The following is a 56,040-nucleotide window of genomic DNA, read 5'->3' as shown; positions in this document are numbered from 1 at the left end:
GGGCGACGAAGGCGGAGTTGGCGACCACCGCGTCCGGCCCGCTGGCGGTGCGGGTGTCCCACAGGCGCATCCGGTGCAGGATCATGCGGGCGACCATGCTCTTGACGCCGTGCTCGTACCCGCTCTCGCGCAGGTAGCTGTGCTGCATGTCCCAGGCGTAGCGCATCGGCGAATGGATGTAGGACACGTGGACCTGGCTCGGCCCGGTCAGGATGCCCTTGGCGACGGCGTAGCTGCTCGAGATCACGAGGTCGTAGGCCGAGAGGTCGAACTGCTCGACGGCGATCGGCATCAGCGGCAGGTAGGCGCGGTGCCGGGTGCGCACCAGCGGCATCCGCTGCAGGAAGCTCGTCCGCGTGGCGCCGACGCCGATCTTGGCGCGGTCGGCCGGGCTCAGGAAGTCGAACAGCGTGAAGACGTCCGCCTCGGGATAGATCGCCAGGATCTCGTGCAGGACGCGCTCGGCACCGCCGACGACGTAGAGCCAATCATGGACGATCGCGACGCGCATCTTCGAGACCTCGAAGGAAGGGGCACCGAGGCGAAGCCCGATGTGGATGCAACTTACAGGTGTAATCACCTGAATGGTCGCGGCCAATGCTGGTGATAGGCGGAGATGCTTGCACTTTTAGAAATATCGACGGCTCAAAGGCCTGCCGACAGCGCAAAGACTGCTGAATTCGCCCGCTTGGTAAATCTTAACTATGCTGAAGCGGCTCGGCGCGCGGTTCCGGCCCGCCGCCGGCCGCGCCGGCCTCAGAGCGGGCGCGGCGGCGGGTCGCCGCCTGCGAGCACGGCGTCGAGGAGGTCGGCGTAGCCGCGGGCGGTGGCGTCCCAGGTGTAGTGGGCCTGGTTGCTCCGGCCCTTCGCGACCAGGCTCTCGCGCAGGGCCGGCTCTTCGATCAGCCGGCGCAGGCAGGCGGCCAGGGCGCCGGCATCGGTGGGATCGAAGGTCAGGGCGCCCTCCCCTGCGACCTCCGGCGTCGCGGAGCGGTCCGAGCACACCACCGGGCAGCCGAGCGCCTGCGCCTCCAGCACCGGCAGGCAGAAGCCTTCCGCGAAGGACGGAACGCAGAGGCACAGCGCGCCGCGGTAGAGCGCGGCGAGCCTCTGGTCGTCGATGCGCGACAGGCGGACCACGCGGGAAGCCGCCCCGAGCCGCCGGAGCGTCCCGGCGACGGCGTCGGCGGGGTCCTCGCCGACATGGACGACGGCGAGATCGGGATGGGCGTGCGCGATCGAGGCCACCGCTTCGGCGAGCAGGCCGAAGTTCTTGTTGTGCGTGGCGTTCCCGACGGCGAGCACGTAGGGGCCGGCGACCTCCGCGGGCGCCCCGACGGCGAGGGCCGCAGGGTCGAGCACGGAAGCCGAGGGGATCACGCGGACGCGCCCGCGGACGGCAGGGTAATGCTGCTCCAGGTCGCGCCGCGTCGCGTCCGAGACGGCGACGACGGCGTGGTTGCGCGCCAGCATCAGCCGGAAGACCCAGTCGGTGATGAGCGCCTCGCGCGGGCCGGTGCTCTGAGGGATCGTGCGGAAGTACAGGTCGTGGACGACGACGATGCGCGCCCGTCCGCCGGCGCCCGCGCCGTAGGGGTCGATGTTCAGCACCACGTCGATGGCGTGCCGCCGGCAGCAGGCCGGAACGGTGACGAGCTGGGCCAGCACGTCGAGGACCACGATGCGTGGGCGGCGCACCGTCACGACCGCGACGGCGTCGCGCCACGCCGCGGGGAGCTCGGCCCGGGTCCAGGGCGAGCGCAGCACCACGGCGACGTCGGGCCGCCGGACGAGCTCGCCGATCAGCGCGAAGGCGACGCGGGCGACGCCGGACGGCTTGCCGCCGAACTGGCTCGGCATGTTGAGCAGGATACGCTTCATCGACTGGCAATAACCCCGGACTAGGGTCGATCTAGCACCGTCAGATTGATCAGATGCGTATTCTCCACCTCTCATCGCTGTATCAGCCCGAACAGGTCGGGGGGGCGGAGCTGATGGTGGAGACCCTCGTGCGGATGCAGGCGGGTCTCGGGGCGCAGGTCGGCGTCGCCTGCCTGTCGCGCCGGGCGGAGCCGCCCGACCGGTCGGGCGCGGCGACGATCTACCGCCTCGGCCACGGCACCCCGTTCTACGTCCTCGACTGGGCCGAGCACGGGCGGCTCGACCGCCTGCGCTACAAGCTCGCCGCGCAGTGGGACGGGCGCACGCTCGCCGCGATGGAGGCCGCGGTGCGGGATTTTTCGCCCGACGTGGTGAACACGCACTCGATGTCGGAGCTGACGCCGCGGATCTGGCCGATGCTGCGCCTGCTCGGGGTGCCGGTCGTCCACACGCTGCACGACTTCACGAGCCTGTGCAGCAACGGCGCGATGGTGCGGCACGGCCGCGCCTGCGAGCGGCAGCACGCCAAGTGCCGCGCCTACGCGCTCCTGCACCGGCTCTGCCAGCGGCCGGTCGACGCCGTGGTCGGCGTCGGCAGCGACATCCTCGCCCGCCACCTCGCGGCCGGGTTCTTCCGCGACGTGCCGGCCGCGTTGCGGCAGGTGATCTGGAACCCGATCGAGGCGGGGCCGCCGCCGGCGCCGCGCGCCCTCCCCTCGGGCGGGGTCACGTTCGGCTACATCGGCCGGATCGAGCCGTCGAAGGGCGTCGACACCCTGATCGAGGCCTGCCGCCGCCTGCCCGGCACCGGCTGGCGGCTGCGCGTCGCCGGGCGCGCCGTCGACGGGCTCGACCGCTACGAAGGCCTCGCCGCCGGGCTGCCCGTCGCCTTCGACGGGTTCGTCGCGGCCGACGCCTTCCTCGACGGCATCGACTGCCTCGTCGTCCCGCCGGTCTGGCCCGAGGCCTTCGGGCGCACGGTGGCCGAGGCCTACGCCCGCGGCGTCCCGGTGATCGGCACCGCCGTCGGCGGCATCGCCGAGCAGGTCGGCACCGACGATCCCGCCTGGCTCGTGCCGCCCGGCGACGCGGCGGCGCTGGCCGCCGCGATGGCGCGGATCGTCGCCGACCCCGCCCGCCTCGCGACCGGCCTCGGCAACGCCGCCGCGGTCGCCGAAGGAACTCGGCCGCAGGCGGTCGCCGCCCGCTACCTCGACCTCTACCGCAGCCTCCTCGCCCGTGAGCCCGCCGTCGCCCACGGATCGGCGTCCCAAGGATCGACGTCCCAAGGGTCAACGTCCCAGGGGTCAACGCCTCGAGAATCAACGCCTCAAGGATCAAGGCGCCATGCGCATCCTGCACCTTAGCTCGCTCTATCCGCCCCACATCGTCGGCGGCGCCGAGCGGTCCGTCGAGCATCTGGCCGAGGAGCTCGCCGGCCTCGGGCACACGGTCGCCGCCGCCTGCATCGAGCGGCAGGCCGAGCCCAAGACCGTGCGCAACGGCGTCACGGTCTACCGCATGGCGCATCACAACGACTTCTGGCTCGAGGACTGGGCGCAGCACGGCCGCTTCGCGCGCAACGCCGCCAAGCTCAAGCAGCAGTGGAACTTCGCGATCGCCGCCGATTTCGGCCGGGTGCTCGACGACTTCCGGCCGGACGTCGTCAACACCCACTCGCTGCTCGACATCTCGACGCTGGTCTGGCGCGAGGCGGCCCGGCGCGACATCCCGATCGTGCACACGGTCTGCGAGTACGACCTGATCTGCGGCAACGCGGCGATGTTCAAGCACGGCGCGCCGTGCACGCACTGGCACCTCGGCTGCAAGGTCGTGAACGCCTCCAAGCAGCTGACCAACCGCTGGGTCGACGCGGTGGCGAGCGTCGGCACCCGGATCCTGCAGACCCATGTCGACCATGGCCTGTTCCGCCACCTCGCTCCCGAGCGGCGACGGGTGATCTACTATTCCTGCACGGTGCCGGACGGCGATCCCGAGGCGCGCCGCCGGGTCGACCGGAGCGCCAAGCCGATGACCTTCGGCTATCTCGGGCGGATCAACGTCGAGAAGGGCGTCGGCACGCTGATCGACGCGCTGGCCGAGATCGGCTCACGCGCGCACGCCACCGAAGGGAATCCCGCCTCCGGCGGCTGGCGCTGCCTGATCGCGGGCCAGGCGATGGACGACTCGATCGAGCGGTTCAAGGCGAAGGCCGAAGGGCTGCCGATCGAGTTCGTCGGCTGGGTCGACCCGAAGGACTTCCTCACCGAGGTCGACGTCCTCGTCGTGCCCTCGTTCTGGGCCGAGCCCTCGCCGCGCACGGTCTACGAGGCCTACGCCATGGGCGTGCCGGTGATCGGCGCCGATTCCGGCGGCATCCCCGAGCTGATCGGCGAGGACAACGCCGACTGGCTGTTTCGCGCCGGCGACGCGCCCGACCTCGCGGACCGCATCCGCACGGTGCTGGCCCGCGGCCGCGCCAGCCTGCCGGACGAGCGCGCGTTCCAGCACGTCCTGCGCGAATCGACCTCCGAGCGCGTCGCCGAGAAGTATCTCGACCTCTACGCCGAGCTTCTCGCCGAGCGCCGCGGCATCGCGCCGGAACCGTCGCCAGCGCACGGCATCCATCATGGCGCCTAGCCCGCCCGGCCCGTCCGCCGCGGCGCCGGACGCGGCTGCGACCCGGGACGATATGGCCGGCCGCTCCGTCCGGGCGGCCGGGTGGGTCGCCGTCAGCGCAATCGGCAACGTCGTCCTGAGCTTCGTGGTGTTCCTGGTGCTGGCGCGCCTGCTCGACCCGAGCGAGTTCGGCCTCGTCGCCGTGGCGGTCGTGTTCATCGACATCCTGCTCATCGTCACGCGGGGCGGCCTGCCCGACCTCGTCGTGCAGACCGACCGGCTCGACGACGGCTTCGTCGACACCGCCTTCTGGGTGGCTTTGGCCTCCGGCTGCCTCTACGGGCTGGCGCTGGTCGCGCTGTCCTGGCCGATCGCGTGGATGCTGCGGATCCCCGAGCTGCAGCCGGTGCTGGCGGCGCTCGCCGCCACCTTCGTGATCGCGGCCGCGGGCGTGATCCACGAGGCGCGGCTGCAGCGCCTCTTCGGCTTCCGCAGCCTCGCGATCCGGGCCCTCGTCGCCAACCTGATCGGCGGGTCGGTGGCGATCGCGCTCGCGCTGAACGGGTTCGGGGTCTGGAGCCTGGTGATCCAGCGGCTGCTCGCCACCGGCATGACGACGCTGCTGACCTGGGCGGCGTTTCCGTGGCTTCCCGGATGGCGCTTCGTGCGCGCCCATGCCCGCCGCCAGCTCGCCTTCGGCTCCCGGGTGTTCTCGACCCAGCTCCTCCTGACGCTCAGCATCCGCAGCCAGGAGGTGGTCGCCGCCTACTTCCTCTCCACCGCCGATATCGGCCTGCTGCGCATGGCCTGGCGCTGCATCGACCTGATCAGCCAGGTCGCGGTGATCCCGCTCGCGGCGGTCGCGCTGCCGACCTACGCCCGGCTGCAGGACCGGCCGCGCGACCTGGCCGCGGCCTTCGACGGCTTCGTCGCGATGTCGGCGGTGCTGGCGCTGCCGGCCTTCGTCGGCATGGCCGTGGTGGCGCCGCACCTCGTGCCGCTGCTCTTCGGCGAGCAGTGGCGCGACGCGGTGCCGGTGCTGCGCATCCTGGCGCTGCTCGGCCCGGAATTCGTCGCGACCTCGATGCTGTGGATGATCTTCACCGCCTCCGACCGGACCGGCACCGCGCTGGTCCTGTCGGCCGCGCAGTTCACGATCACGATCCTGGCCTCGTTGGTGACGGCGCCGTTCGGCCTGTCGGCCCTCGTCGTCGGGCACGTGCTGCGCGCCTACCTGTTCTCGCCCGTGGTGGTGCGGGCCGCCGGCCGGTTCGTGCCGGTCGGCACCGTGGCGGTCGCCGCCTCGCTGGCGCCGATCCTCGCCTGCTCGCTCGCGATGGGCGCCACCGTGTTCCTGGCGCAGGATCGCCTCTACGCGCGGCTCGGCGACCACGCCGGCCTCGCGGCGGCGATCGGCCTCGGCATCCTGATCTACGGGATCCTGGCGCTGCTGTTCCTGCGCGCGCCGCTGCGCCGGAGCGTCGCGCTGATCCTGAACCGCAAGGCCGCCCTGGTCGCCGCCGCCGCGCCGCGCGCCGAGGCGGTGCCCGCGGCCGCGACGCCTTAGACGAGGTGCGATCGATGAGGCCCCATGGACCGACCCGCCGCCTCGTGCTGGCGGCGGGCGCGTCGGCGCTGGCGGCACGCCCGGCCCTGGCCGGCCCGCTGCCGTCGTATCCCAGCGAGGACTTCGCGCAGTCCGTCGGCATCAACACCCATTTCGGGCACGACGGGACCCCGTACGTCGACCGGTTCGCGCGCTGCGCGGCGGCGCTCGACGCCCTCGGGATCCGGCACCTGCGCGACGACATCGTCCTGCCGGCGGGCGAGCCGCCATCGGGGCCGCCGCCGCAGTTCCGGCGGATCGCCGAGCTGGCGCGGGCCGGCTACCGGTTCAGCCTCGTCTTCTACGACGGGCTCGACGTCGGGCCGCTGGTGCCGCCCCGGCGCCTGCCCGACATCGCCGCCTGGAGCGCGGGCGGGCTCGCGATCGCCGAGGGCAGCAACGAGCCCAACATCGCCGCCGGCGCCGGCCGCCCGCAGGCCTCGGCCGAGCACCAGCGCGCGCTCTACCGGGCGGCACGCAACGCCGGCGGCGCGGTGAAGGTCGCCGGGCCGAGCTACGTCCAGGCCAACGTCGCGGCGGCGGAGTCCCTGGCCAACGCCGTCGACTACGGCAACATCCACCCCTACCCCGGCATGGAGCACCCGGAGAACGCCGGTAACGGCGACCTGCGCCGCTTCGTCGCCGCCGCTCAGCCCATCTTCGGCCGCGCGCCGCTGCTCGCCACCGAGAACGGCTACCACACCGCGCTCGCCACCCGGAGCTTCCACTTCCCGGTCTCGGAGGCCGTGCGGGCGCGCTACACGCCCCGCCTGCTGCTGTGGAGCTTCCTCCAGGGCATCCGCCGCACCTACCTCTACGAGCTGGCCGCCTCGGTCGACCGGGGCGAGGGCGACCCGGAAGGCCGGTTCGGCCTCCTGCGCTTCGACGGCTCAGCCACGCCGACCTTTTCCGCGGTCGCCAACCTGATGCGCCTGTTCCGGGCCGGCCCGGCCGTGGCCGGCCCCGCCCTCGACGTGGCCCTCGACGCGGCCCTCGACGCGGCCCCGCGCGACCTCCAGGCGATCCGCTTCCTGCGCGGCGACGGCGCCGTCCTCGTGCCGCTCTGGCTCGGGATCGACGGCTGGGACCGGGTGCAACGCCGGGCACGGCCCGACGCGCCGGCGCAGGGCGTGACCCTCACCCTCTCGGGCGTCCCGAAGGCGGCGCGGCTGCACCGCTTCGCCGACGACGGCTCGGTCGGCGTGGAAACGCTCGGCCCGGCCCGGACGCTGACCCTCGGCGTGACGGACCGGCTCGCGATCCTCGAGCTGGTGTAGGGCGGCCCTACCGCCCAGCGAAAGCCCGTGGCGATCCGCTCCACCGTCGCCGAGAAGATCCGGTACCGGGCGAACGACGGGTCGAGGATCTCGATCGCCGGGTCGGGCAGGCGCTCGGACGGCTCGAAGGCGGCCTGCGCAGGCCCGGCCCACGCCGTCGTGGCGGCGGCGCCCGCCAGCGCCAGCAGGGTCCGGCGATCGAGTGCGCCCATCGTGTCCTCCCGGCCGGTGTCGTCCCGGCCTGTCCGTCGCTCGGTCCCCGGCGGGCACGGCGCATGGCGTGCGGCGTGTCCGCTCCTTCCGTGGCGTCGGAACCCTCAGGTGATCGGCGCCGGGTTGAACAGCGTCAGGTCGTTGAACAGGCCCCAGCGGTCGGACCACGGCGTCTTGCGCCCGCTCGCCACGTCGAGGATGAGCTGGAACAGCTCGCGGCCGACCTCCTCGATCGTCGCGTGGCCGGTGGCGATGCGGCCGGCGTCGAGGTCGATCAGGTCGGACCAGCGCTGGCTGAGCTCGGTGCGGGTCGCGACCTTGATCACGGGGCATTGCGCGAGGCCGTAGGGCGTGCCGCGGCCCGTCGAGAACACCTGGAGGGTGATCCCGGAGGCGAGCTGCAGCGTGCCGCAGACGAAGTCGCTCGCCGGCGTCGCCGCGAAGATCAGGCCCTTCTCGCGGACCCGCTCGCCCGGGGCGAGCACGCCGGAGATCGCCGAGGTGCCGGATTTGGCGACCGACCCGAGCGCCTTCTCGACGATGTTGTTCAGCCCGCCCTTCTTGTTGCCGGGGGACGGGTTGGCGCGCCGGTCGGCCTCGCCCTTGGCGAGGTAGTCGTCGTACCACGCCATCTCGCGCACCAAAGCCTCGGCCACCGCTGGCGTCTTGGCGCGCGGCGTCAGCAGGTGGATCGCGTCGCGGACCTCGGTGACCTCCGAGAACAGGACCGTGCCGCCGGCGGCGACGATCAGGTCGGCGCAGTACCCGAGCGCCGGGTTGGCGGTGACGCCGGAGAACGCGTCGCTGCCGCCGCATTGCAGGCCGACCACGAGGTCGGAGGCCGGGCAGGTCTCGCGCCGGCGCCGGTTCAGGATCGCGAGCCGGGCCTCGGCCATCGCCATGATGCTGTCGAGCATCATGGAAAAGCCCTGGTGGCGCTCGTCCTGCATCCGCACGACGCCGCCGTCCTGCGCGTCGTCGCCGTCCGGCAGCAGGCGCTCGGAGACGAGCTTCTCGCAGCCGAGGCCCACCACCATCACCTCGCCGCCGAAATTCGGGTTGCGGGCGAGGCTCTGGAGGGTGCGGATCGGGATCACCGCCTGCGGCGCGTTGATCGCGACGCCGCAGCCGTAGGCGTGGGTCAGCCCGACCACGTCGTCGACGTTGGGGAAGCGCGGCAGCAGCTCCGCCTTGATCCGCCGGATCGCCACGTCGAGGGTGCCGGCGACGCATTGCACGCTGATCGAGATGGCGAGGATGTTCTTGGTGCCGACCGAGCCGTCCGGGTTGCGGAACCCCTCGAAGGTGCAGCCGGTCAGCGGCGGCAGGGGCGCCGGCACGCGGGTCGCCATCTCCAGCGCGTCGAGGGCGGGGGCGGTCGGGGTGGCCACGCGCGATTCCTCGACCCAGGCGCCGCACGGGATATCCTGCGTCGCGATGCCGACGACCTCGCCGTAGCGCCGGACCTCGCCGCCCTCGGGGATCGCGGCGAGCGCCACCTTGTGGCCCTGCGGCACGAACTCGACGAGGGTCAGCCCGTCCGAGAACACCGTGCCGGCCGGCAGCCCGAAGGCGTTGACGACGATGGCGACGTTGTCGCTCGCGTGCAGGCGGATGGTGCGGGGGGCGTCGCCCAGGGCGGGCCCGGCCGGCGGCACCGGCGGGGCTTCGATCACGGCGTCTGGCATCGCATGCTCCCTGGCGGTCGGCGGTCGGTCAGGCGCGGCGCAGCTCCACCCGCCGGATGTCGCCGACGAGGAGGAGATAGGCGCTCATCGCCACGAGCGCGTTGATCCCGACGAAGACCAACGCCGTGTCGAACGAGCCCGAGGACTGGACGAGATAGCCGATGATGATCGGCGTGGTGATGCCGGCGGTGTTGCCGAACATGTTGAACAGCGCGCCGCTCAGGCCCGCCGCCTCCTTGGGCGAGGTGTCGGACACCACCGCCCAGCCGAGCGCCCCGAGGCCCTTGCCGAAGAAGGCCGCCGCCATCAGGCCGATCACCAGGGCATGCGAGTCGACGTAGTTGCAGGCGATGATCACCATCGACAGCAGCATGCCGGCGATGATCGGCAGCTTGCGGGCGATGTTGAGCGAGCCGGTCCGGCGCAGGAGCGCGTCGGAGATCACGCCGCCGAGGATGCCGCCGACGAAGCCGCACAAGGCCGGGAGCGAGGCGGTGAAGCCGGCCTGGAGCACGGACATGCCGCGCTGCTTGACGAGGTAGATCGGAAACCACGTCAGGAAGAAGTAGGTCATCACGTTGATGCAGTGCTGCGCCACGTAGATGCCGAGCAGCATCCGGTTGCCGAGGAGCTGCTTGATCGTTCCCCAGGTGCCGGCGGCGGGGGCGGCGCCCGCCCGCACCGGCTTCGCGTCGCGCGCTGTCGACGTGGTCGCGCCCGACGGCGCGGCGCCGACCTGCACCAGCGCGCCGCCCCGGGCGATCTCGTCGAGCTCGCCCGAGGTGACGCTCGGATGGTCCTTGGGGTCGTGGATCAGCCAGACCCAGAGCAGCACCATCGCCAGGCCGATCAGGCCCATGCTGAAGAACGCGTAGCGCCAGCCGAAGCTCTGGGTCACCCAGGCGGTGAGCGGCGCGAACAGCACCGGCGCGAAGTATTGGGCCGCGTTGAACACGGCCGAGGCCTTGCCGCGCTCGGCCGCCGGGAACCAGGCGGTGACGAGGCGGGCGTTGCCGGGGAAGGACGGCGCCTCGGCGATGCCCACCAGCATCCGCATCAGGAAGAACACCGCCACCGCGGAGCCCGCGCCGAGGAAGCCGGCCCAGCCCTGGACGAAGGTGAAGAACGACCAGAAGAACACGCCGCCGGCATAGATCCACTTGGTGCCGTAGCGGTCGAGCAGCCAGCCGCCGGGCAGCTGGGCCGCGACGTAGGACCAGCTGAAGGCGGAGAGGATGTAGCCCATCTGCACGGGCGTGATGCCGAATTCCTGCGCGATCGGCACGCCCGCGATCGAGATGATCGCGCGGTCGGCGTAGTTCAGCACCGTGACCGCGAACAGCACGAGGAGGATCAGGTAGCGCACGCGCATGCGCGTCGCGCTCTGCACCGGAATCGCCAGCGACATGGTTTCCTCCTCGGGATCGCCCGACGGATGCGTGCCCGTCGCGGTCGGTTTCCTTGAGGTTTCCAGATTAGTCCGCCCGGTCGATACCTTCCAATCCAAACGATGGATCGATCGATACCATCGCGGCATCGATCGATCGAGCGTGGGTCAAGCGGCGCCGACCTCGTGGTTCGCCATGATCTCCAGCGCGCGGACCATCGCCGAATGGTCCCAGGCCGCCCCGCCGTTGGCGACGCAGGCCGAGAACAGCTGCTGCGCCAGCGCCGTGGCCGGCAGGCTGAGCCCGAGCGCCCGGGCGCCCTCCAGCGCCAGGTTCAGGTCCTTCTGGTGCAGCCCGATGCGGAAGCCCGGATCGAAGGTGCGGTCGATCATGCGCTTGCCGTGCAGCTCGAGGATGCGCGAGGTGGCCAGGCCCCCGGTGATCGCCTCGCGGACCTTGGCCGGGTCGGCGCCGGCCTTCGAGGCGAACAGCAGACCCTCGGCCACCGCCTCGATGGTGAGCGCGACGATGATCTGGTTGGCGACCTTCGCCACCTGGCCCGATCCGACCGGGCCGACATGGGTCACGGTCTTCCCCATGGCCGCGAACAGCGGTTGTGCGCGCCCGAAATCGGCCTCGTCGCCGCCGACCATGATCGAGAGGGCGGCGTTCTTCGCCCCGACCTCGCCGCCGGAGACCGGCGCGTCGAGATAGGCGCCGCCGCGCTCCCTGATGCGGGCGGCGAAGTCCTTCGTCGCGATCGGCGAGATCGAGCTCATGTCGATCACGGTCGTGCCGGACCTCAGGCCCGCCGCGACGCCGTCCGCGCCGAACAGCACCGTCTCGACGTCGGGGGTGTCCGGCAGCATCAGGATGACGACGTCGGCGCGCTCGGCGACCTCGGCGGCGGTGGCGCAGGGCGTGCCGCCGGCGGCGACCAGGGCCTCGGGCACCGCCCGGCGGCTCTTCAGGAACAGGCTGTGCCCGGCGGCGATCAGGTGCCCGGCCATGGGCGCGCCCATGATGCCGAGGCCGATGAATCCGATGTTCATGGTGGTGTCTCCCGGAATGGCGCATCCGCCCTCCCCCGCGGAGGGGGAGGGTCGATCCTGGCTCAGCCCCTGAAGCGGGCGGCGAGCGCCTCGGACTGCCGCGCGAGCAGGCCCATGTCGGAGCCGACCGCGGTGAAGCGGGTGCCGGCGGCGATGTAGCGGTGGGCCAGTTCCTCGTTGGCGGTGAGGATGCCGGCGTGCTTCCCGGCCTTCCCGATGCGGGCCACGGTCTCCTCGATGATCGCCACCACGTCCGGATGGTTCTGCTGCCCGAGGTAGCCGAGGCTGGTCGAGAGGTCGCCGGGGCCGACGAAGACGCCGTCGACGCCCTCCACGCCGGCGATCTCGTCGAGGTTGTCGAGCGCCCGCCGCGACTCGATCTGCACGGCCACGAAGATCTCGGCCTCGCAGCGGGCGTGGTAGTCGAGGATGCGGCCGAAGCGGGCGGCGCGCGGCGCCTGCGAGAAGCCGCGCACGCCGCGCGGGGCGTAGCGGGTCGCGGCCACCGCGCGGCGGGCCTGGTCGGCGTCGTCGATGTTGGGGATCATCAGCGACTGCACCCCGGTGTCGAGGATGCGCTTGATGGTGATCGCCTCGTCGCTCGGCACCCGCACCATGGCGTGGGCCGGGCTCTCCATCATCGCCTGGACCTGACTGTAGACGTCCCGCAGGTCGTTGGCCGAATGCTCCATGTCGAGGAGCAGCCAGTCGAAGCCGGAGCCGGCCACGACCTCGGTGGAGATCGGGCTGGCGAGGCTGCACCACAGGCCGATCTGCTGCCGGCCCTGGCCGAGCGCCGCCTTGAAGCGGTTGGAGAGGATGTCCATCGGATGTGCTCCTTCGTGGAATCGATCTGAGAGGTCGAGCGTCGTCCGGATCACGCGCCTCCCTCTCCCCTCTGCGGGAGAGGGTGGCCCGCGAAGCGGGTCGGGAGAGGGGAGCGCCGGTGCCGGATACGGCGCTCCCCTCTCCCGACCCCTGCCGACGCAGGGGCCACCCTCCCCCGCAGAGGGGGAGGGATCTGAAGCGTCCGTCGCCCTCAGCGCACGAGGCACGGGCGCTTGTTGTCGAAGGTCCAGTTCGGGACGAGGAACTGCATCGCCGCCGCGTCGTCGCGGGCGCCGAGGCCGTGGTCCAGATAGAGCGCGTGCGCCGCCTCGACCTCGGCCATGTCGATCTCGATGCCCAGCCCCGGACGATCCGGCACCCGCACGAGCCCGCCGCGGATCGCCAGCGGCTCCTTGGTCAGGCGCTGGCCGTCCTGCCAGATCCAGTGCGTGTCGATCGCCGTCACCTTGCCCGGGGCGGCGGCCGCGACGTGGGTGAACATCGCCAGCGACACGTCGAAGTGGTTGTTCGAGTGCGAGCCCCAGGTCAGCCCGTGGTCGCGGCAGAGCTGCGCCACCCGCACCGAGCCGGCCAGCGTCCAGAAATGCGGGTCGGCCAGCGGGATGTCGACGCTGCCGAGCTGGATCGCGTGGTTCATCTGGCGCCAGTCGGTGGCGATCATGTTGGTGGCGGTGGGCAGGCCCGTGGCGCGGCGGAACTCGGCCATGATCTCGCGGCCCGAGAACCCGTCCTCGGCCCCGCACGGATCCTCGGCGTAGGCGAGCACGTCGCCGCGGCCCTTGCACAGGCGGATCGCCTCGGCGAGCGACCACGCGCCGTTCGGGTCGAGGGTGACGCGGGCTTCCGGGAAGCGCTCGTGGATCGCGGTGACGGCGGCGATCTCGTCCTCGCCGGCGAGCACGCCGCCCTTCAGCTTGAAGTCGTTGAAGCCGTAGGCCGCATGCGCGGCCTCGGCCAGGCGTGCGACGGCGTCGGGCGTCAGGGCCTCCTCGTCGCGCAGCCGCATCCAGCCGTCGCGGGCGGTCGGCTCGCGATAGGGCAGATCGGTGCGGCGGCGGTCGCCGACGTAGAACAGGTAGCCCAGCATCTCGACGGCGTCGCGCTGCTGGCCCTCGCCCAGCAGGGCCGCCACCGGCACGTCGAGGAACTGGCCGAGCAGGTCGAGGAAGGCGGATTCCACCGCCGTCACCGCGTGGATCGTGACGCGCAGGTCGAAGGTCTGGAGGCCGCGCCCGCCGGAATCGCGGTCGGCGAAGCGCGCGCGCATCGCGTTGAGCACCGCCTGCCAGGCGCCGAGCGGGCGCCCGACGATCAGGTCGCGGGCCTCCTCCAGCACGCCGCGGATGCGCTCGCCGCCGGGCACCTCGCCGAGGCCCGTCGCGCCGGTGGAATCTTCGAGGATCACCAGGTTGCGGGTGAAGAACGGGCCGTGCGCGCCGCTGAGGTTGAGCAGCATGCTGTCGCGGCCGGCGACCGGCACGACCCGCATTGCGGTGACGGTGGGGGAGCGCGAAAATCCGCGCGACGGGGCATCGACGGCGTCGGCCTGCATGCGTGCCTCCCGGGGCGTTGACGGGACCGGCGTCTGGCGCGCCGTCTGCCGCACGTTCTCGCAAGGATGCCGATGCGGGTCCAAGCCAAAGGCTGGATCGATCGATGCGCGACAGGCATCGATCATCCCGGCGGCAGCGCTGCCAGGATCGCGATCAGGCGCGCGATCAGCGGGTCGTCGCCGTCGCGGCGCCAGGCGAGGTGCAGCTCGGCCGGGCGCGGCGCGGGCAGGTCGAGGGGGCGGAACGCGACGCCCTCGAAGCGCAGACGCTCGGCCGCCGCCGGCACCAGGGCGACCCCGAGGCCGGCACGCACCAGTGCCAGGATCGAGTGGATCTGCGTCAGCTGCTGCAGGATGCGCGGCTGGATGCCGGCCTCGGCGAACAGGCCGCGGACGAGGTCGTGGAAGTAGTGCGCCTCGTTCGGCGCGTAGGCGATGAACGGTTCGCCGTCGAGGTCCGCCAGCGTCAGGCCCGCGTGCGCCGCCAGGCGATTGCCGGCGGGCACGGCGACCACCATCGGCTCGGCCAGCGCCCGCACGGAGGCGAGGTCGGGATGGGTGACCGGCGGGCGCACCAGCGCCGCGTCGATGCGCCCGGCCAGCAGTTCCTCGACCTGATCCTTGGTCACCATCTCGCGCAGCGCGAGCGTCACGTCCGGCAGCGCGGCCCGGGCGGCGATGACGAGGCGGGGCAGGAAGTCGTAGGCCGAAGCCGCCGTGAACCCGAGCTTGAGCACCCCGGCCCTTCCGGCCGCGACCTGGCGGGTGACGTGGGTCGCGGTCTCGGCGAGCCGCAGGATGCGCTGCGCCTCGGGCAGGAAGCTGCGCCCGGCCGCGGTCAGGCGCACCGAGCGGCTGGTGCGGTCGAGGAGCTGCACGTCGAGGATGCGCTCCAGGACCTGGATCTGCCGCGAGAGCGGCGGCTGGGTCATGTTCAGCCGGGCGGCGGCCCGGCCGAAATGCAGCTCCTCGGCGACGGCCGCGAAGCACCGGAGCTGGCTGAAGTCGAACATGCGCGATCCTGGAAAGGCGACCCGGGTTGCGACGTGCCTGGATTGATCGCATCCCGATGCCGGTCGCGGCGAGACGGATGATGGCAGCAAAGCTTCGATCGGTCTCGTCGGCCTGCCTCGCGATGCGCTTGAACGCCTTCGGCTTGCGGAAGACGGTCTCGATCGGGTGGCGTCGCTTCGGCGAGGTGGGTCGTCACGGGCACGTTCGACTTCGCCGTCGTTGACGTTCGTCCGATCGTCCCTCATATTGCGGACATGTTCGCGGGAGTTCCCCGGCTAAATTGCAGGACGACCCCGATGGCCGGCACATCCGCTCCGAACAGCCTCGACATCGCCGAGCAGGTCGCTCGCGTCCTCCGGTCGAACGCCGAGACCCAGAAATTCATTGAGGAACAGGCTAAGCTGCGCGCCGAGGCCGACAAGCTGACGCGCGAGCGAGCCTTGGCACCCTGGCAGATCGCCCTGTCCGGCATGGCCGCGGGTGCTGCGCTGTTCGGCGCGGGCGCCGCCTTCATCAAGGTGTTGGGCGGGTGACTGCCAGCCGCCTCCGCGACGTGCTCGCCCGGCTGCGCTGGTCGCAACGGGGCTTCGCTCAGGCCCTGGCCTGCGATGACCGCCTGGTGCGCCGTTGGGCCTCCGGCGACGCCGCGATCCCACCCGACGTCGCAGGCTGGCTCGAAGCGCTGGCCGAGGCGCATGCCCGCCATCCCGTGCCCGAGGGGTGGCGGCGGCGGTCCGCTTGAGCCGGTTGCGCGGACGTGTTCTGCGGGTCCGCGCAACCTGCGACCGGTCTGGAAGCCGGGCCGGAGACGTGTCGCCTTTGAAGCGTTGCCTTGCCGGCGCGAGCCCGCTCAGCGCAGCTCCACCCGCCGGATCTCGCCGACGACGACGAGGTAGCAGAACACGGCGACGAGCGCGTTCAGCCCGACGAACACCAGCGCGCCGTTGAACGACCCCGTCTGCTGCACGATGTAGCCGATCGCGATCGGGGTGGTGATGCCGGCGGTGTTGCCGAAGGTGTTGAACAGCCCCCCCGAGAGGCCGCCGCCCTGGCGCGGCGAGGTGTCGGAGACGACCGCCCAGCCGAGCGCCCCGACGCCCTTGCCGAAGAAGGCGAGCGCCATCAGCCCGACCACGAGCGCGTCGGTCTGGACGTAGTTGCAGCCGACGATGACCATCGACAGCAGCATCCCGCCGACGATCGGGATCTTCCGCGATGCGGTCAGCGACCAGCCGCGCTTGAGCAGCCGGTCCGAGATCCAGCCGCCCAGGATGCCGCCGACGAAGCCGCAGAGCGCCGGCAGCACCGCGGCGAAGCCCGCCTGCAGGATCGACAGGCCGCGCTCCTTCACGAGGTAGACCGGGAACCAGGTCAGGAAGAAGTACGTCAGCGTGGTGATGCAGTACTGCCCGACGTAGATCCCGAGCAGCATGCGGTTGGCGAGCAGCTGCCGGATCGTGCGGCCGGCGTCGACCTGGGCCACGCCCGCGTCGCGGCCGTCCATGTCGAGGAGGGCGCCGCCCGCCTCGATGTAGTCGCGCTCCCCCTGGTTGATCGCGGGGTGCTCCTTCGGCCCGTAGATCACCTGGGTCCACAGCAGCGCGAAGGCGATGCCGAGCGCGCCCATCAGGGTGAAAACGTGGTGCCAGCCGTAATGGTGGACGACGAAGCCCATCAGCGGCGTGAACAGCACGGTGGCGAAGTACTGCGAGGCATTGAAGAAGGCCGAGGCGGTGCCGCGCTCGGCGGTGGGGAACCACGCCGCGGTGATCCGGGCGTTGGCCGGAAACACCGGCGCCTCGGCGAGGCCGACGAGCAGGCGCAGGCCGAACAGCACCGCCACCGCGGTGAAGCCGGTGAAGAAGCCGACCGCCCCCTGCATCAGCGTGAAGGCCGACCACAGGAAGATCGCGCCGGCATAGACCCACTTCGCGCCGTAGCGGTCGAGCAGCCAGCCGCCGGGCAGCTGCGCCAGGACGTAGGACCAGGCGAAGGCGGAGAAGACGTAGCCCATCGCCACCGCATCGAGGCCCAGGTCCTTGGCCAGCGACGGGCCGGCGATGGAGAGCGTCGCGCGGTCGGCGTAGTTGATGGTGGTGGCGATGAAGAGCATCGTCACGATGAGGAGCCGCACGCGGCTGCGCTTCACCGCGGTCATGGCGAGACCCGCGCTCATACGACCTTCTCCCTGAAGGCGGACCGCCCGGCCGGTGCCGCAGCGGACAGCGGCCGTTCTCTGAAGGCCCCTCGACGGGGCCCCGGCGGCCGCTTGCGATCTCAGGTTAGGAGCGTCCCCGGCGCGGCGTCCAACTCAAAGGCTGGATGGATCGATGCGGCGCGCGCATCGATCGGCGGCGGGAAAGCGACGGGATGACGATGGTCGGGATGAGCGGGGGTGGGGCTTGAGCGCTCGGTACGGGCTGGAGATTCGGGCGGCCAGCGCCGCCGACGCGCCGGGGCTCGCCGCGCTGATCGGCTCGGGCGGCCCGGCGATCGCGGTCCGCGACCTCGCCGAGCGGATCGAGGCCCTGCGCGGCCGCGACGGCGCGGCCCTCGTCGCGGTCGAGTGGGGGCCGCCGGGCGGCCTCGTCGTGCTGCACTGGTACCGCACCCTCGTCGCCGAGCCGACCGCGCAGATCACGACGCTCCTCGTCGCGCCCGACGACCGCCGGCGCGGGCTCGGGCGCCTGCTGCTCAAGGCGGCGGCGCAGGCCGCGCGCACCGCCGGATGCGACGGGCTGGAGATGGTGCTGCCGCCGGACCGGCCGGACCTCGAAGCCTTCTGCGCCGCCACCGGCTTCGTCGCGGCCGGCACCCGCCTGACGCGGCCCCTGCGCAAGCGAAGCGCCGAGCGCTGAGGTCGATGCCGCGTGTCGCGGTCAGTGCAACGTCGCGCCGGGGTCCGGGTCGATCTCGACCGCCTCGGCGAAGGGGAATTCCAGCACGATCTCGCCCGCGGCATCGGTGACGACGAGGTGGGCCGTCATCAGCCGGGCCTGGTCCCGCGCCTCACGCGCTTGGCCGGCGCGCAGCGCCGCCAGGATGGTGTCGCGGGCGGCCTCCCAGGCGGCGTCGGCATCGGGCAGGTCGGCGCCGTCCGGGTCCGTCACCCAGTCGTCGCCGATCCGTGTGTTGAAGAAGTAGCGCGGCACGGTACAGGCTCCTGCAGCATCGGGCTTCACGCACGCGAAGCGGGATCGGAGCAAGACATGGTGAAGCCCAGCCGCGCTGCAACGCCGGACGAGGCCGGCCGGCCCGCGAGGCCGTCGCTGCGGGCGGCGCGGCGGGCTTTTCTGACAGCGGCCCTCGGCCTCGCCTCGCTCGCGGGCGCCCAGGCGCAGCCGGCGGACCTCTCCGACGCGCGGGCGATGGCGCTGGTGCGCGGGCACCGCACGCAGGGCTTCGTCACCGTCGGCCAGAGCCTCGCCTATGCCGAGCGGGCCCGGCCAGACAGCTTTCGGCTGGCGCCCGCCCGGGTCGAGCGACGCGCGGGCGAGCCGTTCACCCGCGTCCGCATCTGCTACTGGCTCCGCCCTGCCGGGCGCCCGGCCGAGCCGGATTGCGGGATCGACTACCTCGTCACCGACGGGCCGCCCCATGTCGAGGTCGCCGAGGCCTTCGGCGGCCTCGGCCGCGAGCTGGAAGCCGGCCGCGAGCGCTTCGTGCGCGCCCTCGACCGGGAGCTCGATCTCCGGCGCGATCCGGCCGCCAAGGCGCTCGGGGATGCGCTCGCGCCCTACGATCCCTACGACCGCCGATAGGGCTGCGGCTGCGGCTGAGCTTGCCGATGGGGGTTCGGATCGCACGGCGTCGAACGTCTTCGAATGGGTCGTGGCCAGCGCCGCGCGGCTCCCTCTGGGGGAAGGGACTCCCGCTTCGACCCGGCCCCTTGGAGGGATCTGCGACGCCGGTCGCTAATGAGGCGCGAGGGCTTTGCGGCCCGGGCGTGCGACCGGCCCAGCGGCGTCCGGCCGCGCTGCCGCGTGGGCCCTGCCCCCCTATCTCCCGGGGGTCGCCAAGAGGACCATCCCGTGCCCGACGAGACGCTGACCGTCTACTACGACGGAGCCTGCCCGCTCTGCCGGGCGGAGATCGGGCATTATCGCCGCTGCCGCGGGGCCGAGCGCATCGCCTTCGTCGACGTGGCGCCGGACGGCGCTCCCCTCGGGCCGGACCTCGACCGTGCGGCGGCCCGCGCCCGCTTCCATGTCCGCGACGCCGACGGCCGGCTCCGGTCGGGGGCGGCGGGCTTCGCCCGGCTGTGGAGCGCGCTGCCGCGCTGGCGCTGGCTCGCGCGGATCGCGCGGCTCCCGGTCGTGCTGCCGCTCGCCGAGATCGCCTATCGCGGGTTCCTGCCGCTCCGCCCCCGCATCGCCCGCTGGCTCGTCCGCAACCGTTGAGAACCTGCCGGCGTGCTTGATCCGGCGCGTCGCGGCCGAGAAGGTAGGGCATGACTCGCAAGCGCATCCACCCGACGACCGACATCCTGGCCGACGCCCTGCACCGGCTCGGGATCGCGGCGGCCGCGATCGACCGCGAGGCCCTGCGCGTCCGGATGGGCCTGCCCGAGCAGGACGGCTTCGTGGAGGATTCCGCCGTCGCCGCGGCGCTCCGCGACGGGACGGCGCGCCAGGCCTTCTCGCAGACCGGCGTCGCGGCCTTGCGGCTCGCCCTGCCGGCGCTCCGGGCCGAGCCGGGGCGGGACGGCGCCCTCGCCTGGCGGCTCCGGGTCGGCCTGCCGCTCCTCGACGACGGCCGCCTCGACCTGCGCCTCGACGCGCCGCCGGGCGAGGCGGCGGCCGAGATCCTGGAGGAGATGGCGCTCGGCAACGATCCGGCCTGGCGCCTCGACGACCTGCGCCGGGCGCTGGCCGAGACGTCGGCGGCCTCGGCGCGCACGCTCCACCGCACGGTCGCGCGCCTGCGCGACCAGATCCGGGACGACCTCCACGAGATCGGGGCGGACGCGCCGACCTACATCGCCCATCTCGACCGGTCGCTGCGCGCTCGCGTCTTCACGCCCGCGCCGAACCTCGCTCACGCGATCCTCGACACCCTGAAGACGGTGCGGACGCGGGCGAAGGTGGTGGCGCGCGAGGAATCCGGCCGTCGCCGCCTGCGCGACCGGGTCGGGTTCGGCTCCTACATCGACAAGTTCGTGCCCGCCCGCCGGCTGAACCGGCGCATCGTCTTCCACATGGGCCCGACCAATTCCGGCAAGACCTACACGGCGCTGGAAGTGCTGGCAAAGGCGCCGACCGGGACCTACCTCGCGCCCTTGCGCCTGCTCGCGCTGGAGAACTACGAGGCCCTGCTCGAGCGGGGCCTGCGCGCCGGCATGGTCACCGGCGAGGAGATTCTGGGGGAGCCGGACCCGAGCCACACCGCGCGCACCATCGAGACCGCGGACCTGCGCCGCCCGGTCGAGGTCGCGGTGATCGACGAGATCCAGATGCTGTCCGACCCCGATCGCGGCTGGGCCTGGACTAACGCGCTGTTCGGGATCCCGGCGAAGACCGTGATCGTCTGCGGCTCGGACGACGCGCTCTCGCATGTCCGCCGCGCGGCGGAGGCCGCGGGCGAATCGCTCGACGTCGTGACCTTCGTGCGCAAGACCCCGCTGGTGGCGCTCGACGAGCCCGTGCCCCTCGAATCCGTGCAGCCGGGGGATGCCGTCGTCGCCTTCTCGCGGCGGGCCGTGCACGAGAACCGCGAGGCGCTGGTGGCGGCCGGGCGCAGCGTCGCCACCATCTACGGCGCGCTCTCGCCGGAGGTGCGCCGGGCGGAAGCGGCACGGTTCCGCGACGCCGAGGCCGAGGTGCTGGTCACCACCGACGCGATCGGCATGGGCCTGAACCTCGGACCGCTCAAGCGGGTGATCTTCTCGGCGGTCACCAAGTGGGACGGCACGGCGACCCGCCCGCTCACCAACCCCGAGATCCGCCAGATCGCCGGCCGGGCCGGGCGCTTCGGCTATCAGGACGAGGGCCACGTCTCGGCCACCGACGACGTGAGCCTCGGCCCGATCCGCGATGCGCTGGCCGGCGCGCCGACGGCGCCCGCCGCCGACACCCGGTTCTACGTCCGGCCGGACCTGATCGCGATCGAGGCGGCGGCGGCCGAACTCGGCACCGACTCGCTCGCCGAGGTGCTGACGCATTTTTCCCGCGCGACGTTCTACGAGGGGTCCCCGTTCCAGCCCTCCGCGATGGAGGAGGCGCTGGAGGCGGCGCGCGCGGTCGACACGGCGCACCTGCCGATCCGCGAGGCCTTCGCCTTCGCGGTCTGCCCGATCGACCGGCGCGACCCGGCCTCGACCGCGGTGCTCGACCGCTGGGTCCAGGCCCGCGCGGCCGGCGCCGCCGTCCCGGCTCTGAGGGCCAACGTCGGCGGCGAGCTCGAGTACCTCGAACGCACGGTCAAGCTCGCCGCCGCCTACCTCTGGCTGGCCCGGCGCTTCCCCGACACGTTCGACGAGGCGGAGGCGACCAAGCTGCTGCGCGGCCGCGCCAACGCCGCCATCGAGCAGGCCCTGCGCGAGACGGCCTCGCGCACCGTGGCGGCACGGGCGCGGCCGCGCGTGCCGGCGTGACGTGGCGCTCTTTCCCTCCCCCGCAGAGGGGGAGGGAAGGCGCGCGTGGGCGTCGAAACCGAGCGGATTCGCGAAGAGACCTACTCTGCGCCCTGCCCCGCCGGCCTTGCCAGCAGCACGGCGGTCGCGATCCCGACGGCGAGGATCGTGACGGCGCAGGCGGCGAGCGCCGCGAGCTGGCCGATGCCCTGGAGCGCGACGCCGAGCACGGCGACGCCGAGCGCCTGCCCGCAGAAGAACGAGAAGGCGTGGAGCGCCACCGCCGAGGCGCGGGCGGTCGGGGCGACCTCGGTCACCTGCACCTGAAACGTGTTGTGCAGCATGTAGAAGCCGAGCCCCATCGCGACGAGGGCGGCCGCGTCGAGCTGCCAGCGCCCCGCGAGGCCGATCATGGTCAGGGCACCGGCGCAGACGAGGCCGCCGCCGACCAGCATCCGCTGCATCCCGAGGAACCGGACCAGCAGGCCGACGAGGGCGGAGTAGATCAGCCCGCCGACGGCGAAGCCGGCGAGCGCCAGCCCGGCCTCGCGCGGGCCGCCCTCGCCGCGCGCCTCGATCAGCGGCGCGAGGTGCGGGAAGATGCCGAACACCGCGATCGCCTCGACGAACACCGCCGCGAACAGCACCCGCGCGCGCGGGTTGGCCACGATCGCGCGATAGCGCGTCAGCGCCAGCCCGAATTCCGGCCGTCGCGCCGGGAGGCGGCTGCTCCGGTCGAACCCGAGCAGGGTCGCGGCGCAGCCGAGCACGGCGACCGCGGCGTTGATCGCGAACACGCCGTGCCAGCCGACCTGCCCCTCGATCAGCCCGGCGAAGGTCGAGCCCGAGAGCTGCCCGAGGATCACCGCGACGAGGAAGCGGCCGATCGCCACCTGGCGGCGCTCCATCGGCACCCGGTCGCCCATCAGGGCGAGCGCCAGCGGGATCACCCCGCCGGCCGCGGCGCCCGCCACCATCCGCAGGCCGAAGAGCAGGCGCAGGTCTTCGGCGAAGGCGCAGCCGACCAGCGCCGCCACCAGCACCGCGAGGCACGCGGTGATGACCCGCTCCTTGCCGACCGCGTCGCCCACCGGCCCGAGGATCGGCTGGATCAGCGCGTAGGGCAGCGCGAAGGCGGTCGAGAGCAGCGCCACGGTGTGGGCGTCGCTGCGCAGGTCGCGCGCCAGCACGCCGACCAGCGGCTCGACCGAGCGCCACGCGAAGGTGCTGGAGAAGCCCGCGGCCGCGAGCACCAGGATCAGGCGAGCGATCGAGGAGGTGGAAGGCATGCTGGGCCGCGGCTCGCGAACGCCCGGCCGAGGAGGCCGGATCGGTCCCGGCCTAGCCGACATCGACCGGGTTTGCAGCCCCGCCGAGGCCGTGGAGCCGGCCGTCGGCATGCAAGGCGCCGCCCCTGAAACCCGACCGCGCGCGCCCTCGCCCGGCCGGGCGCACGATCCGGTCAGACGCGTCCGGGTGATCGCCGCGGGCGATCCCGGGGCGACGAGCGGGACATGCGCAGGCTTTGAAAGGCGTTGGCCTCAGAAGACGTGGCGGAGGATGAAGAACAGGACGCCCGCCAGGGTGATCGCCGCCGGCAGGGTCAACACCCAAGCCAGCGCCATGTTGCGCACCGTCGACATCTGCAGCCCGGAGCCGTTGGCCGCCATGGTGCCGGCGACGCCCGAGGACAGGATGTGGGTGGTCGAGACGGGCAGGCCGTAGACCTCGGCCAGCCCGATCGTGCCGGCGGCGACGAGCTCGGCCGAGGCGCCCTGCGCGTAGGTCAGGTGGGTCTTGCCGATCCTCTCGCCGACCGTGACCACGATCCGCTTCCAGCCGACCATGGTGCCCAGGCCCAGCGCCAGCGCGACGCAGACCTTCACCCAGGTCGGGATGTAGCGCGTGCCGTCGTTGAGCAGGCCGGTATAGGCCTTCAGCGTGCCGGCCTCGGCCTCCGAGAAGCTGGCGCCGTTCTTCGGCAGCAGCCGGATCGCGTCGGCGGCGAGGTACATGTCGTTGCGCAGGTTCGAGGTCTGCGCCGCCGGCACCTGCTTGATCGCACCGTAGTTCCGCACGTTGGCGGCGATGTCGGTGGAGAGGGCCGCGAGCGCGCCGTAGACCGCCGGCTGGTTCAGGTCCTTGGTCTTGAGCGCGTCCGAGACCTGCTTGCGGGCGGCCGCCGCGTCGGGCTGGGCCGTCGTCCCGGCGTGGCTCGCGAACACCGCGCTGGCGCTCTGCGAGGTCTGGATGAAGGCCGGCGTCGTGTCGTCGGCCATGGTGCGGTTCAGGGCGTAGGCGGTGGGCGCCGCGCCGATCAGGATCAGCATGATGAGGCCCATGCCCTTCTGGCCGTCGTTGCCGCCGTGGAAGAACGAGACCAGCGTGCAGGTCAGGATCAGCAGCGAACGGATCCAGAGCGGGGGCGGCGTGTCGCCCTCGGGCGCCTCGTAGAGGTCCTTGCGCCGCACGGTGAGCTTGAGCGCCAGCAGCAGGAGGGCCGCCGCGACGAAGCCAATGAGCGGGCTGAACAGCAGCGCCTTGAACACGCCGAGCGCCTGGGCCCAGTCGACGCCCGAGGTCGCGGAGCCTTCCGGCGCCATCAGCTGGTTGGCCAGCCCGACGCCGATCACCGAGCCGATCAGCGCGTGCGACGAGGAGTTCGGCAGGCCGAAGGCCCAGGTGCCGAGGTTCCAGACGATCGCGGCGATGAGCAGCGCGAAGATCATCGCGTAGCCGGCGCCCGACCCGACCTGCAGGATCAGCTCCACCGGCAGCAGCGTGACGATGGCGTAGGCCACCGCGCCCGAGGACAGCATCACGCCGAGGAAATTGAAGGCGCCGGACCAGATCACCGCCACGAGCGGCGGCATCGAGTGGGTGTAGATCACGGTCGCCACCGCGTTGGCGGTGTCGTGGAAGCCGTTCACGAACTCGAAGGCCAGCGCGATCAGCAGGGCGAGGCCGAGGAGCACGAAGGCGCCGATCGCCAGCGGCGTCTGGCCGACCGCGTTCATGTCGGTGATCAGGCTGACGCCGGCGTAGACCAGGCCCGCCACCAGGATCAGCAGGAACGCGACGATCCCGCCCGGATGCAGGCCGCGATCGAGCGTCGGACCCGGGCGCCGCCTCGGTTCGGCGCCCGACAGGTGCGGTGTCAGGCGGGCAGAATCGGACATGACGGATCTCGACGGCGATCGGACTTCGAACGCCTTCGGATAGGTCGCGTGCGTGACGGTCCGGTGACGGCGCGCGAAAGGACAGTCGATCCGCGCCGGACGACCCGGTCAAGAGCCGGCGAATACCGGTCGAGCGCTCAGTGCCTGCGCGGGCGCCGCGGCGCCGTGGCCGGGGTCTTGTCGCGATTCTCCGCGACGAGCTTGCGCCAGCGGTCCAGGCGGTCGGGGTCGAGGGTTCCGTCGGCGATGGCGGCCTGCACCGCGCAGCCCGGCTCGTGCGCGTGGGTGCAGTCGCGGAACCGGCAGTCGGGCGCGCGCTCGGTGATCTCGGCGAACAGCGTGTCGATCCCCTCCGCGGCGTCGCTGACGTGGAGCGTGCGCATCCCCGGCGTGTCGATCACCCAGCCGCCCCCGGCCATCGCGTGCAGCGAGCGGCCCGTCGTGGTGTGGCGCCCCTTGGCGTCGTGCTCCCGGATCGCGCCGGTCTCCTGCGGCGCGTCCTGGCCGGGCCCGGCCAGGGTGTTGACGAGCGTCGACTTGCCGACGCCGGACGAGCCGACCAGCGCGACGGTCTGCCCGGGCCCGCACCAGGGCGCCAGCGCCGCCGCGGCGTCCGGGCGGCGCGGGTTGACGCCGACCACCGACAGCCCGCGCTGGAGGGCGGCGGCCTGCCGGCGGTAGGCCTCGACGTCGTCGGTCAGGTCGGCCTTGGTCAGCAGGATCACCGGGTCGGTGCCGCCCTGGTTGGCCAGGGCGAGGTAGCGCTCCAGGCGGGCCGGGTTGAAGTCGGCGTTGCACGAGGTGACGACGAACAGGGTGTCGACGTTGGCGGCCGCGGCCTGCGGGACCTTGCCGCCCTCGGTGCGCCTCTGCAGCACGGTCCTCCGCGACAATCGGCGGTGCAGGGTCAGCGTCCGCGGATCGGCCAGGACCCAGTCGCCGACGGTGACGTCGCCGGTGCTGGCGTGGACCGGCAGGATCAGCTCGACGGGGCCGGCCGCCGACAGCGCCGTCAGCCGGGAGCGGTGGACCAGGGCGATCCGCATCGGCGCGAAGCCGGCATCGGCGGCCTCGCACTGGTCCTCGAAGAAGCCGGACCAGCCGAGGCTGGCTGCTTCTGCGGCGCGGAGGGCGTGGGGATCATCGGTCACGGCTTCAGCCCATGACACGGCGCCGGCCGGCTGACCAGTGAGCCGCGCGCGTGCGGAAGCGCCGCGGGATGCCGAAGGCGCAGGATCTGAATTCAATATTCTGCGCGTGGAAGAACGAGTTAATTTCAACGTCGCGACAAATAATGTTCGTTTGCAGGGCAGCCTTGGCTTGCCCTAACCTCCCCCCGAGCGGTCCCGCGCAGCCATGCCGTCGCGGTCCGTCAAGAATAGAGCCTGAGCCAACAGGTGCCGCAAGGCAGTGGCCGCAAGACCGGAACGGTCGTCGGCAGGGAGAGTCGCGTGAAGAAGAACAAGATCGTCAGCGCCGACGAGGCGATCGCCCTCATCCGCACCGACGACGTCGTCACGACGACGGGCTTCGTGCAGAGCTGCATCCCCGAGGCGCTGCACGCGGCCCTGGAGAAGCGCTTCGTCGAGACCGGCGCGCCCGGCAACCTCACCCTGATCATGACCGCCGGCGCCGGCGACAGCAAAGGCCTCGGCACCGGGCGCCTCCACCACGAGGGCCTGCTCGGGCGGGTGATCGCGGCGAACTTCGGGCGGATGCCCAAGGTGGCGCAGGCCGCGCAGGACAACCGCATCCGCGGCTACAACCTGCCGCAAGGGGTGATCTCGCAGCTCTACCGGGCCTGCGCCGCCGGCCAGCCCGGCCTGTTCTCGAAGGTCGGCCTCCACACCTACGTCGACCCGCGCCACGGCGGCGGCCGCGTGAACACCCTGACGACCGACGAGATCGTCAAGGTCGTGGAGGTCGAGGGCGAGGAGTGGCTGTTCTACCGGGCCACCAAGATCGACGTCGCCTTCATCCGCGCCACCAGCGCCGACCCGTCGGGCAACCTCTGCGTCTCCAAGGAGGCGCTGACGCTGGACAACCTCGCCCAGGCGATGGCCGCCCGCAACAACGGCGGCATCGTCATCGCGCAGGTCGAGCGCATCGTCGAGCAGGGCTCGATCAAGCCCAAGGACGTGCGCGTGCCGGGCATCCTGGTCGATTGCGTCGTGGTGGCGCCGCCCGAGCAGCACCGCATGAACTACGGCGTGCAGCACGACGCGGCGCTCGCCGGCGAGATCCGCGTGCCGGTCACCGGCCTGAAGCGGATGACGCTCGACGCGCGCAAGATCATCGCCCGCCGCGCCGCATTCGAGCTGCCGCCGAACGGCGTGGTCAACCTCGGCGTCGGCGCGCCCGAAGGCATCTCCTCGATCGCCAACGAGGAGAAGGTCACCCCCTACATCACCCTGACGACAGAAGCCGGCGCCGTGGGCGGCGTGCTCGCCTCCGGCTCGAGCTTCGGCGCGGCCACCAACGCCGACTCGATCATCGACCAGAACCAGATGTTCGACTTCTACGACGGCGGCGGCCTCGACATGACCTGCCTCGGCATGGCCGAGTGCGACGGCGCCGGCAACGTCAACACCAGCCGCTTCGGCGGGCGGCTCAACGGCTGCGGCGGCTTCATCAACATTTCGCAGAACGCGCGCAAGGTGGTGTTCGCCGGCACCTTCACCTCCGGCGGCCTCGTCACCGAGATCGACGAGGGACGCCTGCGGATCGTGCAGGAGGGCCGCTCGCGCAAGTTCGTCGGATCCGTCGAGCAGAACACCTTCAGCGGGCCGTTCGCGCAGGAGCGGCGGCAGCCGGTGCTCTACGTGACGGAACGCTGCGTCTTCAACCTGACCCAGGCCGGGCTGGAGCTGATCGAGGTGGCGCCGGGCATCGACATCGGCCGCGACATCCTCGCCCACATGGACTTCACGCCGGTGATCGAGAACCCGATCCCGATGGACCCGCGCATCTTCCGCGACGAGCCAATGGAGTTGCTCGCCGACCTCCTGAACCTCAACCTGCCCGACCGGGTGAGCTACGACCCGGCGCGCAACCTGCTGTTCGTCAACCTCGAAGGCTGGCAAGTCCGCTCGAAGGGCGACATCGACGCGCTGCGTCAGGTGCTCGAGACCGCCTGCCTGAAGGCCGGGCAGCGGGTGAACTCGGTGGTCAACCACGACGGGTTCCGCATCGGCGAGAACCTCTACGACGACTACGCCGAGATGATCGAGTACCTGTCGAAGTACCACTACCTCACGACGACGCGCTACGCGACGAGCGCCTTCCTGCGCCTGAAGATGCAGGAGGCCCTGAGCCGCCGCGGCCTCGCCCCGCACGTCTTCGAGCGCCGCTCGGAGGCGCACGCCTTCCTCGAAGCCGCCGAGCGCGAGGCCGCGCAGGCCGAGGTCGGCGAGCGCCCGCTCCGCGCGGCCGAGTGATCGGAGGTCCGGCCGGACGCCGGGACGCGAGCGTCGGCGCCCGGATCCTGCGCGTCTCGGCCAAGTCGGGTCTAGCCTGAAGGCTCGGCTCATCAAGATGGCGCAAGCATCGATCGGACGCATGCCTGTCATCGAACCCGTGACGGGAACTCCGGGCGACGAGCACGCTTGGCTAAGTCTGATGTCGGGGGCTGCCGCGACGCCGGATCGAATCCGTCGATCGGGCAGGGTCGCCGGGACGCAGCCCTGCCCGACGCCGAAAGCGAGACGACCGTGCCCTTCTTCGAGAGTCGTTGGCTCTACGCCTCGCCCGTGAACGCGACCGAGCGGCATCTCGGCCGCACGTTGCGCGCGATGTACGAGGCCTTGCCGACGCCGCCGCCCTCCGAGCAGCTCTGCACGCTGTTGCGGAAGCTCGACGACGCCGTCGCGGCGGCCGATCCGACGCCCTGACGGGTCGGAGGCCGCCCTCGACCGGCGGGCCGCGCAGCGCGCCGTCGGTCTCCGCTTCGTCCGAGGCGTCACCGGGTTCCACGGGCAAGCCGCCGTCCGCCCGGACGCTGGCGCCCGACCATGAGAGCCGTCTCCTCCACGCCGGCCGGACGTCGTCGCCGACGCGATTTCTCCGGCTCTGCCAAGCGCTTGGCCAAGAGCTTGGCCAAGTTCTTCAAAGTCACGCAGCACCTCAAATCCGGGCGGCGCCTCGCCGCATCCGTCTCGCGGCGCGCGAGGACGGTCCGGGCCGATGATGGTTCCGGGCGTGGGAAATCTTTCTTTTCACTGATCCGAATGCAAGCATTGTCGCGAGAGAGACCGGACTTGGCGGCGATGCAGCCTATCGAAACGGTCACGACCCAGGTAGATGCTGGATCACGACAGGGGGAAGACATGACGCGTATCGATGGCGCCGAGGTCCTGAAGCGGACGCTCGCGGACGACGAGGCCGCCATCCTCGATGCCTGGACCCTGTCCCTCCGGGAGGGGACATCCCTGCAGAGCGGCCGCATCCGCGAGGCCGAGCTCCAGACCCAGGCCAGGGCGGTCTATCGCCAGCTTCGGGACGCTTTCGCCGCGGGCGGGCTCGACGCCGACGCGGAGGGCTTCGCCCAGCTCCGCGACACCCTCGCCGACATCTCGCGCTCGCGGGCGATCCAGGGCTTCACGCCGACCGACACGGCCAACTTCGTGTATTCCCTCAAGCCGCCGGTCTTCGAGGCCCTCGAGAAGGCCCACGCGACGGACGCGGCGACGCTGGCGGCGGGGACCCGGGCCGCGAGCAGGGTGCTCGATCGGCTCGGCCTGCACACCATGGAGGTGTTCCTGGCCAGCCGCGAGGAGGTGATCGGGCGCCAGGGGCAGGAGATCGCCGAGCTCTCGACCCCGGTGGTCCGGCTCTGGGACGGCATCCTCGCGCTGCCGCTCATCGGCACCCTCGACAGCGCCCGGACCGGCGTCGTGATGGAGAACCTGCTCCAGGCGATCGTCGACGAGGAGGCCGAGATCGCCATCATCGACATCACCGGCGTGCCGACCGTCGACACCCTGGTGGCGCAGCACCTGCTGAAGACCGTCGCGGCGGCGCGGCTGATGGGCGCCGACTGCATCGTCTCCGGCATCCGGCCCCAGATCGCCCAGACCATGGTCCATCTCGGCGTCGAGCTGAACGTCGTCTCGAAGGCGACCCTGGCCGACGCCTTCGCCGTCGCCCTGAGGCGGACCGGCCGCAAGGTGGTGCGCCAGCAGGCCTCCATCGAGGGACGCGGCTGACGCCATGGACCGCATTCCGATCCTCAAGCTGGGTGGCGCCCTCATCGTCACCATCCAGGTCGACATGCACGACCGCCTCGCTCTCGCGCTGGAGGAGGACCTCACCGCGATGATCGCGCGCACCGGCGCACGCGGCGTCCTGCTCGAGATCTCGGCGCTGGAGATCGTCGATTCCTTCATCGGGCGCATGCTGGTGAGCATCGCCGCCGTCTCGCGCGTCCTCGACGCGGAGACGGTCGTGGCCGGCATGCGGCCGGCTGTCGCCATCACCCTGGTCGAACTCGGGCTGGAGCTGACCGGCATCAAGACCGCCCTCAACGTCGAGCGCGGCATGGCGCTGATCCAGGCGCGGCTCGCCGAGGAGGAGGACGGCTGCGGGGGCGACCGTGAAGGCCACGAAGGCTGAGCCCCCGAAGGCCGAGACCCTCGCGATCCGCTCGGGCGACGACGTCGTGCGGGTGCGCCAGCGGGTCCGCGCGCTCGCCGTCGAGATCGGCCTCGGGCTCGTCGACCAGACCAAGATCGTCACCGCCGCGAGCGAGCTCGCGCGCAACACCCTCGACTACGGCGGGGGCGGCCACGTCCACGCGGAGATTGTCCAGGCCGGGACGCGCCGGGGCCTGCGCCTGACCTTCGAGGATCAGGGCCCCGGCATTGCCGACATCGATCAGGCGATGACCGACCACTACACTTCCGGCGGCGGGCTCGGCCTCGGTCTCGGCGGCGCCAAGCGGCTCTCGAACGAGTTCCACATCGCGTCGACCCCCGGAGCCGGCACCCGCGTGACGATCGCGCGGTGGAAGTGAGCATGCACCGGATCACCGTGACGGAAGCGAGCCAGGTGGCCGAGGCGCGGCGGCGCGCCGTCGCCGTGGCGCAGGGCATCGGCTTTGACGAGACCGCGGCCGGACGCGTGGCCCTGGTCGTCACCGAGCTCGCCACCAACGTCGTCAAGTACGGCGTGCCGGGCGAGGTCCTGGTGGGCACCTACGAGGACGGGACCGGCTCGGGGGTCGAGATCCTCGCCCTCGACAAGGGCAACGGTTTCCAGGATCTCGGCCTCGCCCTGCGCGACGGCCATTCCACCGGCGGCAGCGCCGGCGAGGGGCTCGGCGCGGTGCGTCGCCTCTCCGACGCCTTCGACATCGTCTCCCGGCCCGGCCTCGGCACCTCGGTGCTGGCGCGCCTGTCGATCGACAAGACGCGCACCCCGGACGGCGTGCCCGGCTTCGGCGCGGTGACGGTGCCGCTGAAGGGCGAGACCGCCAACGGCGACGCCTACGCCGTGCGCGAGCGCGACGACGGCTGGACCGCCATCGTGTCGGACGGCCTCGGCCACGGGCCGGAGGCCGCCAAGGCGTCCGAGGAGGCCCTCAAGCTGTTCCGGCGCCATCGCGACGAGCCGCCCGCGGCGATCCTCGCCGCCATCCACGCGGGCCTCTCCCACACCCGCGGCGGCGCGATCTCCGTCGCGCGCTACGCCCGGGATCGCGCCACCCTCGCGCTGGCCGGCATCGGCAACGTCGCCGGGGCGGTGGTCTCCGGCGCGGCGATGAAGCGGACGGTCAGCCTGGCCGGGACGGCCGGCCACGCGGCCCGGCGGATCCAGGAGTTCGAGTACCCGATGCATGCGCGGGACCTGTTCGTGCTCTGCTCCGACGGCATCGCGACGGGCTGGTCCCTCGACGCCCATCCGGGCCTCGCCGGCGCCCACCCGACCCTCGTGGCCGGGGTCATCCTGCGCGACTTCGCCCGCGCCCGCGACGACGCCACCGTGCTGGTCGTGCGGGGGGACCCGGCATGAGGTGGCCGCTGCTCTCGAGCCTGGTCGAGCACGAGGACGACATCATCGCGGTGCGCCAGCGGGTGCGCGGGCTGGCCGAGCGCCTCGGCTTCGGCGTCCAGGACCAGACCCGGATCGCCACGGCCCTGTCCGAGATCGCGCGCAACGCCTACGGCTACGCCGGCGGCGGGCGGGTCGAGTACGGCCTCGACGCGGTGGAGGGCGGCCAGATCCTGCTGATCCGCGTCCGCGACGCGGGGCCCGGCATCCTGCATCTCGATGCCATCCTGGAGGGGCGCTACCGCTCGACCACCGGGCTCGGCATCGGCATCACCGGATCGCGCCGGCTGATGAACCGCTTCGAGATCGAATCCGTCGTCGACCACGGCACGATGGTGACGTTCGGGATGCGGCTGCCGTTCGGCTCCGAGACCTTCACGGGGCGCCGGCTGACCATTCTGGCCGACGACGTCGCCCGGGCCCGGACGGACGAGCCGGCGACCGCCATGCGCGAGCAGAACCGCGAGCTCCTGCGCAGCCTCGCCGAGCTCGCCGAACGCGAGGAGGAAGCCCAGCGCCTGAACCGGGAGCTGTCCGACACCAACCGGGGCGTGGTGGCGCTCCACGCGGAGCTGGAGGCGCAGGCCGCCCTCCTCCGCGAGGCGGGGGCCCTCCTCGAAAGCCAGGTGGCGGCCCGCACCGCCGAGCTAGCTGCGGCGAACGCCCGGCTCCTCGCCGAGGCGGCCGAGCGCGAGCGGATGGAGCAGGACCTCCGGCAATCGCAGAAGCTCGAGGCGGTCGGCCAGCTGACCGGCGGCGTGGCGCACGACTTCAACAACCTGCTGACCATCATCCGCTCGTCCGTCGACTTCCTGCGCCGGCCGGACCTGCCGGAGGACCGGCGCAAGCGCTACATGGACGCCGTCTCCGACACGGTCGACCGCGCCGCCAAGCTCACCGGGCAGCTCCTGGCCTTCGCGCGCCGGCAATCCCTCAAGCCGGAGGTGTTCGAGGTTGGGGCGTGCCTGAACGGCGTGGCCGAGATGCTCGACACCATCACCGGCGCGCGCATCCGCGTCCGGGTCGAGGCGTCGGACAGGCCGGCCCTGGTGCGCGCCGACCTCAACCAGTTCGAGACGGCCCTGGTGAACATCGCCGTCAACGCCCGCGACGCGATGGACGGCAGCGGGACGCTGACGATGCGGGTGGCGGCCGGGCAGGCCATGCCGACGATCCGGGGCCATGCCGGCTCGCGCGGGCCGTTCGCAGCGGTCTCGCTCGCCGACACCGGCTCGGGCATTCCCCTCGACGTGCTCGGGCGCATCTTCGAGCCGTTCTTCACCACCAAGGACATCGGGCGCGGCACGGGGCTCGGGCTCTCCCAGGTGTTCGGCTTCGCCAAGCAGTCCGGCGGCGACGTCGACGTGACGAGCGAGATCGGCCGGGGCACGACCTTCACCCTCTACCTGCCCGAGGTCTCGTCGGAAGCGGTCGAGGTCGCCGTCGCCGACCCCGACGCCGCCCTGTCGCCGGCGGGGCTGGGCCAGCGCATCCTGCTCGTGGAGGACAACCTCGAGGTCGGCGCCTTCTGCTCGCAGATCCTCGAGGACCTCGGTTACGCGCCCGAATGGGTGGTCAACGCGGAGGAGGCGCTCGCGCGCCTCGGGACGGACGGGGCCGGCTTCCGGGCCGTCTTCTCCGACGTCGTCATGCCCGGCATGGGCGGCATCGAGCTCGCCAAGGCGTTGCGCCTCCGCATCCCGGCCCTGCCGGTGGTGCTAGCCTCGGGCTACAGCCACGTGCTCGCCCGCGAGGACAGCCACGGCTTCGAGCTGCTGCACAAGCCCTACTCGGCCGCGCAGGTCGGCCGGGTCCTGCGCCGGATCATCGGCACCGCGCCTTCGGCCCCCGAACCCCCGGAGCACGGCTGATGACGCAGGATCCGACGGCGCCCGCCGCGCTGTCCGAGCGCGACCGGCTCGCCGCCCTCGCGGAGTACGGGATCCGCGACAAGCTGGACATGCGCCGGGCTCTCGGCGCGAACGGGCTGTCCTGACATCCGATACGGCGGACACCGAGGTCTGTGGGAGCGTCGTCCGGCCGTCGGCCGGACGCGTCTCGCACCGACGGATCACACGTCGAGGTTGGCCACGCTGAGCGCGTTCTCCTGGATGAACTCGCGCCGGGGCTCGACCACGTCGCCCATCAGCTTGACGAACAGGTCGTCGGCGTCGGTGGTGTCCTTGACCTTGACCTGGAGCAGCGAGCGGATGTCGCGGTCGAGCGTCGTCTCCCACAGCTGCTGCGCGGTCATCTCGCCCAGGCCCTTGTAGCGCTGGAGCTGGAGCCCCTTCCGGCCGAACGCCATCACCGCCTCGAACAGCGCGACCGGCCCGTGCAGGACCGTCGATTCGCCCTTGCGCGAGAAGGTGACCGGCTCGCCGTAGATCTCGCGGAGCGCGTCGGCGCGGTCGGCGAGGCGGCGCGCCTCCTGCGAGGCGATGAGGCCGGCATCGAGCGTCGCGACCTGGCGCACGCCGCGCAGCGTGCGCCCGAAGACGTAGCCGCCCTCCGACGCCTCGCCCTGCCAGCCCTGCTCGATGTCGTCGGCGATGGCGTCGAGGCGCCTGGCCGTCACGTCGGCCAGGACCTCGGCCTCGCCCGCGTGCTCGGCCGCCTCCGGCCGGAAGGCGCCGGCCAGCACCGCCTGCTCGACCACCGAGCGGTCGTAGCGGGTGTGCAGGCCGAGCAGGATGCCGCGGAAGGTGCGGGCCTCCTCGACCAGCGTCTTGAGCTGCGGGCCGCCGAAGGCCGCGCCCGAGGCCAGCGTCAGGGTCGCGCCCTCGACGCCCTGGTCGATCAGGTAGTCCTCGAGGGCGCGCTCGTCCTTGAGGTAGAGCGCCTTGCGCCCGCGCTCGGCTTTGTAGAGCGGCGGCTGGGCGATGTAGAGGTGGCCGCGCTCGATCAGCTCCGGCATCTGCCGGAAGAAGAAGGTCAGGAGCAGGGTGCGGATGTGCGAGCCGTCCACGTCCGCGTCGGTCATGATGATGATGCGGTGGTAGCGCAGCTTGTCCGGGTTGAAGCCCTCGCGGTCGGTCGAGGACCGCCCGATCCCGGCCCCGAGCGCGGTGATCAGCGTGCCGATCTCGGCCGAGCCGAGCATCCGGTCGGCGCGCACGCGCTCGACGTTGAGGATCTTGCCCCGCAGCGGCAGCACCGCCTGGAAGGTGCGGTCGCGGCCCTGCTTGGCCGAGCCGCCGGCCGAGTCGCCCTCGACCAGCAGGATCTCGCACTTGCTCGGGTCGCGCTCCTGGCAGTCGGCGAGCTTGCCCGGCAGCGAGGCGATGTCGAGCGCGCCCTTGCGGGTCACGGTCTCGCGCGCCTTGCGCGCGGCCTCGCGGGCCGAGGCCGCCAGGATCACCTTGCCCATCACCGACCGGGCCTGGGACGGGTTCTCCTCCAGCCAGTTCGACAGGCCCTCGTTCAGCACGTTCTCCACCGCCGGGCGCACCTCGGAGGAGACGAGCTTGTCCTTGGTCTGCGACGAGAACTTCGGGTCCGGCACCTGCACCGAGATCACCGCGGTCAGGCCCTCGCGGCAATCCTCGCCGGTGAGGGTGATCTTCTCGCGCTTGGCGATGCCCGACGATTCCGCGTAGCCGGTGATCTGGCGGGTCAGCGCGGCGCGGAACCCCGCCATGTGGGTGCCGCCGTCGCGCTGCGGGATGTTGTTGGTGAAGGGCAGCACCGTCTCGTTGAACGAGTCGTTCCACCAGAACGCCACCTCGACGCGGATGCCGTCGCGCTCCGAGCGCACCATGACGGGCTTGGACACGCCCTCGATCGGCTTGCGCGAGCGGTCGAGGTAGCGCACGAACGCCTCGATCCCGCCCTCGTAGTACAGCTCTTCGCGCCGGTGCTCGGGGTGGCGCGCGTCGGTCAGCACGATCCGGACGCCGGAATTGAGGAAGGCGAGCTCGCGCAGGCGCTTCTCCAGCGTCGCGAAGTCGAACTCGATCATCGTGAAGGTGTCGGTGGAGGGCAGGAAGCTGACCTCCGTCCCCTTCCGCCCGTTGCCGGGGCCGAGGACCTTGAGCGGGGCCACGGCGTCGCCGTGGCGGAACTCCATCGTGTGCTCCTTGTCGTTGCGCCAGATGCGCAGGCGCAGCCACTGCGACAGGGCGTTGACGACCGAGACGCCGACGCCGTGCAGGCCGCCCGAGACCTTGTAGGAATTCTGGTCGAACTTCCCGCCGGCGTGGAGCTGGGTCATGATGACCTCGGCCGCCGAGACGCCCTCCTCCTTGTGGATGTCCACCGGGATGCCGCGGCCGTTGTCCGAGACCGTGCAGGAGCCGTCGGCGTTCAGCGTCACGGTCACGAGGTCGGCATGGCCCCCCAGGGCCTCGTCGATGGCGTTGTCCACCACCTCGTAGACCATGTGGTGCAGGCCCGAGCCGTCGTCGGTGTCGCCGATATACATGCCGGGGCGCTTGCGCACGGCATCCAGGCCCTTGAGCACGCGGATCGACTCCGCGCCGTAGGCGTCGACGAATTCGGCGGGGGGCACGGCGCCCTGGGACAGGTCGTTCGGGTTCTGGTCAGACATCAAGGTCCTCGGGCAGGCGGGTCCGAGCGCGAGGGTCCGGCGCCCGCTTGGGAGCAGCCCCGCCTGCGATTCGATCAGTCCGCCTCATATAGGCGTTCCGCCTTGAAATTGCATCGTTTCCAGGCTTGCACGGCCTGGCTCGGTCCCGTGTTCTGACGCGGCCGCCTTAACGTCGGGTTAGGCCTGAATCCCGCCGGCCGTCGCCGCGTCGAGGCGTGCGATCGCATCGGGCGGGAGGCGCAGCGTGGCGGCCCCGATCAGCTCGTCGAGCTGCGCCACCGAGGTCGCGCTGGCGATCGGCGCGGTGATGCCGGGGCGCGCCATGATCCAGGCGAGCGCCACCTGCGCCGGGCTGGCGCCGTGCTCGGCGGCGACCGCATCGAGCACGGCGAGCAGCGCGAAGCCCTTCGGCGTCAGGTACTTCGACACCCGGTTCTCGCGGGCGCGGCCGGCGGCGGACTCCGCCGAGCGGTACTTGCCGGTGAGGAAGCCGGCCGCGAGCGAGAAGTAGCCGATCACGCCGAGCCCGGCCTCGCGGCAGACCGGCTCGAGCTCGGCCTCGTAGCCGCGCTCGGCCAGGCTGTAGTCGGGCTGCAGGCATTCGTAGCGCGGCAGGCCCGCGCGTTCCGCGACGGCCAGCGCCTCGCGCAAGCGCGCGGCGGAAAAATTCGAGGCGCCGATCGCCCGCACCTTGCCCGCCTGGATCAGGCGCTCGTAGGCGCGCAGCGTCTCCTCCTGCGGGGTCGCCGCGTCGTCGGCATGCGACTGGTACAGGTCGATCCGGTCGGTCCGGAGCCGGCGGAGCGAGGCCTCGCAGGCCTCGGCGATGCGCGCGGGCGCGAGGCCGGTCCTGCCCCCGCCCATGTCCATGCCGACCTTGGTCGCCAGCACGACCTTGTCCCGCGTGCCGCGCGCGGCGAGCCAGCGGCCGATCACCGCCTCCGACTCGCCGCCCGCATGCCCGGGGGCCCAGCGCGAGTAGACGTCGGCCGTGTCGACGAAGTTCAAGCCCGCGTCGACGAAGCGGTCGAGGATCGCGAAGGACGTGGTCTCGTCGGCCGTCCAGCCGAAGACGTTGGCGCCGAGGCACAACGGGGCGACGGACAGGCCGGAGCGGCCGACGGGGCGCGTTTCCATGGCGCTCAACCCTGCAGGAACGGGTTCGAGACCCGCTCCTCGCCGAGCGTCCCGGTGGGGCCGTGGCCGGGGATGAAGGCGAGGTCGTCGCCGAGCGGCAGCACCTTCTCACGGATCGCGCGGATGAGCTGGTCGTGGTTGCCGCCCGGCAGGTCGGTGCGCCCGACCGAGCCCTTGAACACCACGTCGCCGACCAGGGCGAAGCGCGCGTCGCGGCTGACGAACACCACGCTGCCGGGCGAATGGCCGGGGGCATGCAGGATGTCGAAGGCCAGCGGCCCGACGGTCACGGCGTCGCCCTCGTCGAGCCAGCGGTCGGGCACGACCGCGCGGGCGCCGTCGATGCCGTAGTTGGCGCCGGTCTCGGGCAGCGAGTCGAGGAGGTAGCGGTCGGCCTCGTGCGGGCCCTCGATCGGCACGCCGAGGCGCTCGCGCAGCTCGGCCGCGCCGCCGGCATGGTCGATATGCCCGTGCGTCAGCAGGATCTTCTCCACGCTCACGCCCTGCTCGGCGATCGCCGCCTCGATCCGGTCGAGGTCGCCGCCGGGATCGACCACGGCGCCGACCTTGGTCGCGGCATCCCAGATCAGGGTGCAGTTCTGCTGGAAGGGCGTGACCGGGATGATCCCGACGCGGGGCGTGCCTGGCATGGTGGTCCGTTCACCGAGTGGAGGGTGGAAGCGCTGCCCGTTCTAACCCCGATCGGGTCGAGCCGCACCCCGGGGGCGGCCGCACCGCAGGAGCGCTTGTATCCGAAATGCGACGGCTCGGCCGATTCATCGCGCGTGCGCCGCCGCCGGCTGGTTGGTTGACGGTGCAACCGATACAACTTTGTGCACAATCCGTCGTCCGTCTCGCCTTCCTCCAACTCGCCTTCGTCCGTCTCGCGGATCTGCGCCGTGCCCGTGCCGCCCGCCTTCGTCGACATCGCCGCGCGGTTGCCGGTCGCGCCGCGCGTCGACCGCATCGGGTGACCGCGATGGCGTTCCGGCGCTTGCGGGGGCGCGTCCGCCTCCGCCGGATCGTGCCCGCCCTGATGCTGGCCCAGCTCGTATCCGCGGCGGCTGGGGCGGAGGCCGCGGCAAGGCCGGAGGCGGAGGTCCGATCCGGATCGGACGACGGCGTCACCCTCGACACGCTCTCCGTCGTCGGCGAGGCCCGCCCCGACGAGCCCCGCGGCTTCGGCGTGTCCGCTCCGCCCGGATCGGCCCCGAGCCCGATCGAGAACCCCGTCGGCCAGGTGGTGACGTCGATCGGGCGCGCGGGCGCGATCGACGACCGGCCGCCGACGGGGATCGGCGCCGTGCTCGCCAACAGCCCCGGCGTCACCGTCCGCCAGGGGCTCGGCGGCCGCGACGTGGTGATCTCGATCCGCGGCAACAACGCCCGCTCCACCGGCATCACCCGCAACATGGTGGTGCTGGAGGACGGGTTCCTGGTGACGCAGGCCGACGGCGCCTCGCGCTTCGACCTGTCGGATCCCCGCGCCTATTCGCGGATCGACGTGTTCCGCGGGCCGCAATCGGCCCTGTTCGGCAACTATGCCAGCGGCGGCGCGCTGGCCTTCCGCACCCGCACCGGCCGCGAGATCGACGGCGCCGAGGTCGCGGTCGACGCCGGCAGCTTCGGCGTCCTCAACACGTCCTTCGCCGTCGGCCAGGCGAGCGGCCCGTTCGAGATCAGCCTGTTTTCCAGCGACGCGCGCGGCAACGGCTACCAGGGCCATGCGAGCTTCGACACCCAGACCGTCAACCTGCTGGCGAGCTACACCCCGAGCCCGGACGACCGCTTCACCCTCAAGGTGATCGACAACGTGGTCTCCACCGGGCTGCCGGCGCGCGCGTCGCTGAACCAGTTCACCCTCAACCCGTACCAGCGCGGCTGCGAGACCGCCGCGACGGCGGCGCCCGGCTGCGCGACGGTCGCGATCCTGCGCAATGGCATCTTCGGACGGACCGTGGCGGTGACCGCCGACGAGGGCGGCTTCGGGCGCGACGACCGCCGCACCGTCGTCGCCGGCCGCTGGGAGCACGACGTCGACGCGCAGACGACCTGGCGCGTCCAGGCCGGCTACGACGAGCGCCGCTACGACCAGCCGTTCTACACCCTGGCGGGCCGCGCCAGCCTGCCCTCGGTCAACCTCGCCGCCGACCTGACCCGGCGCGGCGAGCTGTTCGGGCTGGCCGCCACCGGCTACCTCGCGCTGAGCTACGACACCATCGACATCCGCGCGCCCACCTTCAACCGGGCGGCCTACGGGGGACCGCGGATCGGCGCGCTGATCGGCCTGCAGGAGGCGATGCAGGACAACCTTGGCGGCCGAGCACGGGCCGAGATCGCCGTGTCCGACCGCTGGACCGCCGTGCTCGGGATCGGCGCGACGCGGACCGCGATCGCCGGGCGCAACACCACCTTCGCCTACACGGCCGCCGGCGCCGCCTCCGCCGTCACCGGGGTCGACCCGACCTACGTCAACGTCGCGCCCGAGCTGATCCTCGTCTACCGGCCGGATGCGGACTGGGCCCTGCGCGGCCGGGTCGCCGCCGGCTACGCGACGCCGTCGGTCGGCAACCTGTTTGTCACGCCGGCCGGCATCCCCGGCGACAACACCGGGCTCCGGTCGCAGGAGAACCTCGGATTCGACCTCGGCGCGGACTGGTCCCCGACGGCGGGCGTGCGCGTCAGCCTCACCGGCTTCTACGAGCTCTTCCGCAACGAGCTGGTCGGCCAGTCGCCGGGGGCGGGGCTCCTGTCCTACACCTTCAACGTGCCGGCCTCGGAGCACCGCGGCATCGAGCTCGGGGCGGAGGCGGCGCTCGGCTCGGGCTGGCGCGGCACGCTGGCCTACACCTTCGACGCCCAGGTCTACACGCGGTTCGTCGAGCGCCTCGCGGCCGGCCCGCTCACCGCCGCGTTCGACCGGGCCGGCAACCGCATCGTCGGCGTGCCGGAGCACCAGCTCCTCGCCCGGATCGGATACGACGTGCCGGCCGGGCCGCTCGCCGGCCTCGGCGCCTACGCCGAGGCGGTGGCGCAGGACGGATCCTTCCTCGACAACGCCAACCTGCTGCGGGTGCCGGGCTTCGCGGTCCTGAACCTCAACGTCCACTACGCGACGGCGCTCGTCGGCGACGTCCGGCGCCTCGACCTCTACGGCGAGGTCCGCAACGTCCTCGACACCGCCTATGTCGGCGCCGCCAACCCGCTGGCGAACACGCTGAGCCCCGTCACCGGCTTGCAGAACGGCCGCGCCGTGCTCGCGAACACGAGCGGCACGATCTTCGCCGGCCCGCCGCGGATCTTCATGACCGGGATGCGGCTGCGATTCTGAGCCTCGTCGCGCGCGGTCGATGGAGCGCGCGGGAGGACGATGCTCTCGGGGTCTCGCTCAGTCGGCCGCCCCGCCCTTCGGCCGGCGGAAGCCGTCGTGGAGCGCCAGCATCTCCGCCATGCCCAGCGCCCGGCTGCTCCAGCGGGTCTCGGCGGTGTTCACCTGGGTGAAGCGGTCGTGCGAGCGGCCGCCATAGGCGCCGAACAGCACCAGCGCCTCCGCGCCGTCGGGCGCCGGGCGGTCGATCCGGTAGGAGGGCGGGCCGCCCTTCGCGGTCACCCCGATCCGCACCACGGCGTCGCCGAAATGCTTCTGGCACATCCGCATGGTGGCGAGCACCGCGCGGAGATAGGCCTCGCCGTCCTCGAGGTCGGGCAGCACGTCGGCGATGGTCGCGTCGGGCGAAAGTGGGGGGCGTCGGGGCATCGGGTTCTCGCTTCCCGGTCTCCCCTACCCTGCCGCGGCGGCAAGCGCGAGGCGCCGGTCAGGTCGGCTTGCGCTTCAGTAGCGCGTCGAGCCCGCCGACCCGAAACCAGTGATAGCCGTAGCCCTCCAGGTAGAGGCCGTGGCGCCCGGCATCGTCCGCCTCGCTGCGCTCGCCCGTGAGCAGGTCGATCAGCAGCAGGCCGTCCGGCGCGGGGACGCCGGTGTCGAGCGCGACCTCGGTCGGGCCGGGCCCGAGGTTGTGGAGGCACAGCACCGCGTTGCCGCGCCAGTCGTAGCGGAGCGCCAGCACGGCCGGCTGGCCGGTCTCGAGCGCGGTGACATCGCCCCAGCCGATCTCCGGCGCCTCCTTGCGCAGGCGGATGATGCTCTGCATCCAGTTGAGGAGCGAGCCGGTCTCGTGGCGCTGGTCCGCGACGTTGACGTGCGCGTAGCCGTAGGCGCCGTGGTCGATCGGCGGCATGGTCGGCGTCGCCGACCGGGTGAAGCCGCCCTGCGCCTCGGGCGTCCACTGCATCGGCGTGCGGGCGCAGTCGCGCTCCTTCAGGGTCAGGTCGTCGCCCATGCCGATCTCGTCGCCGTAGCGCAGCACCGGGGTGCCGGGCAGCGTGAACATCAGCGAGTAGGCCAGCCGGATGCGGCGCGGGTCGCCGTCGAGCATCGGCGCGAAGCGGCGCCGGATGCCGCGGTCGTAGAGCTGCATGCCCTTGTCGGGGCCGAACCTCTCGAAGACGGTCTGGCGCTGCTTCTCGGTCAGGCGACCGAGGTCGAGCTCGTCGTGGTTCCTCAGGAAGATGCCCCACTGGCAGGAGAGCGGCCGGGGCTTGGTCCGCTCGATCGCCTTGACGAGCGGCCGCGCGTCGTGGGCCGCCAGCGCGTAGAAGGTCGCCTGGTTGACCTGGAAGTTGAACATCATGTGCGCGCGGTCGGCGTCGTCGCCGAAATAGTCGAGGTCCTGGCGGGGCAGGATGTTGGCCTCGGCCAGGATGATCGCGTCGCCCTTGCGCCATTGCAGGAACTCGCGGAAGTCGCGCAGCATGTCGAACTGCTCGCGCGGCGCGCCCGTCACGTCGGCGCCCTTCTCGGCGATGACGAAGGGCACCGCGTCCATGCGGAAGCCCGAGACCCCGAGCTCGATCCAGAAGCCCATGATCTTCAGGATCTCGGCCAGCACGGCGGGGTTGGCCGTGTTCAGGTCGGGCTGGAAGTCGAAGAAGCGGTGGAAGTAGTAGGCGCCCGCCGCCTCGTCCCAGGTCCAGGTCGTCGTCTGGACGCCGGGAAACACCATGCCTTCGTCGGCGTTGGCCGGCTTCTCCTTCGACCAGACGTACCAGTCGCGATAGGGCGAATCCGGGTCGGAGCGGGCGGATTGGAACCAGCGGTGCTGGTCCGAGGTGTGGTTGACCACGAGGTCGATCAGCACCCGCAGGCCGCGCTGCTTGGCGGCGTGGGTGAAGGCCACGAAGTCCCCGAGCGACCCGTAATCCGGGTCGACCCCGTAATGGTCGGCGATGTCGTAGCCGCCGTCGCGCTTCGGCGAGGGCTGGAACGGCATCAGCCACACCGCCGTGACGCCGAGCCCCTGGAGGTAGTCGAGCCGCCGCTCCAGCCCGGCGAAATCGCCGATCCCGTCGCCGTCGGCATCCATGAAGGTGGCGACCGACAGGCAGTAGATGACGGCGTTCTTGTACCAGAGGTCGGTGATCATCGGGCCTCGCGAGGTCGAAGGGGGCCCGACGCGCGCGGCGGGACGGAGGAAGCCGGCCGGTCCGCTACTTCCGCGCATGCTCCATGTAGGCGCGCAGCACGGCGTTGATCCGGGTCTGATATCCGCGTCCCTGGCCCTGGAAGAAGGCCAGGACGTCGGCGTCGAGCCGGATGGTCATCGGCTTCTTGCGCGACTCAGGGTGGAACACCGCCTTGCTCCAGTCGATCTCCAGCCCCGCCTCGTCGGGGTCGGAGGCGACCGCGGCCTCGACCTCGGCATCGGTCATGGCCTTCACGGCCTCCCAGTCTGTCCGGTCCTCGCCGTCCCTCCGCATCGCGGTCAGTTCCTCAGCCGTATAGCTGACGATATGCGGCTCGTTCCTCATGACGTGCCCTCCGGAGTGAGATCGCGCGACGCCGATCGCCGCGCCATGTCCAGACCAGGGCGACGAACACCCCGTCGAGTTCGGCGACGGTGATCATGCGCGGCTCGGGCGCATGCGTCGACGGCAGGTCGAGCCGGGCGCGACCGTCGAACAGGAGGTCCGCCCTGACGAAATCGAGCCGGTGCTTGGCAAGGTTGCCGAGCCGCTTGGCCTCGTCCCACTCGAACATCGCAGCGCACCGTAACGTGTCCATACGAAGCGTCAATACGCAGCCGCGCACAAGCCCGGGGCGAGGCACGCTCCTTAAAACAGCCGCGTTGTGCACGCCCTGTTCAGGGCGACGCCCGCAGGTTCGGGGCGCGCGTGGAAGAGCCCGGTGCCCCGGATTTCATGAACACCATCCTGATCAAGCTGTTCGCGACCGCCCTGACGCTGAGCCAGGTCACGACCAAGCCCGATGCGGTGAGGACCCGGTTCGACCCTGCCGTCGACGGTCCGCAGGTCGTGCAGATCCTGCGCGACGGCTGCGCGCACATGCGAAAAGCCTTCGACATCGAGGACATCAACCTCGACGAGCTGATCTCCACCGCGATGGAGGACCCGAGCGCGGTGGCGGGGCCGGCGGCGCCGAAGATCCTGCACGGGCTCGACATCGGCGAGCTGAACACGAGCTACAAGCAGTTCTGCAAGGGCGAGAACCCCAAGACCTCGCCGTTCGACGCCCGCGAGGTGATCGAATTCTACAACAAGGCGACCACCGATCTGCCGACCGCCGAGGCCCTGCGCGACAAGGCGCTGCCGGGCATGACCCGCATCCTCGACGCCTCGGGAAAGCCCTTCGCCGAGACCTTCGAGCCGAACGGCCGCCGCCTCGTCGTGCCGATCGGCGACGTGCCGCAACTGGTCCGACAAGCTTTCATCGCCGCCGAGGACAAGCGCTTCGAGAGCCACCACGGCATCGACGAGCGCGGGGTGATCCGCGCCTTCATCGGAAACCTCGCCGCCCCGGGCCGCCCGGCCGGCGGCTCGACCATCACGCAGCAGGTGGTGAAGAACCTCTCGGTGGGCGACGACGTCACCTACGAGCGCAAGATCCGCGAGATGATCGTCGCCTCCCGCCTGGAGCGCATCCTCGGCAAGCCGCAGATCCTCGGGCTCTACCTCAACGGGATCTATCTCGGCCGCGGCGCCTACGGCATCGAGATGGCCGCCAGGAGCTATTTCGGGAAGTCGGTGGGCGAGCTCACCCTGCCCGAGGCGGCGCTTCTCGCCGGCATGCCGAAGGGCCCCAACTTCTACAGCCCCGACAAGTACCCCGAGCGCGCCCGCGAGCGCCGCGCCTACGTGCTCGCCCGCCTCAAGGAGGAGGGGGCGATCACCGAGGCCGAGATGGCGGCGGCCGTCGCCTCCGACCTCGGGCTGAAGCCGATCGAGACCGCGCGGCGGGATTCCGGGTTCTACGTGGTCGATCATCTCACCCGCGAGGCCCGCACCTTCGCCGGCCTCGACTCGCTCACCGCTTCGTCCTTCACCGTGCGCTCGACCATCAATGCCGGGCTGCAGCGGGCGGTCGAGGGCGCGCTGCAGGACGGGCTGGCGAATTACGAGCGCGGCACCGGGCGCCAGACCTTCTCCGGGCCGGAGTTCAACCTCGCCGACAGCGTGCGCAAGCTCGGGGCGGCGACGCCCGCCCCCGAGGCGGCGCCGCAATCGCTGCCGGGCGTGACCGGGGCGGAGGCGAAACCCGCGGCGAAACCCGAGGCGGCGAAGGCGGCCGTCGGCAGGCCGGCGCGCGGAAAGCCGGTCGCCGCGGCGGCGCCCGCCGAGAAGCCGGTGTGGCTGCGGGCGCTCGAGAGCGCCCGGCCGGTGCTCTACGACGTGCGCTGGCCGCTCGCCGTGGTGCTGGAGACCGGCCGCAACGGCGTGAAGGTCGGGCTCGGCGACGGCCGCGTCGCGCTGCTCGACCCCGGCATCGCCCGCGGCAGGCTGCAGCCGTACGACGTCGTCCGGGTGAAGCTGCGGGACGGCAAAGGTCTGCGCGCCGAGATCCGCGTGAAGCCGTCGGTGCAGGGCGCGGCCCTGGTGCTGGAGAACCGCACCGGCCGCATCCTGGCGATGGCCGGCGGGTTCTCCTACCCGGCGAGCCAGCTCAACCGCGTGACGCAGGCGGTGCGCCAGCCCGGCTCGACCCTGAAGCCGCTGACCTACCTCGCCGCGCTGAATGCCGGCCTGCAGCCCAACACCCTGGTGATGGACGCGCCCGTGACCCTGCCGCCGATCGGCGGGGTCGGCGACGCATGGTCGCCGAAGAACTACGAGGGCGGCGGCTCCGGCCCGACGACCCTGCGGCGCGGCCTGGAATTCTCCAAGAACCTCGTCACCGCCCGCCTCCTCCAGGGCGGGATCGCGGACAAGGCGCCGGCCAGCCTCAAGCGGGTCTGCGACATCGCCCTGGAGGCGCAGATCTACGCCGCCTGCGAGCCGTACTACCCGTTCGTGCTGGGCGCCCAGCCGGTGCGGATGATCGACCTCGCCGGGTTCTACGCCGCGGTGGCCAACGAGGGCGCCCGCACCGCGCCCTACGCCCTCGAAGGGATCGAGCGCGACGGCAGGACCGTCTACGCCCACGCGGCCCGCGAGCCGGTGCGGATCGGCTCGGCCGACCGGGTCGCGTTCTACCAGCTCAAGACCATGCTCCAGGGCGTGACCAACCACGGGACCGCGGCGGCCCTGGCGCGGGTCTCGCAGTTCGTGGCCGGCAAGACCGGCACCTCGGAGAACGAGAACGACGCGTGGTTCGCCGGCTTCACCAACGAGGTCACGGTGGTGGTCTGGGTCGGCTACGACAACGCCGACGGCACCCGCAAGACGCTGGGCCGCGGCCAGACCGGCGGCCACGTCTCCGTGCCGATCGCGTCCGCGATCTTCCAGGCCGCCTGGGCCAACGGCGTGGCCAAGACCCCGCTGGCCCCGCCCTCTCCGGAGGCGCGGCAGATGCTCGTCGACCTCTCGATCGACCCGCGCAGCGGGCAGCGCGTCTCGGGCGGCGGGTTCACCGAGCACTTCCGCAAGGCCGCCGACGGCCGCATGGCCGACACGCAGTACAAGCTGCTGCCGCGCGAGAACGCCTACGCGATGCGGCCGGACGCGGAGGACGGCGACCTCTCGGGCCTCGAGGACGGCGCCGACGTCGCCGGCGACGCCTACGGCAACCGCGCGCCCGATGCCGACCTGCTCGACCCGTTCGGCGACCGGCGCCCGGCGATGCGCAGCCACCGGGCCCAGGGCGACCTCGACGGCGGCTCCCGGCTCTGGCCCGGCCAGACGGCGCGCTCGCCCTTCGGCGACGACGATGCCCGGCCGCGGCGGCGCGACCCCGATTACCTGTTCGGCGACGACCCGCGCTACTGACGCCGCCGCCCCTCCCCCTTTCCCATCGAGGTTTCTTTCGTGCGGATGCAGCTTCCGGCTCGCCTTGCCCTGCCCTTGCTCGTGCTCCCGGGGCTCGTGCTCTCGGGCGCCCCATGCGCGATGGCCCAGGCGCCGGCACCGTCGCCCGCGCAGCCGGGCATGGCGGCGACGCCGGCCGCCGCCGGGCGGATCCGCGAGGTCGCCTCGATCACCGCCGTCGATCCGACGACGCTCAAGCCCGGCGCGATCCTGGTGAGCGACCACCGCGACAACCCGTCGACGCCGGAGAACGGCTTGACGCCCTACCTCGACTGGGTCCGGACCAAGCCTGCGGAGGCGGCCGCGCTCTCGCCCTTCCCCGGCTACAAGGAGCCGGACTACACCACCACCGTGAACGGCGTGGCCAAGCCCCGGCACGAGACGCTGAAGGTCTACGTCGCCGAGGGGCGCTTCGTGGTGGCGCGGCCCCCCGAGGCGATCGACCTCGCGGCGCTGGCCCGTCTCGGCTTCGTGCAGGCGATGGACCCGGCGATCAAGCACAAGGCCCTCGACCCCGCCGACGTGACGCCGACCAAGGACCCCGCCGCGGCCTTCGCCCGCCGTCCCGACCGCCCGTGGTGCGAGCCGGGCACGGTCTGCATCGAGTCGCGCTACGACCTCGAGGGCAAGCTGCCGCTCGGGGTGAAGCTCGCCAACAAGCTGGAGGAGGGCGGCGCGAAGAAGATCGCCGAGTTCGTGACGTTCCAGAGCGAGCTGCGCACCCTCGCCCCCGATCGGGCGGCCGGCCTCGGGGCGCTGACGAAGGTCGACACCACCGTCACGGGCGGGCTGGAGCAGACGATCTTCTGGGTCAACCAGATCCTGCGCTTCGGCAAGTTCCTGGCGGTGTTCCAGCCGATGCCGGGCGACCCGACCAAGACCGTCGTGACCACCTACATGGCGCTGGCGATCAAGGGCGACGTCCTCGACCGCAAGGCGGAATACGCCCGCGTCCCCGTGCTCAGGAACCTGCTGCCGGCGCAGGTGCTGATGGGCAATTCGAGCTTCAACACCGGCACCTCGATCAGCGCCGGCCTGCCGACCTACGCCCGCAACCGCATCGCGGCCTTCGCCGACGCCCTGGCCAAGCGCTAGGGCGCCCCGGGCCGCGGATGCGGAGCGAACCGGGGATCAGTAGCCGCGGTTGGCGATCGAGGGGATCGAGGGCTGGGTGTACAGGCGGTTCACGTCGGGCCGGGTCTGCGTGCCGTTGGTGTCGTTCGAGCGCCGGTAGTTGTCGGTGTTGAAGGTCTCCGCCAGGCCGCTGCGGCTGTCGGGGCCGTCGACGCTGTTGCAGGCGCCGAGGCCGCCGACCAGGGCGGCCGCGAGGGCGAAGGGAGCGAGTGTCTGAACGGTCGGGACGAGGCGCATCGCGGGTCCTGGGGCGTGATCGGGAGGGAAGGCGCGGGAATGACGGGCCGAGGTGTCGGGCCAGTGTGTCCGCGTCAAGGCGGTGCCGATCGCGTGAATCGGTTGCCGGGGATGTGATGTCGCCCGGCCACGGAAAAGTCACCACGGCGTGGCTTTGCGGCCGCGAAACCGGGCATTCGTGTGGAGGAGCGCTGGTGCGACCCTGGCCAAGCGGGTGCGTTCCGGCGACAACGACCGTGATGAGCCGAAAGCCTTCATGAGCAACGTCCTGCCCTTCCGCCCGCGCACCCCCGTGCAGCAGCTCGCCCGTTGCGAGGTCGTCGCCGTCGCCGGAGACCTTCTCACGCTGCTCGAGCAGCTCGAGGACGTCAGCGCCCGCGCCGCCGCCATGGGCCGCCCGGCGCTCGAGGTCGAGCGCACGGTCCAGCACCTGCTCGACGCGGTCAGCGCCGTCGAGCGCGCGCTCGACTGCATCGGCGAGGGCGAGCAGGCCACGCCGGCCTGACGCCCGACGCAGCAACCACCGACATCCGTCCGGACGTTTCGCGCGACCCGATGCGATCGGGCCCGCGCCTTCCGCCATGCGTTCGACCGGTGCGCCCGCCCGCGAATTCGCGTGCAAACTTCGCGGAACTGTCGCGTTTAAGTTGCCGTTAACGGGGTGTCGCATCGCACGCGCCGTGCGGTTCACCTCATGTCTCTGCCCGCGCATCCTTGGAGGGATCGATGACGTCGTCCTTGAACCGTCGCGTCCTCGCCACCGTGCTCGCTGGTGGCCTCGTCGCCGGCGGCGTCGCCCAGGCGCAGGCGGCCGAGCTCGGCTTCTTCGAGGCGCTGTTCGGTGGGGCCCGCCCGGCGGCGCAGGCGCAGGCGCAGGCGCAGGCGCCCGAGCCGAGCCAGCCGGCCTATTCCGGCGGCGCGTACCGTCCGCGTATCCGCCGGGCGGTGTCGCCGCGGCTGCGGCCGCGGACCCGCTACGCCGCCCTGCCCGCCGCGGAGCCGCTGAAGGTGCGGATCACCGATCGCCAGAAGCCGATCGACATGACGGGCGGCGCCGCCGCCGCCCTGATGAAGGACGAGACGCTGCGGCCCGGCGACATCGTGGTGCTGAGCAGCGGAGCCCGCGTGTTCACCGGCGATCCCGATGCGGCCCACACGATGCGCGACTTCGCCCCGGTCGAGCGTTCGGCCTACGTCGATCGCGGCACCCGCAAGCAGCTGGCGGCGCTGATGGCGCCCGCTTCGGCGCTGCCGGCCGACCAGGCGCGCAAGTTCGTCGAGCGGCTGAAATCCACGCCGCGCACGCCCGCGACCCTGATGCCGCAGCAGGCCTCGATGCGCGTCATCAGTCCGTGGACGGTGGCGCCCTGAGGCGCCGACCGATCCTGTCATTCGCGGAGGATCAGCTGATCGCGGCGCCGGTCAGGCTCGCCCAGACCGTGCCGTAATGGCAGGCGGCGGCCGCGAGCACGAATGCGTGCCAGATCGCGTTCTGGAACGGAAGCTTGCGCCAGACGTGGAAGATGACCCCGACCGAGTAGAGCAGGCCGCCGATCGCGAGCATCCACAAAGCGGTCGGCTGCAGCGCCGCGATCACCGATTCGTAGGCGAACAGGCCGCACCAGCCGAGGAGCAGGTAGAGGCCGATCGACAGCCGGTCGAAGCGGCCGGGCAGCAGCAGCTTCACCGCGATGCCGATCCCGGCCACGATCCACACGAAGGCGAGGAGCGCCCACGCCGTCGGCCCGGTCCCGACCAGGGCGACGAGCGGCGTGTAGGTGCCGGCGATCATCAGGTAGATCAGCGCGTGGTCGGCGCGGCGCAGCAGCCATTTGCGCGGGCCGACCGGGTAGAGGTTGTAGGTGGCCGAGACCGCCAGCATCGAGACCAGGGCGGTGGCGTAGACCGCCACCGCGACCCGCTCGGACGTGCCGAGATGCTCCGTCAGCGCCATCGACACCAGGGCGACCGCCCCGGCGAGGCCGAGGAGCACGCCGAGGCCGTGGACCACCCCGTCGGCGACGATCTCGCGCGGCGTATAGTGCCAGGTGAGACCAACCGGTCGTCCGTCTTCGGCCAGGAACATCACAGCCTCCTGCAACGCATCGAGGCTAAGCCGTTTCGATGACACTCGTTCCACCGGCAGACCACGCAGCGCCGAGCCGTCCCGCCTTTTCCACCGATCAGGCTCAACATTCATCCTGAATCGAGGAAGCGGGCCTCCAAGCCGCCATCAGGCGCCGCGTCCGGCCAGCGCCTCGAAGCCGAACGGGGCGATCGCCGGGCCGGTCGTGCGCGTCGCGCGCACGAGGCCGCGGCTCAGGCGCGCATGGACGGTCGCCATCACCAGGACGGCCATCGCCAGCACCTGGTGCGCCAGGGCCGCCCAGAGCGGCACGGCCATCAGCAACGTCGCGATGCCGAGCGCGGCCTGGGCCAAGGCGAGCCCGGCGACGCCGGTGGCGCGCCGCGCGACCGCGCTGCCCGGGGCGGCGACCCGCGCGTCGGCCGCGTGCGCGAGGGCGACGGCGAGCAGCAGGTAGGCGGTCAGCCGGTGGTTGAGCTGGACCAGGGTGACGTTGTCGACGAAGTTCTCGATCCAGGGCCTGACCGAGAACAGCGTCTCGGCCGGCGGGATCAGGGCGCCGTCCATGGTCGGCCAAGTGTTGTGGACGAGACCGGCATGGGAGCCGGCGACCAGGCCGCCGAGGAAGATCTGCGCCAGCACCAGCACCGGCAGGGCGAGCGCGACCGCGCGCAGGCGGAGTCGGGCCGGGGCGACGCTTTCGCTGCGCTCGCCGGCGGCGAGCCAGACGAGGCCCGCCAGGATCAGGCTGGCCATGGTGAGGTGCAGGGCGAGCTTGATCGGCGCCACGGCGGTCATGCCAGGCTGGAGACCCGAGGCTACCATGATCCAGCCGATCCCGCCCTGCGCGCCCCCGAGGATGCCGAGCGTCAGCAGGCCGAGGCCGAGGCGCCGGCTCAGCATGCCGCGCCACCAGAACGCGATCAGCGGCAGGAAGAACACCAGGCCGACGATCCGACCGAGCAGGCGGTGCCCCCATTCCCAGAAATACAGCACCTTGAAGTCGGACAGGCCCAGGCCCTGGTTGAGGATGCGGTATTGCGGCGTGTCGCGGTACTTCTCGAACTCGGTCGCCCAGTCGGCGGCCGAGAGCGGCGGCACCACGCCGGTCACGGGGCGCCACTCGGTGATCGACAGGCCGGACCCGGTCAGGCGCGTCGCGCCGCCGACCGCCACCATCGCGACGACGAGGGCGGCGAGCAGGTAGAGCCACGTGCGGACGGCGCCTTCGCGGCGCGGGGATTCGGCAGGCCTCATCGGGGCGTCGTCGCTCGGATCGGTGACAGGGCGCCACCGGGTTAGGCAAAGCCGGCGCCCGCGGCAACGTCCGGCGTTGCCGCACGCGCGCGGACCGCGGCGGGACGGCGTCGACAGGGCGATCGCGTGAAGCCGCCCGGGGCGGCTTCACGGCGCGAAGAGCGCCGCGCGGAGCGGGGTCTTCAGGACGAATGTCCTGGAGACCGTCGAGCGAAGCGAAAGCCCAAGCCCGCGGAGGCGGGCGCCGGCGATTGAGGCCAGCTGAAAACAAGGGCGATCGCTTTCAGCAATCGCCCTGACGGCGCCGATCCGACGCGTTGCCATCGCCGGCCGCCGGCGCTACCCCCCGGGGCGAGCATCAAGGGAATCGCATGCGCCGCCGCACCCGCACCCTGATCGGGACGATCGGGATCCTGGCCTTCGTCATCGTCTACGCGCCGCTGGCGATGGCGCTGGCCGACAGCCGCATCGCCGAGGCGCCGGCCCTGCTTCAGACCGTGCTCTACAGCATCCTCGGCATCGCCTGGATCTTCCCGCTGATGCCGCTGATCAAGTGGATGGAACGACCGGACCGCTGACGGCGCCCGCGTTTTCGCCGCACTCGGGGGCGAGAAGCGGCCGAACCGCGCCGCTTCGCTCGCAGATGTCCTTCATGCCCCTCCCGAAACCGTCCCCTGCCCTCGCCGGGTTGCTCCTCCTGTGGCTCGGCGGCACCGCCCTGGCCCAGGGGACGCCGCGTTCGGTCGGCGAGTGCGAGCGCCTGAAGAACGACCTCGCCTACAACCAGTGCCTGGCGATGTTCGGGCCGGCGGCCAAGAACGTCGCCGGCGGCTACGCGGCGGGCGAGACCCCGCCCGCGCCCGCCCTGCCCGCGACGGCGGCGGTCGCGACCCAGGCCGACGAGCCGGCCGAGGAGGCCCGCGGCAGCCGGCGCGGGCGCTACCGCGTCCGCCGCGGCCGCCAGAGCGCGGTGTTCACCGCGGGCAGCAGCGAGGGCCGGTCCTACCGGCACCGCCGCCGGCGGCGGTGACTGCGTCCGCCGGGCTCACGCCACGTTGAGGCGTCGGCCGCGGTTCCAGGCGAGGAAGGGCACGCCCGAGAGCAGGCCGGCCAGCGCCGCCCGCGACTGGTGGCAGCCGTTGACCGAGACCCGCGGCAGGGCGTGCAGGTGGCCGGCATGGTCGGGGAAGAGGTGGCCCGGCCGCGTCGTCACCGCGGTCTCGAAGCCGAGGTCGCGGGCGAGCGCGAATTCCCGCGCGCCGGCCGACGTCGGATCACCGACCGGATAGGACAGGTGCCGCACCGGCCGCGCCAGCTCCGCCGCCAGCCGGTCGCGACCCTCGCCGATCTCGCGGAGCGCCGCCTCGGCCGCGTGCTTGGCCAGCATCGGATGGCTGCGCGTGTGCGCGCCGAAGGTCACCGCCGGGTCCCGGCCCAGCGCCCTGAGGTCGTCCCACGACAGGCAGAGCTCGGCGGCGACCGCGCCGGGGGCGATGCCCGCCTCCCGGCACAAAGCCGCGATCCCGTCGAGCAGCCGCGCTTCCGAGCCGCTGCGCAGGTCGCGGTAGACCGCCTCGAAGGCGAGCGCCTTCTCCTGCGGGCTGCGCGCCGGCAGGTCGACCGTCCGCGTGCCGATCGCGACGCGGACCCGCTCCAGCCGGCCGATCGCCCGCTCCAGCTCGATCCACCACAGCCGCCCGGTCTGGTCGGCGAAGTCGCTGGTGACGAACAGCGTCCACGGCACGCCGTGGCGGCGCAGCACCGGCAGGGCGTGCTCGACGTTGTCGCGGTAGCCGTCGTCGAAGGTCAGCACCGCGAAGGGCGGCCGGTAGCGCGCGGCGGCGAGGCGCTCGGGCACCTCGTCGAGGCCGACGACCTCGAAGCCGCGGGCGTCGAGCTCGCGCAGCGTCGCGTCGAGGAAGTCCGGCGTGATCGAGAGCAGGCGGTTCGGCGCGTAGGGACCCGGCGCCTCCGGGCTGACATGGTGGAAGGTGAGGATCACCCCGAGGCCGCAGGCGGCCGGCGCGAGCCAGCGGTCGGCCCCCGTCGCCGAGACGGCCCGGAACCCGGCCTCGAACAGCCGGTGGCGGTTTCGGGACGACAGCATGGCACCGCCTCGATGGGGCAAGATCGATGAAGCAGAAGCGGGACGTCGCAGGCGATGCCGCGCGCCGCGTCGCCCGTTCCTTGTCCCGCTTCGATGTAAACAAAGGCTGAGGTTTCACCGGCGATCCCGGGACCCGAGGCGCGTCGCAACCATGCGTTAGCCACGTCGTCGCTTGGGCGGCGCCGATGCTTCGATCGCACCGCGCCGTACACCCCGGCTTAGGAGCGTGCGCACGAGAACTGGCGCCCGAGACCGATGGTTTGCTGCCTCCGCGAGAGGCCGGCGCGAGGGATGGGCGATGACGGTTCTGGCACGCGGTCCGATGAACCGGGATCTCGCAGGAGCGATCATGGCCCGCGCGGGCGCCCAATCCGGCCTGACCGCCGAGGTCTTCACCGATCTCGATGCCGTCGAGGCGCTGTGGCGCGGGCTCGAGGCCGACCCCGCCTGCCTCGCCACGCCCTACCAGCGCTTCGCCTGGGTCCGCGCCTATGCCGGCGCGGCCGTCGCCCCCGGCGCGCTGCGGATCGTCGTCCTGCGCGATGCCGCCGGCCGGCCGCGCATCCTGCTGCCGCTGGCGGTCGAGCGCCGCCGCGGGATCGCGATCGCCCGGACGCTCGGCGGCGACCACGCCAACTACCACCTGCCGCTCTTCGCCGCCCGCGACGCCGCCGCGGTGCCGGCCGAGGACGTGATCGCGGCGCTCGGCCTGGTCGGGCGCGCCGCCGGCATCGACGTCTACGCGCTCGGGCACCAGCCCCGCACCTGGGACGGGGCGGTCAACCCGCTGGCGATCCGCGGCGAGGCGGCGCCGAGCGACGGCTACGGAATGATGCTCGGGCCCGATCCCGAATCGACGCTCAAGCGCGCCTTCAGCGCCGACGCGCGCAAGAAGCTGCGCTCCAAGGAGAAGCGCCTCGTCGAGGCGCACGGCGCCCTCGCCTACCGCAAGGCCGCCGACGGCGCCGAGGCCGCGCGGTTCCTGTCGGCCTTTTACGCCCAGAAGGCGGCACGCTTCGCCGCGATGGGCATCGCCGACCCTTATGCCGACCCCGCGATCCGCGCCTTCCTCACGGCCGCCACCGCGGGCGAGAACCCGGCGGTCGAGATCCACGCGCTGGTGCTGGAGGCGACCGGCCGCGTGCTCGCGACCTTCGGCGGGGCGGTCGACGGGGCGCGCTACAGCGGCATGATGACGGCGTTCGACGCCGACCCCGAGATCGCCCGCTTCAGCCCCGGCGACCTGCTGCTCCATCACCTCGTGCGCGACCAGGCCGCGCAGGGGCGCCGCGCATTCGACCTCGGCGTCGGCGAGGCCCGCTACAAGGCGAGCGTCTGCGACGAGACCATCCCGCTGGTGGAGGCGACGCTGCCGGTGACGCTGCGCGGCCACGCCTACGGGTTCGTGGCGACGCGGCTTACCCGGCTCAAGCGCCGGATCAAGCGCGACCCGCGCCTGTTCGCCCTCGTCCGGCGCCTGCGGCGGATGAAGGGCGGTTGAAGCGGCTCGAGGCCCCGCCGTCTCCGCACGGAGACGGCGGGGCTCCGGTCACGCCGCCGACAGGCGCAGCGCCATCGGTTCGGTGCGGACGGCGCGGGCCTGAGCCGGCCGGTCCTGGGCGACGAGGACCTGGCCCGCGCCGGAATCCTCGGCGCTGGCGAACAGGTCGCCGAGATCGGGATCGTCGAGGGCCGCGTTCGAGGCGATGATCACGCTGTCCATCAGGCCGCCGAGGGCGGGGAGCAGGGCGTGCGCGCCCGGCTCCGCCCGCAGGCGGCAGACCACCCAGTCGTAGGCCTCGGCCATCGCCTCGACGGTGATCGCCACCGCGTCCGGCTCCTCGAGCAGCACCTCGGTCTCCAGCGAGCCGGCGGCGATCCGGTGCAGCCCGGAGCCGCGTTCGGCCTGGATCACGTCGAGGAAGGCGGCCTCCCCGGCGACGAGATCCGTCAGGCCCGGCGCGTCGGCGTCGGAGGCCGGTCCGTTCAGGTCGACCGAGAGCGCGGAGGCCCGGCCCGAGAGCGCCGCCTCGATCGCTTCGACGAGGCTCGGGCCTGCTGCAGGCCGGCCGGGGCCCGCGGTCTCGACGACGAGGAGGGTGCGCCCGCTGCCGGCACGCGGACCGGCTTCGAGGCGGGCGATCAGCGGCGCGAGATCGAACGCCGCGGCGCGGGGCGGCGCCGGCTCGGGCGTCGCGGCGACGGGCAGGACGGGTTCGGGCGCGGCTTCGGCCTCCTCGGCCGGCGCTTCGGCCGCCGCGGAATGGGCCGACGCGCGC

Annotated in this window: 50 protein-coding genes and 1 pseudogene (1 of these 51 only partly in view); 26 read left to right on the top strand and 25 right to left on the bottom strand. The window is 72.3% G+C overall.

Annotated elements, in window-relative coordinates; genetic code table 11:
- On the bottom strand, positions 1–511 hold the 5' end (the start) of the coding sequence (locus FV227_RS08465; protein ID WP_147858729.1) for a glycosyltransferase. 659 nt of this gene lie to the left of the window's left edge; 511 of the gene's 1,170 nt are visible here — the first part of the coding sequence; its start codon is at positions 509–511; the stop codon falls past the left edge of the window.
- Positions 512–756: 245 nt separating this feature from the next.
- Positions 757–1,881: a glycosyltransferase family 1 protein gene (locus tag FV227_RS08460; protein WP_147858728.1), complete on the bottom strand. Its 1,125-nt coding sequence runs from the start codon at positions 1,879–1,881 to the stop codon at positions 757–759.
- Between the two features lie 53 nt (positions 1,882–1,934).
- Between FV227_RS08460 and FV227_RS08455 the strand changes: the two genes are divergently transcribed.
- Genes FV227_RS08455 through FV227_RS08440 form a run of 4 tightly spaced genes read left to right on the top strand, consistent with a single transcriptional unit; the run spans position 1,935 to position 7,383 of the window.
- The gene (locus FV227_RS08455) at positions 1,935–3,248 is read left to right on the top strand and encodes a glycosyltransferase family 4 protein (protein WP_147858727.1); all 1,314 of its coding nucleotides are present in this window, start codon (positions 1,935–1,937) and stop codon (positions 3,246–3,248) included.
- Positions 3,229–4,521, top strand: a complete 1,293-nt coding sequence (locus tag FV227_RS08450; RefSeq protein WP_187274727.1) for a glycosyltransferase family 4 protein — start codon at positions 3,229–3,231, stop codon at positions 4,519–4,521. Before FV227_RS08455 ends, FV227_RS08450 begins: the two co-directional genes overlap by 20 nt.
- A 52-nt stretch (positions 4,522–4,573) precedes the next feature.
- Positions 4,574–6,067, top strand: coding sequence for a lipopolysaccharide biosynthesis protein (locus FV227_RS08445; RefSeq protein WP_246686581.1), 1,494 nt, complete (start codon positions 4,574–4,576; stop codon positions 6,065–6,067).
- A 14-nt stretch (positions 6,068–6,081) separates the two neighbouring features.
- Positions 6,082–7,383 carry a hypothetical protein gene (locus tag FV227_RS08440; RefSeq protein WP_147858725.1) on the top strand — a complete coding sequence of 434 codons (1,302 nt, stop codon included), beginning with the start codon at positions 6,082–6,084 and terminating at the stop codon, positions 7,381–7,383.
- Between the two features lie 317 nt (positions 7,384–7,700).
- On the opposite strand, the gene garD is transcribed toward FV227_RS08440, so the two are convergent.
- From garD to FV227_RS08410, 6 genes are all read right to left on the bottom strand, one after another.
- A complete protein-coding gene (gene garD / locus FV227_RS08435; protein WP_147729191.1) occupies positions 7,701–9,284 on the bottom strand; it encodes a galactarate dehydratase in 1,584 nt (527 codons plus the stop codon).
- Between the two features lie 28 nt (positions 9,285–9,312).
- A complete protein-coding gene (locus FV227_RS08430; protein ID WP_147858724.1) occupies positions 9,313–10,692 on the bottom strand; it encodes an MFS transporter in 1,380 nt (459 codons plus the stop codon).
- A 147-nt stretch (positions 10,693–10,839) separates the two neighbouring features.
- Entirely contained in the window at positions 10,840–11,724 is an 885-nt protein-coding gene (locus tag FV227_RS08425; protein ID WP_147858723.1) for a 2-hydroxy-3-oxopropionate reductase, read from the bottom strand.
- A gap of 62 nt (positions 11,725–11,786) precedes the next feature.
- On the bottom strand, positions 11,787–12,551 hold the full coding sequence (locus tag FV227_RS08420) for an HpcH/HpaI aldolase/citrate lyase family protein (RefSeq protein WP_147858722.1): 765 nt from the start codon (positions 12,549–12,551) through the stop codon (positions 11,787–11,789).
- A gap of 212 nt (positions 12,552–12,763) precedes the next feature.
- Positions 12,764–14,125, bottom strand: a complete 1,362-nt coding sequence (gene gudD, locus FV227_RS08415) for a glucarate dehydratase (RefSeq protein WP_147729410.1) — start codon at positions 14,123–14,125, stop codon at positions 12,764–12,766.
- Positions 14,126–14,247: 122 nt separating this feature from the next.
- Positions 14,248–15,138 (bottom strand): LysR substrate-binding domain-containing protein, encoded by an 891-nt coding sequence (locus FV227_RS08410; protein WP_147858721.1) that lies wholly within the window; start codon positions 15,136–15,138, stop codon positions 14,248–14,250.
- 297 nt (positions 15,139–15,435) lie between these two features.
- On the opposite strand from FV227_RS08410, the gene FV227_RS08405 reads away from it, so the two are divergent.
- A complete protein-coding gene (locus FV227_RS08405) occupies positions 15,436–15,672 on the top strand; it encodes a hypothetical protein (RefSeq protein WP_147729292.1) in 237 nt (78 codons plus the stop codon).
- Positions 15,669–15,881 (top strand): hypothetical protein, encoded by a 213-nt coding sequence (locus tag FV227_RS08400; protein WP_147729291.1) that lies wholly within the window; start codon positions 15,669–15,671, stop codon positions 15,879–15,881. The genes FV227_RS08405 and FV227_RS08400 overlap by 4 nt, the downstream gene beginning before the upstream one ends.
- A 108-nt stretch (positions 15,882–15,989) precedes the next feature.
- Here FV227_RS08400 and FV227_RS08395 read toward each other — a convergent pair whose 3' ends face one another.
- Entirely contained in the window at positions 15,990–17,315 is a 1,326-nt protein-coding gene (locus tag FV227_RS08395) for an MFS transporter (RefSeq protein ID WP_147729290.1), read from the bottom strand.
- 226 nt (positions 17,316–17,541) lie between these two features.
- Between FV227_RS08395 and FV227_RS08390 the strand changes: the two genes are divergently transcribed.
- Positions 17,542–17,997 carry a GNAT family N-acetyltransferase gene (locus FV227_RS08390; RefSeq protein WP_147858720.1) on the top strand — a complete coding sequence of 152 codons (456 nt, stop codon included), beginning with the start codon at positions 17,542–17,544 and terminating at the stop codon, positions 17,995–17,997.
- A 21-nt stretch (positions 17,998–18,018) separates the two neighbouring features.
- On the opposite strand, the gene FV227_RS08385 is transcribed toward FV227_RS08390, so the two are convergent.
- Positions 18,019–18,291 carry a hypothetical protein gene (locus FV227_RS08385; protein WP_147858719.1) on the bottom strand — a complete coding sequence of 91 codons (273 nt, stop codon included), beginning with the start codon at positions 18,289–18,291 and terminating at the stop codon, positions 18,019–18,021.
- Positions 18,292–18,348: 57 nt separating this feature from the next.
- Here FV227_RS08385 and FV227_RS08380 point away from each other — a divergent pair, with 57 nt between their 5' ends.
- From FV227_RS08380 to FV227_RS08370, 3 genes are all read left to right on the top strand, one after another.
- Positions 18,349–18,900, top strand: coding sequence for a hypothetical protein (locus FV227_RS08380; RefSeq protein ID WP_243939006.1), 552 nt, complete (start codon positions 18,349–18,351; stop codon positions 18,898–18,900).
- Between the two features lie 270 nt (positions 18,901–19,170).
- Positions 19,171–19,539 carry a DUF393 domain-containing protein gene (locus FV227_RS08375; RefSeq protein WP_246686404.1) on the top strand — a complete coding sequence of 123 codons (369 nt, stop codon included), beginning with the start codon at positions 19,171–19,173 and terminating at the stop codon, positions 19,537–19,539.
- Positions 19,540–19,589: 50 nt separating this feature from the next.
- Entirely contained in the window at positions 19,590–21,731 is a 2,142-nt protein-coding gene (locus FV227_RS08370; RefSeq protein WP_147858717.1) for a helicase-related protein, read from the top strand.
- Positions 21,732–21,811: 80 nt separating this feature from the next.
- Here the strand turns inward: FV227_RS08370 and FV227_RS08365 are convergent, their stop codons facing one another.
- From FV227_RS08365 to rsgA, 3 genes are all read right to left on the bottom strand, one after another.
- Entirely contained in the window at positions 21,812–22,999 is a 1,188-nt protein-coding gene (locus FV227_RS08365) for an MFS transporter (RefSeq protein WP_147858716.1), read from the bottom strand.
- Positions 23,000–23,251: 252 nt separating this feature from the next.
- The gene (locus FV227_RS08360; RefSeq protein WP_147858715.1) at positions 23,252–24,889 is read right to left on the bottom strand and encodes an inorganic phosphate transporter; all 1,638 of its coding nucleotides are present in this window, start codon (positions 24,887–24,889) and stop codon (positions 23,252–23,254) included.
- A 137-nt stretch (positions 24,890–25,026) separates the two neighbouring features.
- Positions 25,027–26,040 carry a ribosome small subunit-dependent GTPase A gene (gene rsgA / locus FV227_RS08355; RefSeq protein WP_243938970.1) on the bottom strand — a complete coding sequence of 338 codons (1,014 nt, stop codon included), beginning with the start codon at positions 26,038–26,040 and terminating at the stop codon, positions 25,027–25,029.
- Positions 26,041–26,340: 300 nt separating this feature from the next.
- On the opposite strand from rsgA, the gene FV227_RS08350 reads away from it, so the two are divergent.
- The 8 genes from FV227_RS08350 (at position 26,341) to FV227_RS30295 (ending at position 33,932) form a co-directional block, all read left to right on the top strand.
- A complete protein-coding gene (locus tag FV227_RS08350; protein ID WP_147725697.1) occupies positions 26,341–28,326 on the top strand; it encodes a malonate decarboxylase subunit alpha in 1,986 nt (661 codons plus the stop codon).
- Between the two features lie 168 nt (positions 28,327–28,494).
- Positions 28,495–28,779, top strand: coding sequence for a hypothetical protein (locus FV227_RS08345; protein WP_147858714.1), 285 nt, complete (start codon positions 28,495–28,497; stop codon positions 28,777–28,779).
- A gap of 435 nt (positions 28,780–29,214) precedes the next feature.
- Positions 29,215–30,093: an STAS domain-containing protein gene (locus FV227_RS08340; protein ID WP_147725695.1), complete on the top strand. Its 879-nt coding sequence runs from the start codon at positions 29,215–29,217 to the stop codon at positions 30,091–30,093.
- A 4-nt stretch (positions 30,094–30,097) separates the two neighbouring features.
- Positions 30,098–30,499, top strand: coding sequence for an STAS domain-containing protein (locus FV227_RS08335; RefSeq protein WP_147725694.1), 402 nt, complete (start codon positions 30,098–30,100; stop codon positions 30,497–30,499).
- Positions 30,480–30,899, top strand: a complete 420-nt coding sequence (locus tag FV227_RS08330) for an anti-sigma regulatory factor (protein ID WP_147725693.1) — start codon at positions 30,480–30,482, stop codon at positions 30,897–30,899. Before FV227_RS08335 ends, FV227_RS08330 begins: the two co-directional genes overlap by 20 nt.
- A gap of 2 nt (positions 30,900–30,901) precedes the next feature.
- A complete protein-coding gene (locus tag FV227_RS08325) occupies positions 30,902–31,897 on the top strand; it encodes an ATP-binding protein (protein WP_147725692.1) in 996 nt (331 codons plus the stop codon).
- Positions 31,894–33,807 carry an ATP-binding protein gene (locus tag FV227_RS08320; protein WP_147725691.1) on the top strand — a complete coding sequence of 638 codons (1,914 nt, stop codon included), beginning with the start codon at positions 31,894–31,896 and terminating at the stop codon, positions 33,805–33,807. The genes FV227_RS08325 and FV227_RS08320 overlap by 4 nt, the downstream gene beginning before the upstream one ends.
- Positions 33,807–33,932 carry a hypothetical protein gene (locus FV227_RS30295; RefSeq protein ID WP_281406260.1) on the top strand — a complete coding sequence of 42 codons (126 nt, stop codon included), beginning with the start codon at positions 33,807–33,809 and terminating at the stop codon, positions 33,930–33,932. Before FV227_RS08320 ends, FV227_RS30295 begins: the two co-directional genes overlap by 1 nt.
- Positions 33,933–34,007: 75 nt before the next feature.
- On the opposite strand, the gene gyrB is transcribed toward FV227_RS30295, so the two are convergent.
- From gyrB to FV227_RS08305, 3 genes are all read right to left on the bottom strand, one after another.
- Entirely contained in the window at positions 34,008–36,485 is a 2,478-nt protein-coding gene (gyrB, locus tag FV227_RS08315; RefSeq protein ID WP_187274726.1) for a DNA topoisomerase (ATP-hydrolyzing) subunit B, read from the bottom strand.
- Between the two features lie 177 nt (positions 36,486–36,662).
- Positions 36,663–37,622 carry an aldo/keto reductase gene (locus FV227_RS08310; RefSeq protein WP_147725690.1) on the bottom strand — a complete coding sequence of 320 codons (960 nt, stop codon included), beginning with the start codon at positions 37,620–37,622 and terminating at the stop codon, positions 36,663–36,665.
- Between the two features lie 5 nt (positions 37,623–37,627).
- Positions 37,628–38,272 carry an MBL fold metallo-hydrolase gene (locus FV227_RS08305; protein WP_147725689.1) on the bottom strand — a complete coding sequence of 215 codons (645 nt, stop codon included), beginning with the start codon at positions 38,270–38,272 and terminating at the stop codon, positions 37,628–37,630.
- A gap of 329 nt (positions 38,273–38,601) precedes the next feature.
- Between FV227_RS08305 and FV227_RS08300 the strand changes: the two genes are divergently transcribed.
- Positions 38,602–40,953 carry a TonB-dependent receptor gene (locus FV227_RS08300; RefSeq protein WP_244029246.1) on the top strand — a complete coding sequence of 784 codons (2,352 nt, stop codon included), beginning with the start codon at positions 38,602–38,604 and terminating at the stop codon, positions 40,951–40,953.
- A 57-nt stretch (positions 40,954–41,010) separates the two neighbouring features.
- On the opposite strand, the gene FV227_RS08295 is transcribed toward FV227_RS08300, so the two are convergent.
- The 4 genes from FV227_RS08295 to FV227_RS08280 form a co-directional block, all read right to left on the bottom strand.
- Positions 41,011–41,379 carry a hypothetical protein gene (locus FV227_RS08295; RefSeq protein ID WP_147725688.1) on the bottom strand — a complete coding sequence of 123 codons (369 nt, stop codon included), beginning with the start codon at positions 41,377–41,379 and terminating at the stop codon, positions 41,011–41,013.
- A gap of 58 nt (positions 41,380–41,437) precedes the next feature.
- A complete protein-coding gene (locus FV227_RS08290; RefSeq protein ID WP_147725687.1) occupies positions 41,438–43,105 on the bottom strand; it encodes an alpha-amylase family protein in 1,668 nt (555 codons plus the stop codon).
- A gap of 64 nt (positions 43,106–43,169) precedes the next feature.
- Positions 43,170–43,490, bottom strand: a complete 321-nt coding sequence (locus tag FV227_RS08285) for a BrnA antitoxin family protein (protein ID WP_147725686.1) — start codon at positions 43,488–43,490, stop codon at positions 43,170–43,172.
- Positions 43,453–43,719 carry a BrnT family toxin gene (locus tag FV227_RS08280; protein ID WP_147725698.1) on the bottom strand — a complete coding sequence of 89 codons (267 nt, stop codon included), beginning with the start codon at positions 43,717–43,719 and terminating at the stop codon, positions 43,453–43,455. The genes FV227_RS08285 and FV227_RS08280 overlap by 38 nt, the downstream gene beginning before the upstream one ends.
- Positions 43,720–43,880: 161 nt before the next feature.
- On the opposite strand from FV227_RS08280, the gene FV227_RS08275 reads away from it, so the two are divergent.
- Entirely contained in the window at positions 43,881–46,901 is a 3,021-nt protein-coding gene (locus FV227_RS08275; protein WP_147725685.1) for a transglycosylase domain-containing protein, read from the top strand.
- Between the two features lie 159 nt (positions 46,902–47,060).
- Complete coding sequence (locus FV227_RS08270) at positions 47,061–48,035, top strand: hypothetical protein (RefSeq protein WP_243986475.1); 975 nt, start codon at positions 47,061–47,063, stop codon at positions 48,033–48,035.
- A 36-nt stretch (positions 48,036–48,071) separates the two neighbouring features.
- Here the strand turns inward: FV227_RS08270 and FV227_RS08265 are convergent, their stop codons facing one another.
- Entirely contained in the window at positions 48,072–48,311 is a 240-nt protein-coding gene (locus FV227_RS08265) for a hypothetical protein (protein ID WP_147729075.1), read from the bottom strand.
- Positions 48,312–48,567: 256 nt separating this feature from the next.
- Here FV227_RS08265 and FV227_RS08260 point away from each other — a divergent pair, with 256 nt between their 5' ends.
- Together FV227_RS08260 and FV227_RS08255 are read left to right on the top strand one after the other, a co-directional pair.
- Positions 48,568–48,816, top strand: coding sequence for a hypothetical protein (locus FV227_RS08260; RefSeq protein ID WP_147729076.1), 249 nt, complete (start codon positions 48,568–48,570; stop codon positions 48,814–48,816).
- A 221-nt stretch (positions 48,817–49,037) separates the two neighbouring features.
- Positions 49,038–49,682 carry a hypothetical protein gene (locus tag FV227_RS08255; RefSeq protein WP_147858712.1) on the top strand — a complete coding sequence of 215 codons (645 nt, stop codon included), beginning with the start codon at positions 49,038–49,040 and terminating at the stop codon, positions 49,680–49,682.
- Positions 49,683–49,713: 31 nt separating this feature from the next.
- On the opposite strand, the gene FV227_RS08250 is transcribed toward FV227_RS08255, so the two are convergent.
- Together FV227_RS08250 and FV227_RS08245 are read right to left on the bottom strand one after the other, a co-directional pair.
- The gene (locus FV227_RS08250) at positions 49,714–50,397 is read right to left on the bottom strand and encodes a hemolysin III family protein (RefSeq protein ID WP_147729078.1); all 684 of its coding nucleotides are present in this window, start codon (positions 50,395–50,397) and stop codon (positions 49,714–49,716) included.
- Positions 50,398–50,544: 147 nt separating this feature from the next.
- Positions 50,545–51,654 (bottom strand): COX15/CtaA family protein, encoded by a 1,110-nt coding sequence (locus FV227_RS08245; protein ID WP_147858711.1) that lies wholly within the window; start codon positions 51,652–51,654, stop codon positions 50,545–50,547.
- 371 nt (positions 51,655–52,025) lie between these two features.
- Between FV227_RS08245 and FV227_RS08240 the strand changes: the two genes are divergently transcribed.
- The gene (locus FV227_RS08240) at positions 52,026–52,232 is read left to right on the top strand and encodes a DUF2842 domain-containing protein (RefSeq protein WP_147729767.1); all 207 of its coding nucleotides are present in this window, start codon (positions 52,026–52,028) and stop codon (positions 52,230–52,232) included.
- Between the two features lie 74 nt (positions 52,233–52,306).
- Complete coding sequence (locus FV227_RS08235; RefSeq protein ID WP_147858710.1) at positions 52,307–52,684, top strand: hypothetical protein; 378 nt, start codon at positions 52,307–52,309, stop codon at positions 52,682–52,684.
- A 15-nt stretch (positions 52,685–52,699) separates the two neighbouring features.
- Here the strand turns inward: FV227_RS08235 and FV227_RS08230 are convergent, their stop codons facing one another.
- A complete protein-coding gene (locus tag FV227_RS08230; protein WP_147858709.1) occupies positions 52,700–53,761 on the bottom strand; it encodes a polysaccharide deacetylase family protein in 1,062 nt (353 codons plus the stop codon).
- Positions 53,762–54,110: 349 nt separating this feature from the next.
- Between FV227_RS08230 and FV227_RS08225 the strand changes: the two genes are divergently transcribed.
- Positions 54,111–55,262: a GNAT family N-acetyltransferase gene (locus FV227_RS08225; RefSeq protein WP_147858708.1), complete on the top strand. Its 1,152-nt coding sequence runs from the start codon at positions 54,111–54,113 to the stop codon at positions 55,260–55,262.
- Between the two features lie 48 nt (positions 55,263–55,310).
- Here the strand turns inward: FV227_RS08225 and FV227_RS28895 are convergent.
- Positions 55,311–56,040: pseudogene (locus FV227_RS28895) on the bottom strand (lipopolysaccharide biosynthesis protein); the annotation flags it as partial.

Origin of the sequence: Methylobacterium sp. WL119 (assembly GCF_008039875.1) — a bacterium.
Classification (GTDB): Bacteria; Pseudomonadota; Alphaproteobacteria; order Rhizobiales; family Beijerinckiaceae; genus Methylobacterium.
Note: the sequence above shows the minus strand (reverse complement) of the source record. Positions and strands in the feature narration are given on the sequence as shown.

What these genes read in the sequence shown, in the direction of transcription:
- FV227_RS08360 (WP_147858715.1), bottom strand. Translation starts at nt 24,889, where the DNA reads ATGTCCGATTCTGCCCGCCTGACACCGCACCTGTCGGGCGCCGAACCG.
- FV227_RS08230 (WP_147858709.1), bottom strand. Translation starts at nt 53,761, where the DNA reads ATGCTGTCGTCCCGAAACCGCCACCGGCTGTTCGAGGCCGGGTTCCGG.
- FV227_RS08295 (WP_147725688.1), bottom strand. Translation starts at nt 41,379, where the DNA reads ATGCCCCGACGCCCCCCACTTTCGCCCGACGCGACCATCGCCGACGTG.
- FV227_RS08335 (WP_147725694.1), top strand. Translation starts at nt 30,098, where the DNA reads ATGGACCGCATTCCGATCCTCAAGCTGGGTGGCGCCCTCATCGTCACC.
- FV227_RS08305 (WP_147725689.1), bottom strand. Translation starts at nt 38,272, where the DNA reads ATGCCAGGCACGCCCCGCGTCGGGATCATCCCGGTCACGCCCTTCCAG.
- FV227_RS08265 (WP_147729075.1), bottom strand. Translation starts at nt 48,311, where the DNA reads ATGCGCCTCGTCCCGACCGTTCAGACACTCGCTCCCTTCGCCCTCGCG.
- FV227_RS08405 (WP_147729292.1), top strand. Translation starts at nt 15,436, where the DNA reads ATGGCCGGCACATCCGCTCCGAACAGCCTCGACATCGCCGAGCAGGTC.
- FV227_RS08240 (WP_147729767.1), top strand. Translation starts at nt 52,026, where the DNA reads ATGCGCCGCCGCACCCGCACCCTGATCGGGACGATCGGGATCCTGGCC.
- FV227_RS08320 (WP_147725691.1), top strand. Translation starts at nt 31,894, where the DNA reads ATGAGGTGGCCGCTGCTCTCGAGCCTGGTCGAGCACGAGGACGACATC.
- FV227_RS08270 (WP_243986475.1), top strand. Translation starts at nt 47,061, where the DNA reads ATGGCGGCGACGCCGGCCGCCGCCGGGCGGATCCGCGAGGTCGCCTCG.
- FV227_RS08245 (WP_147858711.1), bottom strand. Translation starts at nt 51,654, where the DNA reads ATGAGGCCTGCCGAATCCCCGCGCCGCGAAGGCGCCGTCCGCACGTGG.
- FV227_RS08380 (WP_243939006.1), top strand. Translation starts at nt 18,349, where the DNA reads ATGGTGAAGCCCAGCCGCGCTGCAACGCCGGACGAGGCCGGCCGGCCC.
- FV227_RS08300 (WP_244029246.1), top strand. Translation starts at nt 38,602, where the DNA reads ATGGCGTTCCGGCGCTTGCGGGGGCGCGTCCGCCTCCGCCGGATCGTG.
- FV227_RS08260 (WP_147729076.1), top strand. Translation starts at nt 48,568, where the DNA reads ATGAGCAACGTCCTGCCCTTCCGCCCGCGCACCCCCGTGCAGCAGCTC.
- FV227_RS08430 (WP_147858724.1), bottom strand. Translation starts at nt 10,692, where the DNA reads ATGTCGCTGGCGATTCCGGTGCAGAGCGCGACGCGCATGCGCGTGCGC.
- FV227_RS08235 (WP_147858710.1), top strand. Translation starts at nt 52,307, where the DNA reads ATGCCCCTCCCGAAACCGTCCCCTGCCCTCGCCGGGTTGCTCCTCCTG.
- FV227_RS08450 (WP_187274727.1), top strand. Translation starts at nt 3,229, where the DNA reads ATGCGCATCCTGCACCTTAGCTCGCTCTATCCGCCCCACATCGTCGGC.
- FV227_RS08460 (WP_147858728.1), bottom strand. Translation starts at nt 1,881, where the DNA reads ATGAAGCGTATCCTGCTCAACATGCCGAGCCAGTTCGGCGGCAAGCCG.
- gudD (WP_147729410.1), bottom strand. Translation starts at nt 14,125, where the DNA reads ATGCAGGCCGACGCCGTCGATGCCCCGTCGCGCGGATTTTCGCGCTCC.
- FV227_RS08225 (WP_147858708.1), top strand. Translation starts at nt 54,111, where the DNA reads ATGGCCCGCGCGGGCGCCCAATCCGGCCTGACCGCCGAGGTCTTCACC.
- FV227_RS08365 (WP_147858716.1), bottom strand. Translation starts at nt 22,999, where the DNA reads ATGCCTTCCACCTCCTCGATCGCTCGCCTGATCCTGGTGCTCGCGGCC.
- FV227_RS08420 (WP_147858722.1), bottom strand. Translation starts at nt 12,551, where the DNA reads ATGGACATCCTCTCCAACCGCTTCAAGGCGGCGCTCGGCCAGGGCCGG.
- FV227_RS08285 (WP_147725686.1), bottom strand. Translation starts at nt 43,490, where the DNA reads ATGAGGAACGAGCCGCATATCGTCAGCTATACGGCTGAGGAACTGACC.
- FV227_RS08340 (WP_147725695.1), top strand. Translation starts at nt 29,215, where the DNA reads ATGACGCGTATCGATGGCGCCGAGGTCCTGAAGCGGACGCTCGCGGAC.
- FV227_RS08455 (WP_147858727.1), top strand. Translation starts at nt 1,935, where the DNA reads ATGCGTATTCTCCACCTCTCATCGCTGTATCAGCCCGAACAGGTCGGG.
- FV227_RS08325 (WP_147725692.1), top strand. Translation starts at nt 30,902, where the DNA reads ATGCACCGGATCACCGTGACGGAAGCGAGCCAGGTGGCCGAGGCGCGG.
- FV227_RS08280 (WP_147725698.1), bottom strand. Translation starts at nt 43,719, where the DNA reads ATGTTCGAGTGGGACGAGGCCAAGCGGCTCGGCAACCTTGCCAAGCAC.
- FV227_RS08275 (WP_147725685.1), top strand. Translation starts at nt 43,881, where the DNA reads ATGAACACCATCCTGATCAAGCTGTTCGCGACCGCCCTGACGCTGAGC.
- FV227_RS08425 (WP_147858723.1), bottom strand. Translation starts at nt 11,724, where the DNA reads ATGAACATCGGATTCATCGGCCTCGGCATCATGGGCGCGCCCATGGCC.
- FV227_RS08290 (WP_147725687.1), bottom strand. Translation starts at nt 43,105, where the DNA reads ATGATCACCGACCTCTGGTACAAGAACGCCGTCATCTACTGCCTGTCG.
- FV227_RS08310 (WP_147725690.1), bottom strand. Translation starts at nt 37,622, where the DNA reads ATGGAAACGCGCCCCGTCGGCCGCTCCGGCCTGTCCGTCGCCCCGTTG.
- FV227_RS08395 (WP_147729290.1), bottom strand. Translation starts at nt 17,315, where the DNA reads ATGAGCGCGGGTCTCGCCATGACCGCGGTGAAGCGCAGCCGCGTGCGG.
- FV227_RS08445 (WP_246686581.1), top strand. Translation starts at nt 4,574, where the DNA reads ATGGCCGGCCGCTCCGTCCGGGCGGCCGGGTGGGTCGCCGTCAGCGCA.
- FV227_RS08255 (WP_147858712.1), top strand. Translation starts at nt 49,038, where the DNA reads ATGACGTCGTCCTTGAACCGTCGCGTCCTCGCCACCGTGCTCGCTGGT.
- FV227_RS08410 (WP_147858721.1), bottom strand. Translation starts at nt 15,138, where the DNA reads ATGTTCGACTTCAGCCAGCTCCGGTGCTTCGCGGCCGTCGCCGAGGAG.
- FV227_RS08440 (WP_147858725.1), top strand. Translation starts at nt 6,082, where the DNA reads ATGAGGCCCCATGGACCGACCCGCCGCCTCGTGCTGGCGGCGGGCGCG.
- FV227_RS08370 (WP_147858717.1), top strand. Translation starts at nt 19,590, where the DNA reads ATGACTCGCAAGCGCATCCACCCGACGACCGACATCCTGGCCGACGCC.
- FV227_RS30295 (WP_281406260.1), top strand. Translation starts at nt 33,807, where the DNA reads ATGACGCAGGATCCGACGGCGCCCGCCGCGCTGTCCGAGCGCGACCGG.
- FV227_RS08250 (WP_147729078.1), bottom strand. Translation starts at nt 50,397, where the DNA reads ATGTTCCTGGCCGAAGACGGACGACCGGTTGGTCTCACCTGGCACTAT.
- garD (WP_147729191.1), bottom strand. Translation starts at nt 9,284, where the DNA reads ATGCCAGACGCCGTGATCGAAGCCCCGCCGGTGCCGCCGGCCGGGCCC.
- gyrB (WP_187274726.1), bottom strand. Translation starts at nt 36,485, where the DNA reads ATGTCTGACCAGAACCCGAACGACCTGTCCCAGGGCGCCGTGCCCCCC.